Source organism: Bacillus sp. GC_Bacil_1 (genome assembly GCF_026540675.1).
In the GTDB taxonomy this organism is placed as follows: Bacteria; Bacillota; Bacilli; order Bacillales; family Bacillaceae_G; genus Bacillus_A; species Bacillus_A cereus.
The window spans coordinates 1-57,671 of sequence record NZ_JALNUG010000027.1; the positions used below are offsets into that span (position 1 = coordinate 1).

Here is a 57,671-nt window from a genome sequence, read left to right on the forward strand (position 1 = left end):
CGCTTCAAGGTCGAGAGTTCCAATGTCCTGCGATTCTGAGCGAGCCGCTTCCACCTTTTACTTAATAACCAAGTTCGGTTTTTTATTTAAGCTATGACGACCATCTACAAAGCGAACTGTACCTGATTTTGCACGCATAACAAGAGATTGTGTTGTTCCTACGCTACCTTTAAATTGAACACCACGTAATAGTTCACCATCTGTTACACCTGTTGCTGCAAAGATTGCATCGTCACCTTTTACTAAGTCCTCCATACGAAGGATACGATTAATGTCTTCTATGCCCATTTTTTTACAACGTGCTAATTCAGCTTCGTTTTGTGGCAATAGTTTTCCGTGAATTTCTCCACCTAAACATTTTAAAGCAACTGCTGCTAATACACCTTCAGGTGCTCCACCAGATCCAAATAAAATATCTACACCTGTACGGTCAAACGCTGTATTAATTGCTCCAGCTACATCTCCATCGTTAATTAATTTAATACGAGCACCAGCTTTACGAATTTCTTCGATAATTGCTTGGTGACGTGGACGGTTTAAAACTGTTGCTACAACATCTTCAATGTCTTTATTTTTCGCTTTCGCAACTGCACGTAAGTTATCAATAATAGGCGCATCAATGTCGACTGCCCCAACTGCTTCTGGGCCAACCGCGATTTTATCCATGTACATGTCAGGAGCATGTAACAAATTACCGTGGTCTGCAATTGCAATAACAGCAAGAGCATTCCAGCCACCAGCTGCTACGATGTTTGTCCCTTCTAAAGGATCAACCGCAACGTCTACACGTGGTCCATATCCTGTACCTAATTTCTCTCCGATATATAGCATTGGTGCTTCATCCATCTCACCTTCACCAATTACGACTGTACCTTTCATCGGAATTGTATCAAATACATCACGCATAGCTGATGTTGCTGCACCGTCTGCCTCATCCTTTTTCCCGCGCCCCATCCAACGCGCTGATGATAATGCTGCAGCCTCTGTTACACGTACTAACTCCATAGATAAACTTCTTTCCACAATAATCCCTCTCCTTTAAGTCTTTATATTTCTGCCGTATTTTGTGAACCGTGTTTTTCTATAAAGTGTACTTCCGCAAGTAGTGATGCTTCGCTTCCCCCTTACGGAAGTATCACTTATGCGTTCTTCATCTCTTCAATTTCTTGTTTTGTCATTTGTTCTCGCCAAATGTTTGCTCCAAGCCCTTTAAGCTTGTCCACTATATTCTCATAACCTCGATCAATATGCTCAAGTCCTGTTACTTCTGTAATTCCATCTGCCATTAACCCTGCAATAACAAGTGCTGCTCCCGCTCGTAAATCACTCGCCTTCACTTTTGCACCTTGCAGTAACACAGGACCAGTTACAATTGCCGAACGACCTTCTACTTTAATTTGAGCATTCATACGACGTAATTCATCAATGTGTTTGAAACGGGCACCGTAAATTGTATCTGTTACAACTCCCGTCCCGTGCGCCTTTGTTAAAAGCGTCGTAAACGGCTGTTGTAAATCTGTTGGAAAACCTGGATATACAAGCGTTTTGATATCAACTACTTTTAACTTTCTATTACCGTTCACTGTAATTTGATCATCATTCGTTTCAACTTGAACACCAGCTTCTCTTAGCTTAGCAGTAACTGATTCTAAATGCTGAGGAATAACGTTATCAACCGTTACTTCTCCTCCTGATGCAGCTCCTAGAATCATATACGTACCAGCTTCAATACGATCTGGGATGATAGTATGGTGACAACCATGTAAAGAGTCCACACCATCTATTCGGATTACATCTGTACCAGCACCTTTAATACGCGCTCCCATGCTTGTTAACAATGTAGCTACATCAATAATCTCGGGCTCTTTCGCTGCATTTTCAATAACAGTTCTACCTTTTGCTCGTACAGCTGCTAGCATAATATTAATCGTAGCCCCCACACTAACAACATCTAAATAAATACGTGCTCCATGTAGTTCATCTGCTCTTAAATAGATGGCACCTTGTTCATTTGTAACATGTGCACCTAGCGCTTCAAACCCTTTAATATGCTGATCAATCGGCCTCGGTCCTAAGTGACATCCACCCGGAAGCCCAATAACAGCTTTTTTAAAACGGCCAAGCATCGCACCCATTAAATAATAAGAAGCGCGCAATTTTTTCACTTTTCCATTTGGCAAAGGCATTGCAACCATGTTAGAAGGATCGACTACCATCTCTTCCTCCTGTCCATAAGTTACTTTCCCTCCAATTTCCTCTAGTAAGTCGCCTAACATTTTCACGTCCGAAATATTAGGGACACCACCAATAGTTACTGGAGTATCTGCTAAAATTGTCGCTGGAATTAATGCAACGGCACTGTTCTTTGCACCGCTTACTCGAATTGTTCCATTTAAAGCTCTTCCGCCTTCAATTAGCAATTTTTCCATATTGAGCTCCCTTCTTGTGAATGTATTTACTTTCTATCTTTTCATAGAAAGCTCCCCTTAAGAATCTCAATTACTCTTTCCATCCCAAAACTCAATAAATAGGAAACCATTATCTCCATTTCTCCTGTAGCACGAATAGATAAAGATCAACTATTCATCGAATTCACTTTATCAATTTAGATACGTTATCACATTTATTAATAGGACTATGCACATTATTTTCTATTTAAAAACCAAAAATGATAAAATCTTTCGACTTGTTCACGCTTTCATTATACAACGAAAGGAAACCGTCTAAAAGACTAGACGGTTTCCAAAACGGAATTTTATTCTTACGCTTTACCGTTAGAACCGAACTCACGCATTTTACCAGCAACAGTTGCTTTAATAGCGTCGCGGCCAGGTCCAATAAATTTACGAGGATCGTAAACTTCTTGGTCTTTGTTTAATACTTCACGAACAGCTTTTGTAAACTCGATTTGGTTCTCAGTGTTTACGTTGATTTTTGAAGTACCTAAAGAGATAGCTTTTACGATATCAGCAGTTGGGATACCAGTACCACCGTGTAATACTAAAGGTACGCCAGTGAAGTCACGAACTTGTTCCATTTCAGCGAATCCTAAGTTAGGCTCACCTTTGTAAGGACCGTGTACAGAACCTAAAGCTGGAGCTAGGCAATCGATACCTGTTGCTTCAACAAGGTGCTTACACTCTGCTGGGTCAGCGTAAATTACGCCTTCAGCGATTACGTCGTCTTCTTGTCCGCCAACTGTTCCAAGCTCAGCTTCAACAGATACGTTACGAGCGTGTGCGTATTCTACTACTTGTTTAGTAGTTTCAACGTTTTCTTCGAATGGGTGGTGAGAAGCGTCGATCATTACAGATGTGAAACCTGCATCGATTGCTTCTTTACATTTTTCGAAGCTTGAACCATGGTCAAGGTGAATCGCTACAGGAACAGTGATGTTCATTTCTTCGATTAAAGCTTTAACCATAGCTACAACTGTTTTGAAACCAGTCATATGACGAGCTGCACCCTCAGATACACCTAGGATTACAGGAGATTTTTCTTCTTCCGCAGCAGCTAAGATAGCTTGAGTCCACTCTAAGTTGTTCATGTTGAATTGACCAACTGCGTATTTTCCTTCTAGTGCTTTGTTTAGCATTTCTTTCATAGAAACTAAAGGCATGGTGAATCCTCCTAAAAAACGTTTTTTGTATCCGATAAGTTCTTATCGCTGGTAGTATGACCAGAATAAGGTAAAATATGTATATCTACATACCGGACTTTTTTCTACACTCAATAGGATAACAACTTGTACTCAAAAACTCAACCGTATTCACCTGCACAATAGTCCATGTAAACGCTTTTTTCCATATTTTTTATAAAAAATTCATTTTTACGCCTCTACAGCGAGCTCATTTCTCACAGCTTGACGAATTTCATCAATATCAAATGGTTTAGCAAAATGCATTAAAGCTCCTAAATCTTTTGCTTCTTGGATCATATCAAGCTCTCCATAAGCAGTCATTAAAATGACTTTAATACTCTCATCAATCTCTTTTACATGCTTTAAAATCTCTATACCATCCATGCCTGGAATTTTCATATCTAACACTACTAAATCTGGATTATCTTTTTTCACGATATCTAAAGCTTGAAATCCATTCGCTGCTTGGAATGTCTGATAACCTTCTTTTTGGAACACTTCATGTAATAACACACGAATCCCATATTGATCATCAACAATTAAAATTTTACCTTCCATAATTCCCAACCTTTCTGTGTAAGTACAAGATTTAAAGCTTCTTATATCTTAACGATTTATTTTCGCTATTCTTTGGCAAATTCCTTCCTATTCTTTCTTATTTTACCGTTTCCTATTTTGTTATGCTACCCTACGATTTCACCTTTCTAAAAAAATAAACTATAATGAAAGCCGGCAAACACGTACGAAGGGAGTAACATTATGTTAAAAATTTTTTCAACTCAATTAAGTGGTTATTTCTCCAGAGTTTCTCAAAAAGAGGAAATGAATATAGAAGATAGCGCTCGTTTACTTGCTCAAGCACTAGTTGGCGATGGTTTCATTTATTTATATGGTACAAATGAAATGGAGGGCGTTGTTGCCGAAGCACTATTCGGTGCTGAACCAATGAAGCAAGCAAAACGCTTATTTGAAAATGGTAAAGAAGCAGAAGTAACCTCTGCAGATCGTGTACTTCTTATTAGCCGTTTTTCAACAGATGAAGCGGTTGTAGAAATTGCAAAAAAACTACAAGAAGAGGGACACTCTATTGTCGGCATTTCTGCTCTTCAAGAAGGTACGGAATCACTGGAACAATATACAGACGTACATATTGATACAAAACTGTTAAAAGGTCTTATTCCAGACGATGAAGGTAATCGCTACGGGTTCCCAAGCTTAATAGTAGCTTTATTTGCTTATCACGGAATCAAATTTACAATTGATGAAATGTTAAATGAATATTAAAAAAAGCGCCTTATTTCAGGCGCTTTTTTTATTACTTGCTCTCTTTATTCGTAATAGAAGCTCTTACGAAGTCATGGAACAATGGTTGTGGACGGTTTGGACGAGAAACAAGTTCTGGGTGGAACTGTGCCGCCACGAACCAAGGGTGGTCTTTTAATTCAATGATTTCAACTAGACGGCCGTCTGGGCTTGTACCAGAGAATACGAATCCTTCTTTTTCCATATCCGGACGGAACTGGTTGTTGAACTCATAACGATGACGATGACGCTCATATACAACCGGCTCATTATAAGCATTGTAAGCATTTGTTTCTTCAGCAAGCTTACATGGGTATAGACCAAGACGAAGTGTACCACCTAAGTCCTCTACATCTTTTTGTTCTGGTAATAAGTCAATGATTGCATATGGCGTATCAGGATTGATTTCAGAAGAGTTAGCACCTTCTAAACCTAATACGTTACGTGCAAATTCGATTGATGCAAGTTGCATACCTAAGCAAATTCCTAAGAATGGAACTCTGTTTTCACGAGCATATTGAATCGCAACGATTTTACCTTCTACACCACGATCGCCGAAGCCACCTGGTACAAGGATACCATCTGTATCGCCAACTAATTCTTTTACGTTTTCTGCTGTTACGTGCTCAGCATTTACCCATTTTACTTCTACATCTGTGTCGAATGAGTAACCAGCATGACGAAGTGCTTCTACAACAGAAATATATGCATCTTGAAGTTCTACATATTTACCAACAAGAGCGATTTTTGTTTTCTTAGAAAGATTACGTACTTTGTTAACTAGCGCAGTCCACTCTGTCATATCTGCAGCTGGATTGTCTAATTTTAAGTGGTCACAAACGATTTGGTCCATGTTTTGTTCTTGAAGAGATAATGGAACCGCATATAAAGTATCTGCATCGCGAGCTTCGATAACTGCTTTTGTATCGATGTCACAGAATAATGCAAGCTTGTCTTTCATATCTTGAGAAACAGGAAGTTCTGTACGAACAACGATAATGTTTGGTTGAATACCTAAGCTACGAAGTTCTTTAACGCTATGTTGCGTTGGTTTTGTTTTCATTTCACCCGCTGCTTTTAAGTACGGGATTAACGTACAGTGAATGTACATTACATTGTCACGACCGATGTCGCTCTTAATTTGACGGATTGCTTCTAAGAATGGTAGAGACTCGATATCACCAACAGTTCCACCGATTTCTGTAATAACAACATCCGCATTTGTTTCACGGCCAGAACGATATACGCGCTCTTTAATTTCGTTAGTAATGTGAGGAATAACTTGAACTGTTCCTCCTAAATATTCACCGCGACGCTCTTTTTGAAGAACTGAAGAGTAAATTTTACCTGTTGTTACGTTGCTGTATTTGTTTAAGTTAATGTCGATAAAACGCTCATAGTGACCAAGGTCTAAGTCAGTTTCTGCGCCATCATCTGTTACGAATACCTCACCGTGTTGGTATGGGCTCATAGTCCCTGGGTCTACGTTAATGTATGGATCAAACTTTTGAATCGTTACATTTAAACCACGATTTTTTAAAAGTCTTCCAAGAGATGCTGCTGTAATACCTTTCCCTAAAGACGATACTACACCGCCTGTTACAAAAATATACTTAGTCATGAAAAAGCTCCCTTCTATTTTGCTGTTATATAATCACCGTTGCAAAGCGCAACGTATGTAGATAACACTGTATCCATCTTATTGTTAGACTCTTTTTATTTTCTAAACAAAAAACAAAAAAGAAAATTGCTCCCCTCATCACATAAAGTAATAAGTAGGGAGCAATTTTCTTTTATATTTACACTTTAAAAGTATTATCGTCCTTTTTTAAAGAGCCCAAAAATGATTCTACATGGACGATAATGAAAAGTCAAGAACTACAGTTCTTCCTCTTCTTCTTCTTCAGTTTCATCATACTCAAGTTCTTCTTCAGCGAAGTCGTCGTCTTCATCCTCTTCTAAATCATCAAGATCGTCGTCATCTCCGTCTTCATCTTCAAGAACCTTGTCCAAATCTTCTACATCATCTTCTTCGTCTGCATTTCCGTCTGCATCGTCAAAGTCATCTTCATCTTCTTCAATGTAGTCGTCAAAACCGTCTTCTTCAACTTTACGTTTCTTCTTCGGTTTTGGCTGCGGTAAGATTTCTTCATCAATTTGCTCATATGGGTACCAGCTGCGTAGTCCCCAACGATTTTCTCCTAAATTAATGAAACGTCCATCGATGTTTAAGTCTGTATAAAATTGTGCGAGTTTCGCATTAACTTGCTCTTGAGATAGTCCCAGCACTTGAGCGATTTCTTGAACCAACTCGTTGAATGTCGTTGCTTGTCTTTTATCCCCTAAAACGCTATGTACAACTTCAATCATTGAACATTCTTTTAGCTCTTCTGGTGAATATTGCTTAAAATTCACTTATGCGGCACTTCCTTTCATCAAATATAACCTTATATATAACGGTCTGCCTAAAAAAATCCATACTATTCATTATAAACAAAAGTCGCACAAATATGCTACAAAAAAAACGTGAAACTTTTATATGGTAATAAAATTAATAATTTGTCTGTTCCTTATTTCGGAAGCATATGGGCACCTTGCAACACATACCTAATTTGCATTTCTGTATATTCTTCGAGCGTATACAGTTTTTGCAGTGCCCAACGTCTAAACCCCCACATTTGTCCTTGTATAAAAATATTATGTGCAAGAAGCTGTATTTCTTTTTTATTTAATATAAATGTTCCATTTTCCGTACACTGTTCTAAAATATCCTCAAACATCCCTACCATTTGAAACTCTTTTTCTAATACATATGGGAGAGATTCTTTCGGTAAAAAACGTACTTCTTGATACATAATTAATACTTCTTCTTGTAATTCGTCCATCACTTTAAAGTAATTCTTTATCGCTACCTTTAAACTTTCTATACTCCCTTTTTCTGTACACACTACTTCCTCTAATCGTTCTTTTACATGTTCATATATACTATCACAAACTAAATACAAAACATCATCTTTTGTACGAATGTACTCATAAAGTGTCCCTATACTAAATCCAGCCGCTTTTGCAATCTCTCTCGTTGTTGTACGCGGAAATCCTTTTTGTTTAAACAGTTGCACCGCACCTTTAATCATTTGTTCACGTCTTAACGCAACTAATTTTTCATCTTTCACCGATGCATGTACATTATGTTTAACCATTCCCTTCACCTCTCTCTATTATTTTTTGGAAGGAAAAAGCGTAGGAGAATACCTACGCTTTCGTTCCTAATTCGTTAACATACGAGAAATTACAAGCCTCTGAATCTCTTGTGTTCCTTCATATATTTGTGTAATCTTTGCATCTCGCATATAACGCTCTACTGGATAATCTTTCGTATAACCGTAACCACCAAATACTTGCACCGCTTCAGTCGTCACCTTCATCGCTGTATCCCCTGCAAATACTTTTGACATCGCTGATTCTTTTCCATACGGAAGCCCTTCTGATTCAAGCCAAGCCGCTTGATATGTCAAAAGGCGTGCCGCTTCTACATCTGTTGCCATATCCGCAAGTTTAAAGCCAATCCCTTGCTGCGCCGCAATTGGTTTTCCAAATTGATGGCGCTCCCTTGCATATTCTACAGAAGCATCTAAAGCCCCTTGTGCAATACCAACAGCTTGCGCCGCAATACCGTTACGACCTCCATCTAATGTTTGCATCGCAACTTTAAATCCTTGCCCCTCTTCTCCAAGTAGATTCTCTACTGGAATACGGCAATCTTCAAACATAATTTCAGTCGTTGGTGAAGAGCGAATCCCTAGCTTGCTCTCCTTCTTCCCAACTGAAAATCCCGGTGTATCACTTTCTACAATAAATGCACTCGTACCACGCTGCTTCGATTCAGGATCAGTTAGCGCAAAAACAACATAAATATCAGCAATACCGCCATTTGTAATGAAAATTTTTGATCCATTTAAAATATAATGGTCGCCATCTCTCTTTGCGATTGTCTTCATTCCACCAGCATCCGATCCAGATGCTGGCTCCGTTAAGCCGTATGCACCAATTTTCTTCCCTTCAGCCATCGGTCGTAAAAACTTTTGCTTTTGTTCTTCTGTCCCAAATTTAAAAATTGGCCATCCTGCAAGTGAAGTATGCGCAGATAGTGTTACACCTGTTGAAGCACAAACTCGAGATAATTCTTCAATCGCAATTACGTACGCTAAGTAATCGCTTCCAATTCCACCATACTCTTCAGGCCATGGAATACCGGTTAAACCGAGCTCTGCCATTTGATCAAATAACTCTCGATCAAATCGCTCTTCCTCATCACGCTCAGCCGCTGTTGGTGCTACTTCATTTTTAGCAAAATCTCGAACCATTTTCCTTATCATTTCATGTTCTTCTGATAGTTTAAAATGCATCTCCGTCTCCCCCTCGCCCTTTTATAAAGCACGGCTAATAACAAGTTTCTGTATTTCACTTGTTCCTTCATATATTTGCGTGATTTTCGCATCACGGAAAAATCGTTCTACTGGATATTCTTTCGTATAACCGTAACCACCAAATACTTGCACCGCCTCAATCGCGACTTCAACCGCTGTCTTAGAAGCAAATAATTTCGCAATAGATGCTTCTTTACCGCATGGTAATCCTTGTGCCCTAAGAGACGCCGCTCTATATACGAGTAACCTTGCCGCTTCGACACTTGTTGCCATATCTGCAAGCTTGAAGCCAATCCCTTGCTGCGCCGCAATTGGTTTCCCAAATTGTTCTCGTTCTTTTGCATAATCAATCGCACATGCAAGCGCCGCTTCAGCAATTCCTAACGCCTGTGCACCGATTCCAATTCGCCCAACATCTAAATTCGCCATCGCCACCTTGAATCCTTGTCCTTCTTCCCCAAGTAAATTCTCCGCTGGTACTTTCATATCTTCAAAAGTAAGTTGTACTGTACGAGAACCAAGGAGCCCCATCTTATGTTCATCTTTTCCGATGATTAAACCAGGTGTATCTTTCTCTACTATAAATGCAGAAATACCACTTTTTCCTGCCTCTGGATTTGTAGAAGCGAATACAATGTATGTACTTGCTTCACCACCATTTGTAATAAACACTTTCGATCCATTAATAATATAATGATCGCCTTTTTTGACAGCTCTTGATTTCAAACTCCCTGCATCTGATCCTGCATTTGGCTCTGTTAAAGCAAATGCGCCTAAATATTCCCCGGTTGCAAGTTTAGAAACATATTTTTTCTTCTGTTCTTCTGTTCCGAAATATAAAATCGGATTCATTCCAACTGACGTATGTACAGCTAAAATTACACCAACTGTTGCACTTACCTTTGAGATTTCCTCAATGGCTAGAATATAAGAAATAAAATCCATTTCTGCCCCGCCGTATTTTGCAGGCGCTGGAATACCCATTAATCCAAGCTCACCCATCTTTTGCAAAATCTCTTTCGGGAACACCCCTTGTTCCATACTAGGAACAAAGGGAGCAATTTCCTTCTGTGCAAAATCCCGAACCATTTTCCTCATCATTTGCTGCTCTTCATTAAAACGAAAGTTCATATATTCCGCCTCCATTTGCTATATATCCTTTAAATAATTTGGTAAGACCACTATTTTGTAACAAAAGGGGCATTTATTCGTAAACGTAGAATCCACGACCTGTTTTACGCCCTAACCATCCTGCATTTACATACTTACGTAATAACGGACATGGGCGATATTTACTATCTCCTAATCCTTCATGCAACACTTCCATAATGTATAAACACGTATCTAAACCGATAAAATCAGCGAGTGTCAAAGGCCCCATCGGATGGTTCATACCAAGCTTCATGACCTCATCAATTGCTTCTTTCGTCGCTACACCTTCGTATAACGTATAAATTGCTTCGTTAATCATCGGTAGCAAAATGCGGTTTGATACAAAACCTGGGAAATCATTTACTTCAACTGGTACTTTCCCAATTTTTTTCGTAATATCTTCAATTGCTTCATATACTGCATCATCTGTAGCCAAACCACGAATAATCTCAACAAGCTTCATAACTGGAACTGGATTCATAAAGTGCATGCCGATTACTTTTTCCGGACGCTTCGTTACCGCTGCAATTTCTGTAATTGGCAGAGATGACGTATTCGTCGCTAAAATTGCGTGTTCTGGAGCAATTTCATCTAGATTCGCAAAGATTTTCTTTTTAATATCCATTTTCTCAACAGCTGCTTCAATAATAAGATCCGCTTCTTTCACACATTCTAAATCAAGCGTTACTGTAAGACGATTTAATGTCGCTTCCTTCTCTTCTTCCTTCATGCGTCCTTTTTCTACTTGGCGCGCTAAGTTTTTCGTAATGATAGCCAATCCTCTATCTAATTGCTCTTGTTTTAAATCTTGTACCTTCACGTCATATCCTGCCATTGCACATACTTGTGCAATTCCTGATCCCATTTGCCCTGCACCAATTACAACAATGTTTTGTACACCCATTTTTTCTTCCCCCTTAATTGTTAATAAATTTTATACCCTCGAACTTTAATTAGTGAACTTCAATCATCACTGCGTCCCCTTGACCGCCACCGCTACAAATCGATGCAATTCCAATTCCGCCGCCGCGCTGCTTAAGTGCATGGATTAGCGTAACGATAATGCGCGCTCCGCTTGCTCCAATTGGATGGCCCATCGCTACCGCGCCGCCATTTACATTCAATTTTTCTGGATCAATTCCTGCGATTTCTGTACTTGCAATTGCTACCGCTGCAAATGCTTCATTAATCTCGAATAAATCGATGTCTTCAATTGTCTTGCCTGTTTTTTCAAGCAATGCGTTAATTGCATAACCTGGCGTTCTTGGGAAATCTTTAGATTCCACTGCAATTGCTGTATGCGCCAAAATTGTCGCTAATGGCTTTCTTCCTTCTTGCTTCGCTCTGTCTTCGCTCATTAACACAAGTGCGGCACCACCATCGTTTAGTCCTGGCGCATTACCAGCTGTCACTGCCGCTGTCTTATCAAATACAGGTTTTAACTTTGCTAACTTTTCAATCGTTGTATCTTCACGTGGCGCCTCATCCTTTGCAACAACAATAGGATCGCCTTTTCTTTGCGGGATCGTTACTGGCACGATCTCCTCTTCAAAACGTCCTTCTTTATGCGCTGAAACCGCACGCTGATGGCTACGATATGCCCATTCATCTTGCGCTTCGCGAGAAATTCCATCTTCCTTCGCAACTTCTCCGCCATAAACACCCATGTGTGTACCTGAAAATGCGCATGTTAAACCGTCAGCAACGTTTAAATCAATAACTTCGTTGTTGCCCATTCTGTATCCCCATCTTGCTCCGCGTAAAATGTAAGGACTGTTACTCATCGACTCCATACCGCCAGCTACAATCAGTGATTGATCGCCAGTACGAATAATTTGATCCGCTAACGTAACCGCACGAAGTCCTGATGCACAAACTTTATTCACTGTTTCCGTCTGCACTTCCCAAGGGATTCCAGCAGCCCTTGCAGCTTGACGCGATGGAATTTGCCCCTGTCCCCCCTGAATAACCGTTCCAAATATAACTTCTTCAACATCACTAGCCGCAACATTTGCTCTTTCAAGCGCTGCTTTAATTGCAATTCCTCCAAGTTCCGTCGCTTTTACATCTTTTAAAGATCCTCCAAATTTTCCAACTGGTGTTCTTGCAGCACTTAAAATAACTGTTTTACTCATGTTTCTTTCCCCCATTTCTTTTTTTAACACTGAGCGCTCGCTCGGTATCCCTACGTTGAGAAGAGGTGCAATCATTGCACCTCTTTCTAAAGTTGTATACATTCTTATAAACTACATCGCTTCTTTTTTCTGTCCGATAACAGATCGTTCTAAAATCTCTGTCACATCAAGAGTTTGAACTTTCTCTTCTACCTCTTTCGCTTTCGTTCCATCACTGATCATCGTTAAGCAATATGGACAACCTGTACCGATAATGGATGGCTGTACAGCTAATGCTTGTTCTGTACGAGCAACGTTAATACGAGAACCTGTTGTTTCTTCCATCCACATTAAGCCACCACCTGCGCCACAGCACATTCCAGTTTCACGGTTACGTGCCATTTCTACAAGATTCACTCCAGGAATCGCTTTCAAAATATCACGTGGCGCTTCGTACACTTCGTTGTATCTTCCTAAATAACAGGAATCATGGTACGTAACTGTTTCTTCAATAGCGTGAACAGGCTTTAAGCGTCCTTCTTTCACCCACTGAGCTAACAATTCTGTATGATGATAGACTTCTGCTTGCAAGCCAAAGTCCGGATACTCATTTTTAAATGTGTTATAAGCATGAGGATCAATCGTAACGATTTTCTTCACTCCTGCCTTTTCAAATTCTTCGATATTCTTTGTCGCCATCTCTTGGAATACAAATTCATTTCCAAGGCGGCGTGGTGTATCTCCAGAATTCTTTTCTTTATTACCGAGAATTGCGAATGAAATGCCTGCTTCGTTCATTAACTTCGCAAACGATATCGCAATCTTCTGACTACGATTGTCGTATGATCCCATTGAACCAACCCAGAATAAATACTCGAATTCCTCCCCAGCTTTTGATTTTTCTTTTACAGTTGGAACTGTTACTTCGTCATCACCTTGGCGCCATGTTTCACGCTCTTTACGGTTCAGACCCCACGGATTCCCTTGACGCTCGATATTTGTCATCGCGCGTTGTGCTTCCGCGTCCATTTTTCCTTCTGTTAAAACGAGATATCGACGTAAATCAATAATTTTGTCAACATGCTCATTCATAACTGGACATTGATCTTCACAGTTACGACACGTTGTACATGCCCAAATCTCTTCTTCTGTAATAACATCTCCGATTAAACTCGGATCGTAAGCGAGAGTTGTAGCCGCTGATTCTTGTTGTCCTTTTCCAGCCGCCATCATCGCTAACTGATTTCCTTGTGTATTATTGAAGGCAACTACTGGAACCCACGGTGCTTTTGATGTTACCGCAGCTCCTTTATCAGTTAAATGATCACGAAGTTTTAAAATTAAGTCCATCGGCGATAACATTTTTCCTGTTCCTGTTGCCGGACACATATTTGTACAACGACCACACTCTACACAAGCGTATAAATCAATAAGTTGATTTTGTCTAAAGTCTTCAATTTTACCAACACCAAATGTTTCTTGCGTTTCATCTTCAAAATCAATCTTTTCAAGCTTCCCTGGGTTTGAAAGACGACCGAAGAATACATTAGCTGGTCCCGCAATTAAATGCGCATGTTTTGATTGTGGAACATAGACTAAAAACGTTAACAAAATTAGTAAATGCACCCACCAAGAAAAATAGAACACTGAAATGGCTACGGTTTCATTTATCCCGCTAAAAACATAAGCGATTGCAGAAGCGATTGGTTCACTCCATGAAAGCTCCTCGCCATGCCATATAAGTCCCATACCGTTACCAAGTAGCACAGAAATCATTAAGCCACCGATAAAGATAAGAACAAGACCTGATTTGAAGTTACGTTTTAAACGAACAAGCTTTTCTACATAACGTCTATGAAAAGCCCAAAATACTGCAATTAAAATAACAAGTGTGACAATTTCCTGGAAGAATGTAAATGCAGGGTATAGTGGTCCAAGTGGAAGATGTGATCCTGGTGCGAGTCCTTTCCAAACGAAGTCAATTGCTCCAAATTGGACAAGAATAAATCCGTAAAAGAACATAACGTGAATGATGCCGCTTTTCTTATCTTTCAGCAGCTTTTTCTGACCGAAAACATTGACCTTAAGGAGATCCCAACGCTCTTTAAAACGACGGTCAAATTCAATTTTTTTTCCTAATTGTATGTAGGCCATTCTCGTCCGTATAAGATATACAAACAAATATCCTGCATAAGCAATAACAGCAATGGCAGCCAGCCAATTAATGATCAGTAAGCTATTCATTTTTATGCTACCCCTCTCTTTGTAAGTCCTATTTCTTTTTTTGAATCTTCAAAAATATATAATTTTCTGAATTATATCCCCTATCCCCATTATATAATGAGTGAGCATTCAGTCAACAGTTTTTTGTTATAGAACAACACATTTTTTCATAAAGCTGTTTATTTCGGTGAAACTATAAAGTGAAACTTTAATCAGTAGGGCTTTTACGGGCAGTTGATTTCCAAACTAACTTCTACTTATCCACCAGTTTTTGAGGTGGGAAGCTTACTGCCCGTTAAAGCGGGATAAAGTGAAACTTTAATCAGTGCAACATACTATCCTCTAATGAAATTTATAATAACAGCCGTACTACCCATATCATTTGTAACACACTGAAGGTGAAAAGAATGCAAAGGAGGGAATTCACTGATGCTCTACTTATCTCTTTTGTTAATATCCGTTGCTCTTTGGATTACAATTGACCTTTCATACGGGCGACTTCTTCATTTAAAACGAGTAAGCTCTCGCACTTTCCCTTTACGTCAAAGTGATTTTCACCTTTATACATACGGGAAAGATTTATATGACGCTTTATTTACTGATATAAAACAAGCACAGCATCACATTCATATTTTATTCTTCATTGTAAAAAATGATAAAATCAGTCGTGAATTTTTAAAATTGCTGATTGATAAGGCTCAGGAAGGAATTGAAGTACGACTTTTACTTGATCGATTTGGCAGCCATTCTTTATCAAACGAAGCTATTCGCTCCCTGCAAAAACATGGTATATCTTTTTCATTTTGTCATAAGGTAAAATTTCCTCTGCCTTTCTTTTCTGCTAATCAAAGAAATCATAGAAAAATTACAGTGATTGATGGGAAAACCGGCTATATCGGGGGATTTAATATTGGCGAAGAGTATCTAGGGCATAATGAACACTTAGGATTATGGCGAGACTATCATTTACGTCTTACAGGAGAAGGGGTTCAAGATTTACAAAAGCAATTTTTGCATGATTGGTTTGATGATACGAAACAGAATTTATTGGATGCTTCTCTTTATTTTCCAAAACAACAACCAGGTACCATCCTGCATCAATTTATTCCGACTGATGGTGCTTATTTACAGCATACTTTTTTACATTTAATTAACGCGGCAAAAAAAGAAATCTGTATCGGTACACCATATTTCATTCCTGGAAAAAAAATTATGAATGCCTTATTAAAAGCAAGAGAAAGAGGGGTTCAAATCACAATTCTTGTTCCAGAAAAAGCTGATCACCCTCTCGTTCGGGAAGCAAAATTCCCGTACTGCCGAAAATTAATACAGGCTGGTTGCAATATTTATGCATTTCAACAAGGGTTTTTTCACGCAAAAATTATTATAGTGGACGATAATATTTGTGATATCGGAACGGCAAACTTTGATATGAGAAGTTTATATATTAATCATGAAATAAACTGCCTGTTATATAATAAACATTTCATTCAAACAGTAAAAAATAAATTCCATGAAGATCTAGAGAATGCATCCGTACTTTCCTATAGCGATGTAAACCCGCCTTCTCTTATCGATAGAGGAAAGGAATGGATTGGAACAATGTTTGCTTTCTTTTTATAGGAAAGACAATGAATAAAAGAGGTGTATCTCATATGATTATACGGTTTGGATATGTCTCACATGCAATGGCACTCTGGGACTGTTCTCCTGCCAAAACAATGACGTTTACAAGCTTTAAGAAACTTAGCAAGCAAGAACGAGAAGACAAACTGTACCATGTTATAAGGCAAAATTTAGAGCACACAATACGTATCCTTCATTACAATATAGCACATGAAATCCCACTATATCGCCTATCGTCTTCCATCGTCCCACTTGCAACACATCCCGAAGTCGAGTTTGACTATATTGGGGTATTCACACCACTTTGGCATAAAATAGGGGCTTTAATTAAAGAACACAATTTACGAATAAGTTTTCATCCGAATCAATTTACGCTGTTTACAAGCGACAAACCACATATTACTACTAACGCTATTACGGATATGACTTATCATTATAAAATATTGGATGCTATAGGCATTGCAGATTCTTCTTACATTAATATTCATGTAGGTGGAGCCTATGGAAATAAAGAAAAGGCAATTGAGCGCTTCCATGAAAACATAAAAAAACTTCCTACACATATAAAAAAACAAATGACTCTTGAAAATGATGATAAAACCTATACAACCGCTGAAACTTTATCCATTTGCCAAAAAGAAAATATTCCATTTGTATTTGATTATCATCATCATATGGCCAATCTTTGCGAGGAACCACTAGAAGAGTTGCTTCCTGCAATTTTTGAAACTTGGTCACATACAAATATCTCTCCTAAAGTTCACATTTCCTCCCCGAGATCGGAAAAAGAATTTAGGGCTCATGCTGAATATATCGATTTAGAGTTTATTAAGCCTTTCTTACACATTGCAAAAAAACACAATCATAATTTCGATATTATGATTGAAAGTAAACAAAAAGACTTAGCACTATTCCAATTAATAGATGAACTTTCTGCTATAAGAGGAATTAAAAGAATAAGTGGTGCAATGTTACAGTGGTAAATTGTAACTTTGCACCATTTTTTCAAAAAAGTAATTTTTATAGTAAAAAACATTCTGTTTTATATGCTATTATTTAAATTAGCATTTTCTCCCCGAGATTCAACTTTATTGAAACGGAGTCATAATATGATTAATCAAAAAAAGTATATACAATCTGTCATAATATACATATTTATATTTGCTCTTTGGATATTCCTTATACCAAATGAGTCGAATATAAAAGAAATCGGGATTCTTTTCTTATTCTGTTTCGCTGCACTTTTTTCTTGCTATTGCTTATGTAAAGCGATTAGAAAAATGACGCATGGTGATAAATTATTTTGGATTTTATTATTATGTACTTGTCTATGCGGGTTAGCTATGGAAATAACTTTATTTCTTCCTTCACTTTCTATTCATAAGCAAGTTATATTCTCATATAAAGCATTACCTTTTTTTATCATACAATATGTTTTACTCTTTGTTGGATTTGCTATAAAGTTTATAAAAATTTACTCTATTAAGGGTCTTGCTCAATTTTCATTCGATAGCATCTTTATTGTTATTATGAACATTTATTTCACTTTAACTTTTATCTTGGACCTTTCAAGCTTCCGTATGTTAACAAAGGAAACTTGGATTTTAATTGGCTATTTTATTGCACAATCATTAGTAATTTACGCCGTTATTAGTCTTTATAGAAGAGAACAATATTCTTCTAGTAGAATCGCATTAATTATCGGTTTCACTATTATACTCGTATACGGTTACATTCATCTGTTTCAATTAAATTTTGGGATGAAAACTTCTCCTGAATTTAATTATTTAATACACACTGCTTCTATTTTATTAATTGGACTTTCTTCCATACTATATATCTTGGATAAACCAATGCAACATGAAACGAAAGCAAAATATTATCGATTCGATTATGTACGTTTTATACTACCTTATTTTAGTATAATTATTACTTTTTCCTTTATTATCATTCAACCTTGGGATGATAAATTTATGTTAATTGGTCTCGTATTATCACTTATTTTGTTATTCTTGCGGCAACTTTACATGTGGAAAGATAATCAAGCACTAATCCTTACATATGAACAGTTGACTACACAACTAGAGGACGAAGTTGAAGAAGGTGCATTTGCATTATCAAAAAGTGAACAACGCTATAAGTCTTTATTCGAAGATCATCCCGATGCCGTTTTCTCTTTAAATATGAATGGCATTTTTCAACAATCTAATAAGGCATGCGAAAGCTTATTTACTGCCTATTATTGTGAAGTAGCAAGCTATTCTCTGGTACACTTCATTGATTCAAAAGACCACGAACTACTAAAGAAGGCTTTACAAATTACAAAGGAAGGTAGGCCACAAACGTTAGAAGTTCGTACAAAAGAACAAGAAGGCTATTATTATTATCTTCATATTACACTTATCCCTACTTTTATAAACAAAGAAGTGGTCGGAATGTTTGGGATAGCGCGTGATATTACAACTTTATATGAAAAACAAAAACAAGTAGAGCATTTAGCCTTTCACGATGCACTTACTGGATTACCAAATCGCCGAAAGTTCGAAAAAGATTTAAAAGCCATTTTAAATACAGCCCAAACTAACGCAAATGATGTTGCCGTCATATTCCTTGATTTAGATCGATTTAAAAAAATTAACGATAGACTTGGTCATGACGTCGGAGATTTATTATTAATTGAAGTAGCAAAAAGATTACGCGGTTGCTTGCGTTCAAAAGATATCGTCGCTCGCCAAGGTGGAGATGAGTTTACAATTCTATTACCAGAAATGTACTCAGAAAAAAGTGCAATTTTTATAGCTGAACAGATTTTAACTATTTTAAACAAACCATTCTTCATTCAAGGCGAAGAACTCTCTATTACACCAAGTATCGGAATTGCGATGTACCCTGATTATGGAACTAATGTAAATGAGTTAATGAAAAATGCTGATATGGCTATGTACCGTGCGAAAGCAAATGGAAAAAACAGATTTGTTTTCTTCTCAAAAGAAATGAGTATCGCTCAAAATGAAATTCAATTCTTAGAAGGTGAACTTTCAAAAGCATTACAACAAAATGAATTTTTCCTTGAATACCAGCCACAAGTAAGCACAAAAACAAAACAAATTATTGGTTTTGAAGCATTAATACGTTGGAAGCATCCAAAACTCGGTATCGTATCTCCTGCCCAATTTATCCCTCTAGCAGAGGAAACTGGTTTTATTATTGAACTTGGCAATTGGATTTTACGTACTGCCTGCTTAGAGGCAAAAAGATGGCATAATCAAGGTTTTTCTCACTTAAAAGTTGGTGTAAATTTATCTGTTGTTCAATTTAACCATGCAGATTTAATCCCAACTATTTCAAAGGTGTTGGAAGAAACAGAACTGAAACCAGAAGCACTAGATATTGAAATTACGGAAAGCATCGCAATTAATCAAAATCAATCTGTAGTTGCAAAACTAGAACAACTTCAAAATCTCGGTATTCAAATTTCAATCGACGACTTTGGAACTGGTTATAGTTCTTTAGCTTATTTAACAAAATACCCAATCAACACATTAAAAATCGCTCGAGAGTTTATTTGTGGAATTACAACTAGTCCTTTAGAAGAAGCAATTGTCTCTTCCATTATTACACTATCAAAAGAACTAAATTTAAAAGTGATTGCAGAAGGTGTAGAAACAGCAGAAGAATGGGGATTTTTACATAAACAAAATTGTGATCACATTCAAGGATTCTTTATTAGCAAACCTGTTTCTAGTAAAGACGTTTGGATGTTACTCCATAAAAAAACAACCGTCTAAATAAGGCGGTTGTTTTTTAAAACTCAAAAGGTAAATCTGCAGCTACTTGTACCTCTTGATCATTATGAGAAATTATTTGACTTTTCTCTAATGCTGTATCACCTAATGAAATACCCCATGCCATTGCTAACGTTAATAAACTACCAATAAGTAATTTCTTCATATTCCATCACCCACATTTTTTACTTTTAATATATCATGAAAATTTATTCACATTGTATGCAATTATGCATATCCACTTTTTAGGTTGTTTATCTGCTGATTTTATTTACAAGCGCTTCTTTATATGCATGCATTTCTAATATATCAAAAAAGAAACTTGCCTTCTTATATGCATCTTCAATCTCTGCCTCTTCATACTCCAACTTCCTTAGGCATTCACCTCTTTGATAATATAGCTGTCCAATTAATGCCATACTATTAATTCGGCATGATATTTCAATCGCTTTATTTACTTGATAAAGTGATTCTTCATATCGACTATCTAAGTATAATGCTTTTGCATGATTATACCTTACCTTCACGTCAAATTCTTCATTATCATGCAATGCCTCTAATTGTTTTAATATTTGTTCAAATAAATCAATACCCTTCTTCAAATAGCCATTTTCAGCATAAATGTTTGCAATTGCGTTTTCAATATAAAGATTCTGATATACATCTATTCCTGTCAATTGTTGATTGAGCAATTTCTTTAATTCTAAAATACAATATTCGTAATCGACTTTTTTCAATACGTAAGCAGCTACATAATATTGCCATTGAAGAAATTGCTGGAATTCAGGATGATATTCTTCCTTTTTCAGCTCATTCCATACTTTATTATAAATTTCTTTATATCTTTTTTGCTTACAAAGCATAATGACTTGATCTTTAAACTGTTTTTTTCTTTCAATATCCGAATAAATGAGTACCTCATAAAAATGAATAATGGGAATTTGTAATTTTGCTGCAATACCTTGCAATATATCCATACTTGGGTATACTGCACCCGATTCAATTCTGCTTACTTCCGATTGATGACATATGTTCTCGGATAACTGTTTTTGTGTTAATCCTCTCAACACTCTAATTTTCTTAATTTCACTTCCTAATTTCTCTGCGTGCATACTTACTCACCATCCCATTATAACAATCTAATTTGTTAAGTTGTCATACCACTACAATAATGTGAATTCGACAATTTTTGATATGAAATAATGCATAATATATATAAAATTCGGCAAATTTTTCATACAATTCATCTCACATACAATAATAGATTAGGAGTGTTATAGATGAATTATAGAAAACTTGCTAGTGCTTTCGTTACATTCGGTCTTCTTTGTCCTTTATCAACAGAAGCTATTCATGCTCAAGAATTAGACAAAAGTGCAGTCAAAGTTGAAATTGCTCAGCCTGGTTTAACAATCGGGAAATTAACACAACCTCAAAATGATACGAAAGAAAATATTGCTAAAAAGTATTTAAAGGGTGAGGTAAATGGGGCGAAAGCTCAACAAGAACAAGTCACTACTGAAAAAAATGTAGATTTCCAACCTACAAATAAAGAAACCAAAGAAAATCAAACCGAAGTTCGCCTTGCACAAACATATAAAAACTATAAAGTATATGGCCAAGATCTCATTGTAAAAGTAGATAAAAATGGAGTGATCACAACTGTTAGTGGTAAAGTTATTCAAAATTTAAATCAACAACCTAATCTTACTATAACAAATTTTTTGTCGAAAAATGAAGTAAAATCTAAATTACGCGATATAGTTCAAATTCCAAGTGATGCAGTTGAGACAGAATTCTCTAGCGAAACCGTTGTTTATAAGAAAAAAGATGGCTATTATACATTCGCAACTGTTATTACATTTACTTATGAAAACAATGAACAAATTATAAACGGCAATGCTATCGTTGATCTAAAAACTGGCGAAGTACTTTTCCAAGAAAAGTTCATTAAAAACAAAGAGAATAAGACTATAAATCAAGTAACATCACCTAGATTATCCCCTGCAAGTGAGCAAGGAACTGGGAAAAATGCACTTCAAGAAAACATCTCTTTCAATATTGCCAAAGGAACCGATGGAAAATTTTATTTAGCGGATTTATCACGCGGAAATGGTATTTATATTTATAATGCAAACTACGCCGATTCCCTCGGGGGATATAGTCAAGCTGGTTATCCAGGGACACTAATTTCAAGTAGCACTCCTAACTTTGTAGATAAAGAAGCCGCGGGCGCTATGAAGAACATGAGTGATATTTATGATTACTTTAAGAAAGAACATAATCTGAAAAGTTACGACAATAAAGATTCAAAAGTTGTTGCTAGTGTACACGGTTTTGATTCTACTGAAGTTAGTGATGGTGTAAAAGAAGACTATGTAAATGCATTTTGGCATCCCGCTTGGAACCAAATGGTATTTGGTGATGGTTTAGACGGAAAACTAACATCCGCTCTTGACGTAACAGCTCATGAATTTGGACATGCTGTATTCAGTGGCACGACGAAAAATAAAGTCGTGAGATATCCAAGCGCTGAAACATCTGCACTAAACGAGGGATTAGCGGATTTCTGGGGTACACAAATTGAATATTACGTAAAGAAAGATAAAGGAAACTGGATTATGGGCGATACATTAGGTGGCCTAACAATTCGTGATATCCCAAGGGAAATTGGTGACGGCGGTCATAAACTATATACAAATTTACAAGATTTCTATAACGATGGTAATAATCAAGAATCACACGTGAATTCTGGTATTATCAGTCACGTATTATATCAATTAGCTGAAGGTAAAACATATAACGATGTTGCTGTTCAAAAGCAAGGCAATGAAAAAGTAAGTAAAGTTGTTATGCGTGCATTGCAAAATTATGCAACTTCCGCTGAAGACTTTGAATCACTTCAATCTCATATCGTACAAGCTGCAAAAGATTTATATGGCACTGCCGTATCAAATGAATTTGCAAAGGCATTTGAAGCACATGGTTACAAGTCGTTACAAAAAGTAAATCAAGTAATAGAAATACAATAATTATAAAAAGAAGGTTACCTCTCATAGGTAACCTTCTTTTTATATCCAACCCTTTTCTTCCGCAATTGTAATTGCCTCAATTCTATTTTTCGCATCGAGCTTCGCTAATACTTCAGAAATATAATTACGTACTGTACCCGGCGAAAGATAAAGTGCCTTCGCAATTTCGTTTGCCGTCTTTCCTTCTTTCGCAAGCAACAATACTTCCTTTTCGCGATCTGACAACGGATTTTGCTCCTGCCATAAGCCAAACATTAAATCTTGGGAGACCTCTCGTTTCCCCTTCATTACATTACGAATTGCTGCCGCTAAATCTTCACTTGGGCTATCCTTTAATAAATAGCCGTGCACACCAGCTTTCATTGCTCTTTCAAAATATCCCGGCCGTGCAAATGTTGTTAAAATCATTACTTTACATAATGATTTTTCTTTCTTTAAAGTCTCAGCGACATCCAATCCACTTTGAATCGGCATTTCAATATCCATAATACTTACATCTGGCTTTAACGATTCAATTAATTTTAACGCCTCTTCCCCGTTCGCAGCTTGCCCAATTACTTCGATATCATCTTCTAGATCAAGCAGGGCCCCTAATGCACCACGAAGCATCCGCTGGTCTTCTGCAATAATAATTCGAATCATGCCCTCACCTCATCTTTTCCTGTTCTAATAACAACTGGAACTTTTACCGTTAATAACGTCCCTGGATTGATTGTACCTAGTTCAACAAATCCATCAATAAGAGCAATTCGTTCTTTCATGCCACGGATACCATTTCCATCATGATTTTGATCTGTTAAACCGATTCCGTTATCTTCTACTTTCAAAATCAGCTCACCTTGCGATTCTAATACAGAAACTGCGCATCGCGTTGCCTTACTATGTTTTACAACATTTGTAACGGCCTCACGTAAACACATCCCGACAATATTTTGTTCAATTGGTGATAACGAGCTCGATCTTGCTTCTTGCCTCACTTCTAATTCAATATTAGCTGCTTGTAAGATCGCTTTTATTTGCTCTAGCTCTTCTTCTACCGTAATCATACGCATATCAGAAATTAATTCTCTCAGCTGTTTTAAGGCTGTACGAGACGTTTGTGTAATTTCCTTCGCTTCCACACTTGCACGCTCCGGATTTTTCACAATTAACTTCTCTACAAGCTGGCTTTTCAAAGTAATAAGAGATAACGTATGTCCTAATGTGTCATGAAGATCTCTTGCAATCCGCTGCCGTTCTTCACGTTTTACTAAGTCTTTAATTTGCTCGTTTGCTTCATTCAGTTGGTTCTTTAACATCTTTTTCTGATTAAAATTGCGCATACCAAATGGCGTAAGAAGCATTAAAATAATCATCGGAACGATATTTACTAAACTTGTAGTTGTTAGTTGATTCATATTTACAAATAAAAATGCTCCAAGCATGATAACTAACGAACATAACAGCACTCGAAATACTTTCTTATTTGGCGCAAATCCCATCGCACTTGCTGTGAAAAATCCAAAAAATATCATAAAAGGATTATAAAATAAAGCAAATAAAAAGATGAGTACCATTTGAATACACGCCCAAAAAACAAACGTCCTCTGAACAAAATAAAGCTGACGGTATGTGACGATAAAAATTATCAACATACCGCTTCCTATTACAAGCTTCCATCCTGATGCCTGCGCTAAGTGATAAATTGGAAATAATAGATAAACAAACCACATATACGGGAAGAATCCCATATGTTTCGGAAAAATCTCAATCCTCTTCTTCTCTATCATTTATACCGCTTCCTGTCTTTTTCTTATATATATTGATACTACAACAAATATAAGGAAATAACCTCCTAATACCGCGATATTTTCCCATCCAATTGATTTTCCAGCTACAATATCCCACGCACCACTTCCGAAATGGTATGTCGGTGTCCACTCACCAATCGTTCTTAATATTTTGGGGAATACTTCAATCGGCATCCATAACCCGCCAACTATAGCTAAACTCATATTTAAAATATTTGCTAAGCCAGCAGCTGCGTCCGCCTTCTTAATGGAACCTATTACTGTTCCTAATGCTAAAAATGGTGTTACCCCTAACAATAACCATAGCCCCGCACCAATCCATTGCCCTACAGTTAACTCAACATGATTAATTAGTATCCCTGCAATAAAGATAACTAATATTGAAAAAGCATTTACTACTGTTTGAGCGATAATTTTTGCTGTTAAATATGCTCCCTCTGGAAGCGGTGTAATTTTTAGAAGATGTGTCCACCCTTGCCCTCTTTCCTGAGAAAGTCTCACACCGAAACTAAAGAGTGCAGTCCCTACAATGCTGAAAGTTGCCATCGAAATTAAATAGTGTGCCTTCCACGCATCTCCGTTTTGTGGTACTTGAACAACATTTGTAAAAATGTAGTAAAACATAACAGGCATTAATAATGAGAAAAAAACAAATAATTTATTGCGGAATGTACGTAAAATTTCTATTTTGCATTGCATCCATAACGCTCTCATGCGATTTCCCCCTTCTGATTTGCGACAAACTGTTCAAATGCCTCATCAAGGCTTCCACGTTCAACTGAAACATCTGTTACAGGTAAACTCCTTTGATAAATGGCTTTTAAAGTTGCATCCGTATCCTCCGTTGTTAAAATGAAGCGTCCTTCGTTTGACTTTACTTCTGTTACATTTGGTAATTCCTTTAGTAATTTTGTAGGAATGCTTTCCTTCGAATAAAATGTGATTGTTTTTCTCGAAATCGTTGCTTTCATTTCGTCTGGTGTACCATCTGCGATAATCTTTCCGTTCGCAAATAATAAGATACGATTTGCTAAAGCATCTGCTTCTTCTAAATAATGCGTCGTTAAAATAATCGTTTTCCCTTCACTTGCTAACTTTCGAATCGTTTCCCAAAACGTTCTTCGAGACGTAATATCCATTCCGACTGTCGGCTCATCTAAAAATAACAAATCTGGATTTCCCGCAAGTGCAAGCGCAAAGTTTAACCTTCTTTTTTGCCCACCTGATAACTTCTCACATCTTTGCTTTCGCTCTGATTCTAAATTTGATAACTGCAGTAACGTTTCTTTCGCTATAGGATTCGTATAATAACTACGGAATAACTCAATTGCCTCTTCCACCGTAATACTATCAATGACACTTACTTCTTGCAGCATCGCACCGAGGCTATTACGAACATCTCTATGCTTTGGACTCTTTCCAAATATAAAGACCTTACCTTCTGTTGGGTCCTTTAATCCAAGCATCATCGACATCGTCGTTGTTTTCCCCGCACCATTCGGACCAAGTAACGCTACTATTTCCCCTTTATTTACATGAAATGAAACATTATTTACTGCGTTTTTATGTTTAAATGTTTTAGAAACACCATTTACTTCAATAATCTTTTCCATCTCTCCACCCCCGCTGTTTCTTATATTTACATTGTATTACTTGGAAAACTTAGGAAACAGTATGATGCGTCATGACATCGATATGACAATTGTCATGTATTCTTTATGAGAGGAATCAACCCGCATACCGCAAGCGAGTAGCAGGACGAAAATAAACATGATACAATCGGATAAGATATATATTCGAGGAAGGACAGTGGTTTTCATGATTATTCGTAATGAACAAGATTTAGAAGGCTTACGAAAAATCGGCCGCATCGTTGCGCTTGCACGTGAAGAAATGAAAAAACAAGCGAAGCCAGGTATGACAACGAAAGAGCTTGATTTGATCGGTAAAAAAGTATTAGATGAGCATGGTGCTATTTCTGCACCTGAAAAAGAATATGATTTTCCAGGTGTAACTTGCATTAGTGTAAATGAAGAAGTTGCTCATGGTATTCCAGGAGATCGTGTATTAAAAGAAGGCGATTTAGTAAACGTCGATGTATCTGCTGCACTTGATGGCTATTATGCTGATACAGGTATTTCATTTGTACTTGGAGAAGACGAGGCAAAAGAAAAGCTTTGCCAAGCAGCGGTTGATGCATTTTGGGCAGCAATGAAAAAGGTTAAAGCTGGCTCAAAACAAAATCAAATTGGTCGTGCTGTTTCAAACTTCGCACATAAAAGTGGATACAATGTTATTCAAAACTTAACTGGTCACGGCATTGGTCTTAGCTTACATGAAGCACCAAATCACATTTTAAGCTACTATGATCCAATGGATAATACGCTTCTAAAAGACGGTCTTGTTATCGCTGTAGAACCGTTCATATCTATGAAAGCTGATCATATTATTGAGCGTGGTGACGACGGTTGGACATTCATTACACCTGATAAAAGTCTTGTTGCACAATGTGAACATACCGTTGTCGTAACACGCGGCGAACCAATAATCTTAACAGAAATCTAATATAAAAAAACGGCTGTTTTGTAGATTTATTCCACATAAAACAGCCGTTTTTTAATTTTGGGAAAATATGTGAACTATTGTTGAACTCTTTATCATTTAAGTATATAATCTTTAGCGGAGGTTACTTAAGCTTATCTTTACTAAAAAGATATTGTAGCTAAGGAGGAAAACACCTTCTTTTTTATTGTTTAAACAGTCTCAAAAATGACCGTAGTAACGGGTTAGTCGAATATTCTGTAATCCTTATATTCCTCTAACAATGTAAGAAACTATCGTCTTTCAACTTCGGTCCACTAACCATACAACTCTCTTTAGACAAAATAGATGACTATTTTCAAAGTACATATTGTCTTCATTCTGACCAAAAACAACCCTATCTAGCTTTTTATCTCCACATAACTTTAAGGCAAAAATAAGCCTTCACAAAGGGATACACTACCTTGGTTAGTATGTATCGTAAAACTTACCTTTATAACCATTCTTTTTTACTAGATATACATGAAAACTATCTCACATATAAAGGTCTGATATCATTCTTTATATCAGTATTTTTTTCGACATTTTTTGTCGAATTGTGTATATTTCCAAATAACTGTGTAAATATACATTTTGTTTTACGTTAAATAATATTACTTTGAACATAACCCAGTTTGTCTGAGAACGCGTATAGAAACGGAGGGATAGCAAAAACAAATAGCTTATAACAAATACTTTTAATATTCCATTTGTTCATGTGGAATAAGTCCCCAATGGACAAATGAATGTTCAGAGGAGGAAAAATGAAAAAACTTTTCAATGTATGTTTAATTGTATTCGTACTATTTTCGCAGCTTGCTAGTTTTCCATACAATCAAGTAAAAGCGGAAACCTTAACAGGAGATTCCTTATTTGACACTGTTGAAATGAAAGATGCAACGAATTATATTATTGACGAAGCATTAAATCCTAAAAACTTAATAAATGCAGGATCAATCATTCACCTAGAATATGCTTGGTCAATAAAAGATCATCAAATTGCACAAGAAAAAGATGCAACAGTTCTTCAAATACCTAACGCATTAAAAGTAAAAAATGACCAACAAGGAAACTTGATGGCAGATCAACAAATTATTGGTCAATATTTTGTTACGGCAAACGATAACAAAATGAAAATAGTCTTTAACGATTCAGTAAAAGATTCAAAAGGTGTTAAGGGAAAAATTAAATTTGACACTGTATTCAATCCAGATTTAAAACCTGGCATAAAAGCCGTCCCACTCACTTTCCCTCTAGGTACAGTAGCTAAGACTATCTCAGTTCCTGTTCAAGTAGATAACCCTACTTCACCTACTATTAATAGTGATGATGCTAAGCAGACTACCGAAGAGCAAAAGAACGGTGACGCACAGCAACCTACTGAACAGCCAAAAGATGGTGAAACACAGCAGAAACCTGCGGAACAACCAAAAGACGGGAATCCTCAGCAGCCTGCGAAAAAGTCAAAAGATGGTGAGACACAGCAGAAACCTGCGGAACAACCAAAAGACGGGAACACTCAGCAACCTGCGGAACAGCCGAAAGATGGGAATCCTCAGCAGCCTATGGAACAGCCAAAAGATGGCGGGACACAGCAACCTACTGAGAACCCTGGTGATAACACAACAGGGCAACCTGTTGAAAATCCAGACCCATCACCTAAGCAAATTAAAGAAAATATTTTAACAAGCGTAAAATTAACAGATAAAGACGGAAAACCATTTAATGATACAGATAATCGTCCAAATCCTGATTCTGCTGCCAATATCGATTTTACATGGGAAGTTTTAGAATCATTAAAAGTAAAAAAGGGAGATTACTATATTTTCCAACTTCCGGAATATTTTATCGTCCACAACACCATTACACAGCCTTTAGTTGATGGAACAGGACATGAAATTGGGACGTTCGTTGTTGACTTAAACGGAAAAGTAACTATGACTTTTAACGAGTACGTTGAAGACAACCCTAATATAGATGGTCATTTAAAAGTTGGTACCGAATTTAATAAAACAAAAATTAAAGGGACTACGGAACAAAAAATTCCTTTCCCAATTAAAGAACAAGACGTTATTATCGAGCTTGATTTCAAACCTAATGTAAAGAAATCTATGAATAAAAAAGGTATACCTGATAGACCGATTAATACGAATCAAATTAATTGGACAGTCGAAATGAACAAAACAAAAGACATTCTTACAAACGCTGTCTTCCAAGACAATATTCCAAATGGAGCCAGTCTCAATGAAGATTCTATTAAGGTTTATGAGTTAGAAGTAGATATTAACGGGAAGACAACTCGTGGAGCCGAAGTTAGTAAAGAAGAATATACACTCACTTCATCTTCCGATAAATTAAATATCGCTTTTAAAAATGAAACGAAAAAAGCATATCAAATTGAATATGCGACAAAAATTACTGACGAAAGTGTTACTAGTTTCAAAAATGAAGCAAAAGTATCCAGCAAGAATCAAGGAGATGTATCCGCAAATGCAACTGTAACTGTTTCACGCGGTACACATCTAGAGAAAACTAGTAAATATAATCCAAAAACACAGACAATTGAATGGACAATTACTTTCAACGGTGACCAGAGAGATATTAAACAATCTGATGCGCTTTTAAAAGACATCTTGGACAAATCTCATAAAGTTGATGCAAGTTCTATCGTGGTTAAAAATGCTTCTTATGATAATAACGGAAAACTTGTTACAGGTGACAACGCCACAAACTTTACTGTAAAAGAAACCGATGAGGGATTTGATTTACAATTTAATGAAGATATTAATAGTGCCTATGTGATTACTTATACATCGAAAGCCAAGAATGATGTTATACAAGATGGCGAAATCGAAAATACAATTATTGCAGATGGAAAATGGAGTAAAACAAACAAAGTTACATTACAACAACAAAGCATCATAAAGAAACATAATAAAAATGCAAACGATACAGATTACAATAAGAAAACAACGAAATGGACAATTATTGTAAATGATAACAATTACGTGTTAAATGATGCTGTTATCACTGATACGTTTGACTATAGTGGACTTACATTACAAAAAGATAGTTTCAAAATTACTGATGGATCAACTGAACTGAAATTAGACTCTGATTACACACTTGATGTAACAGCTGACGGATTCAAAGTAACACTAGCTGGTATTTATAAGTCTAATATGGATAAAACTTTAACCATCACGTACACAACAGACTTTAATTACGAGACTCTATCTAAAAAGGATGATAATAGATCATTCAAAAATACAGCTGAGTTATCATGGAAAGATATAAATGGGAACGATAAAAATAGTAAATCTCATGATAGATTCAATCCTGACGGCTATACAAAAGGAAACGGATTTAAATACGGTTCTTACAATGCCCAAACGAAAGAAATCAAATGGGACATAGGGTTTAACTATAATAACAGGACTATTAAAGACCCTTCTATCGTTGACGTACTAGAAAACAATCAAAAACTTATACCAGACTCCATTGAGATTCATCATATGGAATTAACTGGTGGTGCAGACGGTTATAAATTAGGGGCACTTGTTTCCCCTGACGAATATACGGTAGAAAATGCAACGAAAGATAATAAAAATACATTAACGATTTATTTTAAAAATGAAATTAAAACAGCGTACCATATCAGCTTTAAAACTTCACTTGCAGGTGAAGAAATTAATAAGCGCTATGATAATTACGCCAAATTAAAAGATGGATCGGAAACTATCGCCAATATTCATGGTGCATTCGAGATCAAAAATGGTGGTAGCGGCGTTACGAAAAAAGCAAAACAAAATGACAAGTACATTGATTGGAGCGTTTCTATTAATGCAAGTCAATCAACGATTGAAAATGCTGTCGTAACAGACGATCCGACAGACAATCAAATTCTCGATGAAAAGTCATTCCACCTATATGGGACAACAGTAGCCGTGGATGGCACTTTAACGAAAGATACAACAAACGAATTAAAAGAAGGAAAAGACTATAAACTCAAAATAACAACAGACAACAATACGGGGAAACAACAATTTACAATTGAATTTCTTCATACTATTGATCGAGCTTATATTTTAGAATACCGTTCACTCATTAATGCAGACAATAATGAAAAGGTAAGCAATAAAGCGAAGATTATTGGTAATAGTTTGAAATTAACAGAAACTGAAAAAATTGAAGAAATAGTAGTTAAAGTATCTTCTGGATCTGGAGGCGGTTCTGCTACTAAGGGACGCGGAAACCTTCAAATTAAAAAAGTAGATAATGCAGATCCAAATAAAATTTTATCTGGCGTAGTATTTACTTTATTCGATCGCACAGGTACAACTGCTATTCGAACAATTACAACAGACGACAATGGTATCGCTCAGTTTAACAACTTAAAACGCGATGAATATCTGCTTAGAGAAATGAAAACTCTTGATGGCTATGTCATTAGTAAAGAATTAAAAGCAGGTAAACTTGTTAAGCTTGGTGCAGAAGAAACTACAACATATACTCTTAAAAACGAGAAATTTGTTGGAAAAGTAGTACTTACAAAGACCGATGCTCATAACAAAGAAAAGCTTAAAAATGCAGTTTTCTCTCTGCTTGATCAAAACCATAATGTCATTCCTGAACATAAAGAATTAATAACAAATGATAAAGGACAAATTACTGTAGATAATTTAAAACCAGGAACTTACTACTTAAAAGAAATAAAGGCTCCTGAGCATTATCAATTAGATGATCGACTTATTGAATTTAAAATCGAGGAAGATCAAACAACAGTAATTAATAAAGAGGCCCAAAACAGCTTAATTAGAGGCTCAGCTATCCTAAAAAAAGTTGATAAAGAGGGTAATACTTTAGAAGGTGCAGTATTTAGTGTACGGGACCGAAATAACAAAAAAATCCCTGGTTATACCAAATTAACGACAAATGGTAACGGACAAATCGAAGCGAAAAATTTACTTCCTGGAGAGTACCAATTTGTTGAAGAAAAAGCACCTGAACATTATGAAATAGATAAAAAACCGCTTAAATTTACAGTTGAAAAGAGCCAACAGAAAGCACTTACTGTTACAGCGACAAATCACCTCATTAAAGGTGGTGTCACTTTAACGAAAGTCGATGATGTCGATGGCACTGCCCTTGAAGGTGCTGTATTTAAAATTGTCGATGCGAATGACGAGAAACAAGTAATTCGTGAAAATATAAAAACAGGTTCAGATGGAAAAGTTACCGTTAAAGATCTAGAGCCTGGTGCTTATAAATTTATCGAAACAGAAGCTCCTAAGGATTATACGTTAAGTACAAACCCTATCGAGTTTACAATTGATAAAAGCCAACAAACTCTTGCTACTGTTACGGCAAATAACAGCTTAAAAACGGGCGAGGTTGAATTATTAAAAGTTGATGAGTTTGGTGAGAAAAAACCACTAGAAGGTGCTGTATTCAAACTTGTCGATACAAATAATAATGACGTTTCCCCTCACACTAACTTAACTACTGATAAACACGGTAAAGTTAAAGTTAGTAACCTACGTCCTGGTACGTATAAATTTATTGAAATAGCTGCTCCTGAACATTACGTTTTACGAGCAGAACCTATTGAATTTACAATCGATAGAAGTCAGAAAGAAACTCTACTTGTGAAAGCTGAAAATGCTTTAAAACCAGGAGATGTTGAATTAACAAAAGTTGATGATATCGATGGTACAGCTCTTGAAGGTGCTGTATTTAAAATTGTTGATGCAAATGATGAAAAGAAAGTTATTCGCGAAAATGTAAAAACTGGTGCGGATGGTAAAGCTATCGCTACTGGCTTACGCCCTGGCGATTATAAATTTATCGAAGTAACAGCACCGAAGTATTACGACAAAAATACAAAACCAATTAAATTTACGATTACAGAAAGTCAAACAACTCAGGCTACTGTTACCGCTAAAAACAGCTTAACAAAAGGCGGTATTGAGTTAACAAAAGTGAATGCTGCAGATGAAAAGGAAACACTTGAAGGTGCAGTATTTAAAATCGTTAATAGAGATACTAATGAAGATGTTCGTACGGACCTTGTTACGAATAGTAAAGGAATGCTAGTTGTAGATGACTTACGTCCTGGTAACTATAAGCTTATCGAAACAAAGGCTCCAACTTATTACGATGTAAATGTAGAACCAATTGAATTTACAATCGAAAAAGAACAACAAAAACTCCTTCCACTTACATTTAAAAATAGTTTAACGAAAGGAAAAGTTAAACTTATTAAAGAAGATGATGTGGAAAGTAGTAAAGCTCTTGCCGGCGCTGTATTCACATTGCAAGATGCAACTGGCAAAGAAATTATGAAAGATTTAACAACAGATGATTACGGAGTATTAGTTATTCCTGATTTAGCACCAGGGGATTATCAATTTATCGAAACAAAAGCCCCTGAACATTATAAATTAGACAAAACACCTATTAAGTTCACAATTAAAAAAGGTAGTAAGGAAGATCTTCCTATCCCTGTTACTGTAAAAAATAGTTTACTTACAGGTGGCGTCACTTTAACAAAAGTTGATGATGTTGATGGCACTACTCTTGAAGGTGCAGAATTTATAATCGTTGACGCTCATGATACTAAAAAGGTAATTCGCAAAGGTTTAACAACTGATAAAAACGGTAAAATTTCTGCTTCTGATTTACGTCCTGGAGACTATCAATTTATTGAAGTAAAAGCTCCAAAAGACTATACCTTAAGCAAAGACCCTATTCCATTCACTATCGAAAAAAGTCAAAAAGAGAATATTAATGTTACTGCTACTAACAGTTTAAAGAAAGGTGCAGTAACATTAACAAAAATTGATGACATCGATCGTACGATGCTCGAAGGTGCAATCTTTAAGATTGTGGATATGAATGGTAAGGAAGTTCATACGAATCTTGTTACAGATAAAAACGGTAAAATTTCTGTTTCTGATTTACGCCCTGGAGACTATCAGTTCATTGAAACAAAAGCTCCTGAGCACTATGTATTAGATGAAACAACGATTCCATTTACAATTGAAAGAAGTCAAACGAAAGCGATCAATGTTACAGGCAAAAATGCTTTGAAAAACGGTAGCGTTGAACTAACAAAGATTGACGATATTGATATAACTACAAAACTTGCTAACGCCGTATTTAATTTATTAGATGCAGACGGAGAGCTAGTTAAAGAAGGCTTAAAAACAAATGATGAAGGTAAAATTGTTGTTGAAAACCTACGTCCTGGTACGTATCAATTCGTTGAAACAATTGCTCCTGAACATTACGATTTAGATAAAAAACCTATCGTATTTACAATTAAAAAGAGCCAAACTGAAACTCTTCATATCACTGCTACAAATGCTTTAACAAAGGGTGCAGTTAAACTTTCTAAAGTAGACGATGTTGATGGCACTGTTCTTAAAGATGCAGTATTTAAAATTGTTAATATGAACGGTGATGTAGTTCATAAAGACCTTGTTACAAATGAACAAGGAATAATCGAAATTAACGACCTACGTCCTGGTGATTACCAATTTATCGAAACGAAAGCTCCTAAGCATTACGTTTTAGATGAAACACCAATCAAATTCACTATTGAAAAAGGACAGAAGAAAGCTATTTCTTTAACTGCTACAAATAGCTTAAAACAAGGTAGTATCGAATTACTTAAAGTTGATGATTTAAACACTCAAACAAAACTTGCTGATGCGGTATTTAATTTACTGGATCAAGATGGCAAAGTACTTAAAACAGATTTAAAAACAAACAGTGAAGGTAAAATCGTTATTGAAAACTTACGTCCTGGTACGTATCAATTCGTTGAAATAACGGCTCCTGAACACTATGATTTAGACAAAAAACCAATTATATTTACAATTGAAAAAAGCCAAAAAGATATTGCTACCGTTACTATGAAAAATAGTTTAACAAAAGGCGGCGTGGAACTTTCTAAAGTGGATGACGTCGATGGCACTACTCTTGAAGGCGCAGTATTTAAAATTGTGGATATGAATGGTACTGTAATTCGCAAAAATCTTGTTACGAATCAACAAGGTAAAATTAGCGTTTCTGACCTACGTCCTGGTGATTATCAATTCATCGAGACAACGGCTCCGAAACACTACGATTTAAACAAAGAGCCAATTCCATTCACAATTACAAAGAGCCAAGCTGATCCTATCTCCGTTACAGCTACAAATAGCTTAACGAAAGGCGCTGTGGAACTTTCTAAAGTGGATGATGTAGATGGTACTGCTCTTAAAGATGCGGTATTTAAAATTACTGATCTGAATGGTAACGAGATTCGTACTGAGCTTACAACAGATGTACATGGAAAAATTTCTGTTTCTGATTTACGTCCTGGGGACTATCAGTTTGTTGAAACGAAAGCTCCTGAACACTATAAATTAGATAGTACACCTATTAAGTTTACAATTAAGAAAAGCCAAAAAGAAAAGCTCCAAGTTACTACTACAAATAGCTTAACTGAGGGTGCTGTAGAATTAATAAAAGTGGATGATATAAATCCAGATACAAAACTTTCTGATGCAGTGTTTAACATCATCGATGCGAAAGGTAAAATTGTTCGCACTGATTTAACTACTGATAAAGATGGTAAGATTACTGCTACGAACTTACGCCCAGGAGACTATCAATTCATTGAAACGAAAGCTCCTAAGCATTACGATTTAAATAAAACACCTATTAGCTTCACTATCGAAAGAAGTCAACTAACTCACGCTTCTGTTACTGCTAAGAATGGCCTAACAAAAGGTGGCGTGGAATTAACGAAAGTTGACTCTATAGATAAGAAAGAAATGCTAGAAGGTGCGGTATTTAAAATTACTGATCTGAACGGTAACGACATTCGTACGAATTTAGTTACCAATAAAGACGGAAAAATCATCGCTAAAGACTTACAACCAGGAGACTATCAATTTATTGAAACAAAAGCTCCTAAACATTACGACTTAAATGAAGAACCAATTAAGTTCACAATCGAAAGAAGTCAAACAAAGCATGTCTTCGTTACAGCTATTAATAGCTTAACGAAAGGTAGTGTTGAGTTAATTAAAGTTGATGATGTCAAGCAAAACACAACACTTGAAGGTGCAGTATTTAAAATTGTTAATAAGGATGGACACGATGTTCGTACCGATTTAACTACTGATAAAAACGGCCGTTTAGTTGTGGATGAATTACCGCCAGGAGACTATGAGTTTATCGAAACAAAAGCTCCTGAACACTATGACTTAAACAAAACACCTATTAAGTTCACAGTTAAAAAAGGCCAAGAAAAAATCGCCTCTGTTACTGCTACGAATAGCTTAACTAAAGGCGCAGTTAAATTAACTAAAGTTGATGACATCGATGGTACTACTCTTGAAGGAGCAATCTTTAAAATTGTAGATATGGACGGCAAGGATGTTCGTTCTGATTTAACTACTGATAAAGATGGGAAGATTTCTGTTTCTGATTTACGTCCGGGAGATTATCAGTTTATTGAAACGAAAGCTCCTAAGCATTATGACTTAAACCAAAATCCTATCAAGTTTACTGTTGAAAAGAGTCAAACTGCTAAAGCTTCTGTTACTGCTACTAACAGCTTAACTAAAGGCGCAGTTGAATTAACTAAAGTTGATAACATCGACGGTACTACTCTTAAAGGGGCTATCTTTAAAATTGTAGATATGGACGGCAAGGATATTCGTTCTGATTTAACTACTGATAAAGATGGGAAGATTTCTGTTTCTGATTTACGTCCAGGAGATTATCTGTTTATTGAAACGAAAGCTCCAACTGGCTATGATTTAAACATTAAACCAATTCCTTTCACAATTACGAAAGGACAATCTCAGGTTACCTCTGTTACAGCTTTAAATAGTTTAACAACAGGTTCAATTGAGTTAACTAAAGTTGATATTGATCACCATGGAACACTTGAAGGTGCCATTTTCAATATTTTAGACCAAGATGGAAAAATCATCCGAGAAGGTTTAAAAACAGACCAACACGGAAAAGTAATCGTAAATGATTTGAAACCTGGTAATTATCAATTAGTAGAAACACAGGCTCCTAAAGGCTATCAATTAGATGCATCACCAATAAACTTTACAATTGATAAAGCCCAAGCTACACCACTACAAATTACAGTTTCAAATAAAAAGATTGAATCTTCGTCAGGTGGAGATGACAAGCCAGTTACTCCTCCAAATAAAGAAGAAAACAAAGGCAATGAAACATCTGAGAAACACAAAAACGGAACTTCCGAAGAAACATCAAATGAAACAGATAACAAACAGCAAGATGATCGAAATACGGATAAACACCTTCCAAATACAGGTCATAAAGAAGACCCTACACAAACAGTAGGTATCGTCCTTCTACTAGCTGGATTATTAAGTATTTTAGCTACAAAACGCAAAAAACATTATTAATAATGTTTTTACATCCAATCAATCTCTCAATTGATTGGATGTTTTTTTATACAAAAAGGACGATACATAAAGTATCGTCCTTTTAACGGGGTGAGGCTGCCCAAAAGTACGGAAAACCTTTGAACAGCCTCTTATTTTCATATGGATGCCTTACATATATCACTGATAATAATTATGAAATGCGGAAACATAATTACCATCAACTGATTCAAACATGAGAAATGAAACCCTACAGTGGTTCCATTTCTCTACATAATCTAAAGTTTGGGTACACTAGATTCATGCAATGTAGGAGCTTTCAGAGTAGAAAGCGAACCTTCGTTTAAAATGATAGCATACATATCTTCCTCAAAAATATGCAAATATGCATATATTGTTTTTATTTCTCAATGTCAGAATATTGAAAAATAAAAGACACGAAGGTAAAATAAAGTCATTATCCGTCTTCTTTTGTCAGTCACAGAGAATAGAAGAATAGGAGAGGAAAAAATGAGAAAATCATTGAAACAAAAAATAGTAAGCTCTTTGCTTGCTGTATCACTCGCTGTTAGCTTAGCTCCAATTGGGCAAGCAAAAGCGGATTCCACGTCAGAGGTTACACAAACTCCATCTATTACAAAACAGATTGATCCAAACCGCGCAATTGAGCATGTTCGTTTCTTATCTGAAACAATTGGTCCTCGACCCGGTGGAACAAAATCCGAAGAATGGGCTTCTCGTTACATTGGTATGCAGCTTAAATCGATGGGCTATGAAGTAGAATATCAGCCATTTCAGGTGCCCGATCAGTACGTTGGATTCATTGAATCACCACTATCAATAAAACGTAATTGGCAAGCTGGTGCTGCTCCTAATTCACTAATTTCTACAGAAGCTGTTACAGCTCCCCTTATCTTTGTTCAAGGTGGGACAAAATTAGAAGATATTCCAAATGAAGTAAACGGTAAAATTGTTTTATTTGAAAGAGGAACGACAATTACAGACTATAATAAACAAGTTGAAAATGCTGTTAGCAAAGGTGCAAAAGGTGTTCTTTTATACAGTTTAATTGGCGGACGCGGAAATTATGGACAAACCTTCAATCCCCGCCTAACGAAAAAGCAATCTATCCCTGTCTTTGGTCTTGCTTATGCGCAAGGAAATGCATTTAAAGAAGAAATCGCTAAAAAAGGGACAACAATTCTTTCCCTAAAAGCGAGACATGAATCTAAATTAACATCTCTAAATGTTATCGCCAAAAAGAAACCAAAAAAGAGTACCGGTAATGAAAAAGCAGTCGTTGTAAGTTCGCACTATGATAGTGTTGTCGGAGCACCTGGCGCAAATGATAATGCTTCTGGAACTGGATTAGTATTAGAACTAGCTCGTGCTTTTCAAAATGTAGAAACTGATAAGGAAATTCGTTTTATTACCTTTGGTTCTGAAGAGACTGGCTTACTTGGCTCCGATTATTACGTTAATAGTCTATCCCAAAAAGAACGCAATCGAATTTTAGGTGTCTTTAACGCAGACATGGTTGCAACAAATTATGATAAAGCAAAGAATTTATACGCTATGACACCTGATGGCTCTACAAACTTTGTAACAGATGCTGCCTTGCAAGCAGGTAAACAACTAAATAATGACCTCGTCCTACAAGGTAAATTCGGTTCTAGTGATCATGTTCCATTTGCTGAAGCTGGTATTCCTGCTGCTCTATTTATTTGGATGGGTGTCGATAGTTGGAATCCATTAATCTATCATATTGAAAAGGTATACCATACACCTCAAGATAACGTATTAGAAAATATTTCACCTGAACGAATGAAAATAGCATTAGACGTTATCGGAACAGGGGTTTATAACTCGCTTCAAAAACCTGTTACTCAAACTGAACAGAAAGCTGCTTAATCAATAAAAGACCACTGATTTTTATCAGTGGTCTTTTATTGAGAAAAAATATATATGCATAAAAGCATATTTTATCCTCCTCATTATCGTATACAATATTAACTGTAACAATATCGATTACAACTTATAAGGAGGCTTTTTCTATTATGAAAAAAATGATTTTAGCAGGTGCGTTAACTTTAGCAGGAATTACCGGCGCTACCGCGTTTATTCCTGAAACAAAAGTCGCTGCTGCCGCTCAAGAACAAAGCTTTACAAAATTTTATTCTTTGCAAACTGGAGGTAGTTCTGAACAAGAACCTGTTTTCCTTCAAAAGGGACAAGAGTTAACAATTCAACCTAACAGCAAAACTCCTAGTTACAGTGTTTATGACTCAAATCATAACCTTATTGGACGTTATTCTGATGGTTACGGCCGAATTTTCACTGCAAAAACAGATGGAAATATGTACGTTCAATTTCATGCACCTTACGTTTACTATAGTCCTGTTAGTTTTTCTGTTACTTATACAATCCAATAAGATAAAGGGCCTTTCTCAAGGGCCCTTTATTTTGCTTCCCAATTCACTTTTACAAAACCATCTTTCACCATTACCGTACCAATCGGTATATTTAATATTTCACTCATTTCCTTGTAAGAATATTGTTCATAGTAATAGAGTACGAGTACCGTTTTATATTTTTCATTTAATAACTGTATTACTTCCCGTATCATTTCCGCTTCCACTTTTTGAATAAATTCTTCTGATATATTCACTTCATCTGCGAAATCTATTTCTCCACCATCTTCTTTATGAAACAAATCCAATATTCGATCTTTCCACCTTTTTTTCTTACGATAAAAATCATAAAACGTACGAACACAAATTGTAGTAATCCACTTTTTATAATTATCCACATAAGAAAGTTGGTGCCTTGATGAAAAAACCTTTATCCACGTCTCTTGAAAAATATCTTCCGCATCTTCTTTCGTTTTCGCTAACTTATAGCATAAGGAATATATTTGCTGCTTATATATATCAATTAATTCTTCTACCTTTTCTTCCATCATAAGCCTCCTGTCATTTATATAAGACGACGCAAATTATCCTTTTGTTTGATAAAATTTTATTTTTTTATTATCTCCATACAAAAAGGCAATCACAACATCGTGTGATTGCCTTTTACTGAAAGCGAAAAATCGGCTCCGCTTTGCTAGAATACTCGGTGGCTTCGTGCCTTCCTCCGAGGCAAAGTACGCCTCTCTGTCAGGAGCTCCATCCCCCTCCTATTCTAAACGAGCCGCTTTCGCTTTTCTTAATTACATTTTTTCTGGTGCAGATACTCCTACGATTGCTAATGCATTTTGAAGTGTAGTGCGTACTGCTTTCATTAACTCGTAACGAGCTTTACTTAATTCTAAGTTATCTTGGTTCAATACTTTTTCTGCATTGTAGAAGCTGTGTAATGCTGCTGCTAATTCAAATGCATAGCTTGTAATGCGGTGTGGCAGACGTTTTTGTGCTGCATCCGCAACTACAGCTGGGAATTCACCAAGTTTTTTCAGTAACTCTACTTCTTTCTCAGAAGTAACAAGTTTGTAATTCACGTCTCCATCTGCAGCTAATCCTAACTCTTCACCTTGACGAAGGATACTGCATACACGAGCATGAGCATATTGTGCATAGTATACTGGGTTTTCATTAGATTTTGATACAGCTAAGTCCATATCGAAGTCTAAATGAGAATCACCGCTACGCATCGCGAAGAAGTATCTCATTGCGTCCACGCCTACTTCTTCCATAAGCTCACGAAGTGTAACTGCTTTACCTGTACGCTTACTCATTTTCATTTTTTCACCATTTTGGTACAGTTGTACCATTTGGATGATTTCTACTTCAAGTGTTTCTTTATCGTAACCTAGCGCTTGAATAGCAGCTTTCATACGAGGAATGTAACCGTGGTGGTCAGCACCCCAAATGTTGATTAACTTATCGAAACCACGCTCTAATTTATCACGGTGATAAGCGATATCTGGCGTTAAGTATGTGTAAGAACCGTCATTTTTAATTAATACACGGTTTTTGTCGTCACCGTAAGTCATTGAACGGAACCAAGTTGCTCCGCCTTCTTCAAAGATTTCATCACGCTCTTTTAATACAGCAAGTGCAGCATCAATTTTTCCGTTTTTGTATAATGATGTTTCTGAGAACCATACATCAAATTTAACACGGAAGCTCTCTAAGTCTTTTTGAAGTTTTGCTAACTCATATTTCAAACCATATTCACGGTAGAATTCATAGCTTTCTTTTTCATCAGCTTTTGCGTAACGATCACCAAACTCTTCAGCTAAACGTTTACCGATTCCAATGATATCCGCACCATGGTAACCGTCTTCTGGCATTTCTTTCTCTAAACCTAAAGCTTGCATGTAACGAGCTTCAACAGAAAGAGCTAAGTTATGAATTTGGTTACCAGCATCATTAATATAGTACTCACGAGATACATCGTATCCTGCTTTTGCTAATACGTTACATAAAGTGTCACCTACTGCCGCACCACGTGCATGTCCTAAGTGAAGGTCACCTGTTGGATTCGCAGATACGAACTCAACTTGTACTTTTTCACCTTTACCAGTGTTCGTTTCACCGTAAGCTTCACTAGCGTTTACGATTGTTGGAATTAAATCTGTTAAGTAGCTATTATCCATATAGAAGTTAATAAAACCAGGACCAGCGATTTCGATTTTTTCAATAGAAGCTTTTGCTTTATCGAAGTTTGCAACTAGTTCTTCTGCAATCATACGAGGTGCTTTTTTCGCAACGCGTGCAAGTTGCATTGCCATATTTGTAGAGAAGTCACCATTTGTTTTATCTTTTGGAGATTCTAATACAACGTTTGGAATCTGTTCTTCTGTCGCTAATTCTGCCTTTAATACAGCAGCTTGAATTTCTTCTTTAATCAATCCTTTTACCTGTTCTAAGGAATTCATTATTTTGCCTCCTTCAAATTAATTGTAATTGTATATCTGCCAGCTTCTTGTTCACTTAGAAGCAATGCGTACGTTAAGAAGAGTTGTCCTTTTTTCTTTTCATCCGACCATTTAAAAAGAACGTTATCAGTTTTCGTTTGCAGTGCAAACGTACCAAGTTCACTCGTATACGTACCCGTTGTCCATTCACCTTTCACATGCGTCTGACGCATAGAAATAGCACCTGAACGCATAATGAGAACTTGTTCATCTTGAATTTTAATAATTGTTTTCACTTCGCCTTGTTCGTTCGGCTCCTGGAATGTTACATATGTACCTTGACCTTTTACATAGTATTGACCATTTGCTTCAAAAGCAACGGTTTCCTTCCTCGCCCCTTCACGGATTTCTGTTACGAAATGAACGTGTACCGGCAAGCCTGCAAGTTGTTTCTTCACGTCTTGCACACCTTTCAAATGTTATAGATATTAAATACTACTTATAATAAATCACTTTTCCTATCATATCAAAAAAAGACGCTGTCTGTCTGCTGAAAAATCAGGAAAACTCCATTTCAAAAAATAATTCACTTCTACTTTATTTCATGTGATAAAATATTTTTTAAATCTAAATATTCTTTTAATTATAGAGGTGAATTCAGTGATACCAACAAAGTTAAAAAAGGGTGATGAAATACGCGTGATTTCACCATCCTGTAGTTTAAGTATTGTTTCAAATGAAAATAGAAAACTTGCTACAAAAAGATTAACTGACATGGGCTTTCAAGTTACATTCTCAAAATATGCCGATGAGATAGATCAATTTGCTTCCTCTTCTATTTCTTCCCGCATTCAAGACCTCCATGAAGCATTTGGAGACCCTAATGTAAAAGCTATTTTGACGACACTTGGCGGATACAACTCCAATGGTTTATTGAAACATCTCGATTATGATCTAATTCGTAAAAACCTGAAATTTTTCTGTGGTTATTCTGATATTACTGCCTTAAATAATGCAATTTACACAAAAACAGGGCTTGTTACATATTCGGGTCCCCACTTCTCTTCATTTGGAATGGAGAAAGGGCTCGAGTATACAAACGATTACTTTTTACAATGCTTAACCACTAATGAGCCTATTGAAATCATTCCGGCGGAAACGTGGAGCGATGATTCTTGGTATATGGATCAGGAAAATCGAGAATTTATAAAAAATGAAGGGTATGTTCCAATTCAAGAGGGGGAAGCGACAGGAAAAATTATCGGTGGCAATATGAGCACACTTAATTTACTACAAGGCACACCATATATGCCAAACTTAAAGGGCAAAATTTTATTCCTTGAAGAAGACAGTTTAACAGGAAAATCAACGCTTAAAACTTTTGATCGCTATCTACATTCCCTTATGCAGCAACCTGATTTTGAACATATAACAGGTATTGTAATAGGAAGAATGCAAAAAGAAGCAGAATGTACGATAGCGGACATTCAAGAAATGATTTCTTCAAAACCTGAACTTGCACATATTCCTATCATTGCAAATGCAAATTTTGGACATACAACTCCAATTTTTACTTTTCCAATTGGTGGACATGCCAAAATCATTTCTAACAAAGAAAATACATCTATCACTATTTTAACGCACTAAAAAAGGAGCGAACGATTCGCTCCTTTTATGATTTTTCTATTTTTTGCAATGCTTTTTGCGGGATTGACTCTTTCGTTATTTCAGCCCATCCTTTTCCTTGCATACCTTTTGCATAAATTTTTATAAAAGCACCTGCATGCAATTCACGATTTACCATTCTTTTAATAATTTGTTGCTTTCCGTCCTCTGTATACCCTTTAAATGTATACAAATATTCACCGTCTTTTTTCTCACCTTTATCTACAACCGCATAATAATCTTGTATTTCTTTATTTGAAAAGAAGTTGTCTACAAAAGCATGTACACCTTCTGTTTTTGTGTTTAAATAATATGCTGTTCCCCCTAAAATGATGGCGAATACAGCTAAAACTTTAATTACCAATTTCATACATGCGCCTCCTGTTTGCACTTCTTTCTCACTAGTATTATATCTATACTTGTATTATACGGAAAAGAGCATACTATACTCTATCTAAAAGTCTTACACTTTCCTTACATTATTGTAAGGGATTTTTTCTTAAAGCAAGTTCCCAAGAAAAAATTTTTCCGTTTCATACACTTTTATATTATTATTGAATGATACGAATTTTTATTACAAAAATCAAAGGAGACAGTTTTCAAATGGCTATCTTGCAAGGTTTAGCACTATTACTTGTTGTACTTTGTCTATTTACACTTTTCAGTTACCGTGCGCCTTACGGAATGAAGGCGATGGGCGCTTTAGCTAATGCAGCAATCGCAAGTTTTCTTATTGAAGCATTTCACCGTTATATAGGTGGAGAAATGTTTCATAATGACTTTTTACAATCAGTAGGAGAAGCTTCTGGTAGTATGAGCGGTGTCGCAGCAGCGATTTTAGTCGCATTAGCAATCGGTGTTTCCCCCGTATACGCTGTTTTAATTGGTATCGCTACTAGTGGATTCGGTATTTTACCAGGATTTTTCGCCGGATACGTTTGTGCCTTCGTCGTGAAATTTCTCGAAAAGAAATTACCGGCTGGTGTGGAATTTTTAGCAATCCTATTTATCGCTGCACCAATCTCACGTGGAATGGCAATGCTTATGGATCCGCTCGTTAACGCAACACTTGGTAAAATCGGTTCTATGATATCAGTTGCAACTACAGAAAGTCCTATCATTATGGGTATTATGCTTGGTGGATTAATAACAGTTATTTCTACCTCTCCACTGAGTTCTATGGCACTAACTGCAATGCTTGGATTAACAGGTTTACCAATGGCAATTGGTAGTCTTGCCGTAGCAGCCTCAGCCCCGATGAACTTTATTTTCTTTAAGCGACTAAAAATTTGCTCAAAGAAAGACACAATCGCTGTAGCAATCGAGCCTTTAACACAAGCAGATGTTGTTTCAGCAAATCCAATTCCAATTTATGCAACAAACTTCGTTGGCGGTGCACTTGCCGGTATTATTACATCGCTATTCCAGCTTGTTAATAATGCACCAGGAACAGCATCACCAATTCCAGGTCTTCTTGTCCTATTCGGATTTAATGACGTTATAAAAGTAACGATTGCTGCTGTACTATGTGGAATCGTTACCACTATTGTCGGATACATCGGGTCTATTGTGTTCCGTAAATATCCGATCCGCTCTGCTGATGAAATTCGTGGAGTTACTTCGGAAGAGAAGGTTGCATAAGAAAAAGAGCTATTCCCATCGTTTGAGAATAGCTTTTTTTGTGTTGCGTAACGGTAAATGAAATTATATCGGCGATTTTTTAAATATATCGACTTACCGACACATAACGACAAAGCAAGAGCCCTCTAATCATATAGAGGGCTCTTACTTTATCTAGCTGCAGCGGCTAGAATGATCGGTGGCTTCGCTTCTTCCTTCGAGGCAAAAAGAGCCTCTACGTCTGAAGCTCCATCCCCCTCACATTCTGAGCGAGCCGCTTCCGCTTTTATTTCTATCCAGTTACGCCTCCTAGACCCTTGCGTCTAAGAACCTTCCCTGCCAAAAGGTAAAAAGCACCTTTTGCAGGAAAGAACCTTAGTCACCGGGTCTAAACAGTCGGCTTCACTTTTATTTTACCCAACCGAGCAGCATTTCCCGCACGAATTTGCTTGCTGCGACTGGTGTTTGATCACTATGGTCGTAGACTGGGGCTACTTCTACTAAGTCTGCTCCAACTACATTTATATTTGAATTTGCAATTGCTACGATGGAATCTAATAATTCTTTAGATGTGATACCGCCAGCTTCTAACGTTCCTGTTCCTGGAGCGTGAGCTGGGTCTAATACATCAATGTCGATTGTGACATAGACTGGGCGTCCAGCAAGTTTCGGTAATACTTCTTTTAACGGTTCTAATACGTCAAATTTATATAAGTTCATACCTACTTCTTTCGCCCATTCAAATTCTTCCTTCATTCCAGAACGAATTCCGAAAGAATATACGTTTTCCGGACCAATTAAATCACACACTTTACGAATTGGTGTAGAGTGGGATAAAGGCTCCCCTTCATACGATTCACGTAAATCAGTATGAGCATCCATGTGGATGATTGCTAAATCCGGATATTTTTTTGCCATTGCCTTAAAAATTGGCCAAGACACTAGGTGCTCACCGCCGAGACCTAGTGGAAACTTATCGGCATCTAAAAGTTTTGATACATACTCTTCAATCATGTCTAAGCTGCGTTGTGCGTTTCCGAATGGTAATGGGATATCACCCGCATCAAAATATTTTACCTCTTCTAATTCACGATCTAAATACGGACTATATTCTTCAAGACCGATTGATACTTCACGAATACGTGCAGGGCCAAAACGAGATCCTGGACGGTAACTTACTGTCCAATCCATAGGCATCCCATAAATAACTACCTTTGACTCTTCAAAACTTGGATGACTTTTAATAAATACTTTACCTGAATAAGCTTCATCAAAACGCATATTCTTTTCCTCCTTATGTGGAACTTAAGGTATCCCAACCTTTCACTATTTCTCAAATTTGGAGCGAATTGCTCCTCTTTCTCGATTTACCGGGTCTTCTTTTTAACAACAAGAAGACGATTTTCTCTACAGAAGTGTAAGTAGCTAGCATGTTCAAGTCTTCTGGACAAACACCTTAAATGAGCTACTCACACTTTATTTGTTCAAGCTCGATTTTCTTACTTAATTAAATCGCCAACAAATTTCGGTAATGCGAATGCTGCGTTGTGTAATTCTTTTGTGTAGTATTTCGTTTCGATTTCGTGGAAACGCTCTTCACTTACTTCTAATGGATCATGTTTTTTAGATCCAATTGTGAACGTCCAAAGACCACTTGGGTATGTTGGAATATTAGCTGTGTATAAACGAGTAATTGGGAAAATTTCTTTTACATCTTTAAACACAGTCGTAATTAACTCTGGTGTGAACCAAGGGTTGTCCGTTTGTGCAACGAAAATACCATCTTCTTTTAACGCTTTTGAAATTCCAGCGTAGAAGCCTTTTGTAAATAGGTTTACTGCTGGTCCTACTGGCTCAGTAGAATCTACCATAATTACATCGTATTCATTTTCGCTTTCTGCGATATGTAGGAAACCGTCTCCTACTTTTACTTCTACACGCTCATTATCTAATGCGCCTGCAATTGATGGTAAGTATTGTTTAGAGTACTCAATTACTTTTCCATCGATTTCAACAAGAGTTGCTTTCTTTACACTTGGGTGTTTTAACACTTCACGAATAACACCACCATCACCGCCACCAACAACTAATACGTTTTCAGGGTTAGGATGTGTAAATAAAGGTACGTGCGCTACCATTTCATGATAAACGAACTCATCTTTTTCTGTTGTCATAACCATGCCATCTAAAATAAGCATGTTTCCGAACTCTTCCGTTTCAACCATATCAAGTTTTTGGAATTCTGTTTGCTCCGTATGTAATGTGCGGTTAATACGCGCCGTAATCCCAAAATGTTTTGTTTGTTTTTCAGTGAACCATAGTTCCATCGTACAATCACGCCTTTCAATGCAAATTTATAATAGGGACATCATTAATGTCCCCTAACAAAAATAAAACAAAACATCCAAAATGTATAGTTAAAAGTACAAAAATACCGAAAATATATTTTAGTCAGAGGGTTCTAACATATATGTATAAAGAAAACCCTTTCTTAAGAAAGGGCTTTTGTCTCTATTTCTACTGGTTTACGAATTGGAATTAGGATCATAATACAACCAACTAACACCACAATTCCTCCTACTAAAAACGGACTTTGTGGTGAAACAGTATGACCGATAATTCCTGATAAAATCGGAGCAATTGCGCCCCCTAACCAACGAACAAAGTTATAAACACCTGACGTAACAGATCTTTCATAAGGTGAAATATCCATTACATAACTTGTATATAATGCATTGTTTAAGCCAGATGCTAATCCTGATAAAACGATAAGAGTAATTTGTAACCACATAATTTTCACAAAGAATAGTGCAATTAAGAAAATCGCAAATACAAGTAAACTACCCTTCAATAATGTTTTTGGTTCATATTTCCCTTCTAGCTTATGTGCTAAAATTGCAGAACCGTAAGCTAACGCTAATCCCCATCCGCAAAATACAAAGCCTAATTGAATAGCTGATAAATGCATAATAAGTGGTGAATATGCTAACACAACGAAAAATCCGTAGTAGTATAACATTCCTGAAATCGCACCTTGCATAAACGGTTTATACTTCACCAGGTTAAGTAATTCTCCTACGCCAGCAGCCTTACGCTTCACTTTTCGCTCCGGTTCTTTTACAAAAAAGAATACTAAAATAAATGCTAAGAAAATTAAAATACTCGTCGCGAAAAATGGATAACGCCAAGAATGTCCACCTAATATTCCACCCAATAACGGCCCCCCAGCCATACCTAAGCCAATCGCTGCTTCGTATAATCCTACTGCTTCATGAACTTCTTTACTTAATGCTATTAACAGCGTCATTGCTGTAGCAAAAAACATCGCATTTCCTAATCCCCATCCAGCACGGAAAAGAGATAATTGAGCAATCGTTTGCGATATACCACATATAAACGCAAATACAGTCACAATCGCAAGACCGATTGTCATCATCCGTTTATCACCAAATCTTGATGCAAATATACCAGCTGGTAACATCATGATTGCCATCGTTAAAATATAAGCAGTAAATAACATTTCAACTTGCCAATGCGTTGCACCAATTTTCTCTGCAATAATCGGCAAAATTGGGTCGACTACTCCTATACCCGAAAAGGCAAGGAAGGTAGCCACCACTGTAATCAATCTCCCTAGTTTTTGTTTGCTCTCCATTTTGATTACTCTCCTTTTGTGCTCTCTAAAAATGTTACTGCACGATGTAAACTATCTTCAAGTTCTGCCTTTACACGTTGCATTTGCTCCATTTTTTCGTCTAACGTTTGCACTTGTTTTTCAAGCATATCTTTAATTTCTTGAATCACTTCACGATCACGAGGGTTCTCGCTATTTCTTCTTTGCTCCATTCTTTCTTTTAGTGATAAGAAATGCTGCATTTCTTGAAGTGTGATTCCTAGCACTTCTTTCGCTTCTACAATTCTTTTAATTCTGGCAATATCCTCATCCGTATACAGACGAATATTCCCCTCACTACGTTCTGGGGGATGAATTAAACCAATTTCCTCATAATAACGAAGTGTACGTTTTGTTAAACCGACTTGCTTTGTTACTTCATCAATTTTATACATGTTTATTCCTCCCTTCACTTGATTATTACATTTTACGTTAACGTTAACTTTTCTGCAACTGTTAGACTTTTGTAAATGTTTATCATATTCAATTGTATTTTCCCTAAAGCAGTTTCATAATGAAAGAAAAGAGATAATAAGGAGAATTTCACATGAGTAAACCACTTATTTTCGCTCACCGCGGAGTAAAAGGTACACATCCCGAAAATACGATGATTGCCTTCCAAGAAGCAGAACGCATTGGCGCTCACGGAATTGAACTCGATGTCCACTTATCAAAAGATGGTGAACTTGTCGTAATTCACGATGAAACCGTCGATCGTACAACAAATGGCGTTGGACTTGTTTCGGAAAAAACGGTAGAGGAACTACAATCATTGGACGCTGGTAGCTATAAAGACCCTTCTTTCCATGAAGCAAAAATCCCAACGTTGCGTGAGATTTTCATTTGGCTTTCCACAACGAACTTACAACTAAATATTGAATTAAAGACAGATGTTATTCATTACCCAAATATTGAGGAAAAAGCTGTTGCACTTGTGCGCGAATATCATCTTTCTAATCAAATTGTATTTTCATCATTTAACCATGACTCTGTTTCATTATTAGCAGAAATTGCTCCTGAAATCCCAAGAGCAATTTTATATGATACACCGATTGCTGATCCAATTGCCGAAGCAAAACAGAGAAAAGCAAGTGGATTACATCCAAACTTCCAGCTATTAACGAAAGAATTTGTGCAATTAGCACAAGAGCAAGGATATGTTTTCCGTCCATATACAATTAACGAATACAAAGATTTACAAACTATGATTGATTATGGTGTAGATGTCATCATTACCGATTGGCCAGCACGTGCCTTTGAGCTCCTTTCTTAATGGAAGGAGCTTTTTATTTTCGAAATTTCATTGTTTAAAATAAATGAAAACCCTCAATACTAATACAATAACGCTTGTATTAATGAGGGGCTGAAAAAAGATGGATCAGACTATGAATCCAAAACTTAAAAAATATAAACGTCTTTTCTTCACCGCAATGTTTTCTTGCGTCCTTTTCTTCGTTTTTTCTTTTTTTGTTATTATTATAGTCGCAAAAATTATGGGACCTCCTCCTGTTGCGGTCCCGCAAACAAGCGTCTTTTACGCAAACGATGATACTGTTATTGGACAAAGTAATGAAATTCAAAAACGTTACAATGTATCTCTCAATGAAATTTCTCCTTATGTAAAAGAGGCGACACTATCTATCGAAGACCAACGATTCTACAAACATCACGGCTTCGATGTGAAACGGATTGCGGGTGCAATTGTTGCTGATTTAAAAGCGATGGCAAAGGTACAAGGAGCTAGTACAATTACACAACAATACGCGCGTAATCTGTATTTAGATCATGATAAAACGTGGAAACGGAAATTATTAGAGGCAATGTACACTGTCCGCCTTGAAGTAAACTATAATAAAAATCATATTTTAGAAGGATATTTAAATACAATTTATTACGGACATGGCGCTTATGGAATCGAAGCTGCGTCCCGTCTATATTTCGATAAAACAGCAAAAGATTTAACATTAGCAGAAGCTAGTATGCTCGCAGGTATCCCGAAAGGGCCAAGTGTCTATTCTCCCTTTTTGAAAGAGGATCGTGCTAAAGGACGACAAGCTCTCATATTAGATGAAATGGTCGAACAAGGATATATTACGAACCAACAAGCAGCCTTAGCGAAGAAAGAGCCACTAACTTTTGCCTCATTAGATACGAAAAAAGTAGCAGAGGTCGCACCATATTTCCAAGATGCTGTACAAGCTTCGCTTCTTCGTGATGTTGGATTAGACGAACAAGCTTTACAACGGGGTGGCTTGCGAATTTATACAACGCTAGACCCTAAACTACAAGCTGTAGCAGAGCAAGCTGTAAAAGATCATATACCTGACACAACAAACATACAAACTGCTCTCGTCTCTATGAATCCAACGACAGGTGAAGTGGCTGCTCTTGTTGGCGGAACTGATTATACTACGAGTCAATTTAACAGGGCTACACAAGCCGTTCGTCAGCCTGGTTCTACATTTAAGCCATTTCTATATTATGCAGCATTAGAACGAGGATTCACGCCTGCTACGCGCTTAAAAAGCGAATATACTGTATTTACTTTAGGTGACGGCGTTTCAAAGTATAAACCAAAAAACTATAAAGATTATTATGCAGATGATTTTGTAACGATGGCACAAGCTCTCGCAGTCTCTGATAACATATATGCTGTAAAAACGAATTTATTTTTAGGAGATGACGCACTCGCAAAAACAGCAAAACAATTTGGAATTACAAGTGCATTAAAAGATGTGCCTTCTCTAGCTCTCGGCACATCACCCGTAAAACCAATTGAAATGGTTAACGCTTATAGCATGTTCGCAAACGGTGGAAAAGAAGTAAAACCTACTTTCATTCGCCGCATTATGGATCATGAAGGAAATATATTATACGATGCTCATTTAGAGAGTAAACAAGTTCTCGACAAGAGCAAAGCGTTTGTAATGGAAGAAATGATGACCGGTATGTTTAATAAGAAACTAAGCAGTTATGCTGCTGTAACTGGCCAATCGATGTTATCAAAATTATCAAGAACATATGCCGGAAAATCTGGTTCTACTGAAACGGATAGTTGGATGATCGGATTTACTCCGCAAATCGTAACAGGTGTATGGGTCGGATATGATCAACCTAAATCTATTTCAAACGTAGCAGAACAAGGATATGCGAAGAAAATATGGACTGATACGATGGAGAAAGGCTTAGATGGACAGCCCAAAAAAGAATTTAAACAACCAGGTGACGTCGTAGCGGTTAATATCAACCCAGAGAACGGTAAAATTGCTACAAAAAATTGTCCTATTTCTGTGAAAATGTATTTCGCTAAAGGTACCGAACCGACTGAATATTGTATGGATCACGTCGATGATAAAGAAGAATTTGAAAAAACGACTGAAGAAAAGAAAAAAACAAGTTGGTGGAAAAAATATCTTCCTTGGTAAAAAAAATAGCTGACGGGCATCCGTCAGCTATTTTTTATTCACTTAATAATGCAAGGCGCAATTCTTCACTAGATTCGTTCCAAATCGCTTCATTATGTTCTTTCAAGAACGTACCAAGTACTTTTTTAGATGATTCATCCATATGGTCAACCATAATGTGACGCTTCATTGATTTATCCATTTTGTTTACGTGTTCTGGAAGTGATTTATATCCGCGACGAATTTCACGGTCTACTGTCATTTCACAAGCTGTTACACCTGCGTAATAAGCACCAGTTGCAGTTCTTTCAATCGTTACCCAAACAAGCCAAAATGGTTTTCCGTTTGGAACTTCATCTTTATTTGTTAAAAACTTAATACCTTTTTCTACTGTACTACGCGCATGCATCGCACCGATATCAACGAATGCGGTTTTCTCTAGTACATCAACAAATACAGGTGAAATGTTTTCTAGGCTTAATGCCCCAACACCAAATCCACCATGTCCATCTGTTGAATCATTTTTCACAATATTAAAACCGATTTTTTTCTTTTTCTCTGTCATATGTAAAATCCTCCTCACTTAAAAATTATAAAAGGCCAAAAATAGGCGCAATGATACTTTGTAAAAACATTAATACATGCGGAATAACTACCTGGAAAATAGGTTGAATTGTGTAATTACTAAGCGGTGTAATAACGAGAATTAATAACGCAATCGCTCCATATTTTTCATACTGTGTCATTTTCGCGCGAATATTTGCTGGTGCTAAATCTTCCACTACACGATACCCATCAAGTGGCGGGATCGGTAATAAATTAAATACAAGTAAAACAATATTTAACATAATAAAGAGCTCAAAAAACTTTCCTAATGTTTCAGCTACTGCAACTGGAACTGCATCTAACACTCCAAATACTGCTAAGCTATACAAAATAATTAAACCAATTGCACTTAAAATTAAGTTACTAATCGGCCCTGCAATTGAAACTAATATGCCTGCAAGACGCGGTCTTTTAAAGTTATATGGGTTAACAGGAACCGGTCTGGCCCAACCGAATCCAAGAATTAATACTGCAATCAAACCGATAGGGTCTAAATGAGCCATCGGTGATAACGTTAAACGCCCTTGTCTCTTTGCTGTATCGTCCCCAAATTTATATGCAACATATGCATGTGCAAATTCATGAACGGATAATGCAATAATAATCGCCATTGCTACCAACGGAATTTCGTGCAATGGATATCTAAATAACTGATCCATACTTCATCTCCTCTTCCATATGTCAAAAAAAGAAATTATTTGTTTTTTCGATTGTTCTTCCCCATAATCCGCTATAATAAGAGTGTAACTTACATAAAAGGAGCGATTGTACATGCCATACGTAACAGTGAAAATGCTAGAAGGACGCACAGAAGAACAAAAGAAAGCTCTTGCTGAGAAAGTAACAGCAGCAGTAAGCGAAACAACTGGTGCTCCTGAAGAAAACATCGTTGTTTTCATCGAAGAAATGTCTAAGAATCATTATGCAGTTGGCGGAAAACGCTTAAGCGACAAATAATTTCAAGTTTTTCATAAGAAGCAGCCACTAGCTGCTTCTTATTTCTTTCCTTCTAACAACTCAATAATTCTCTCTTTATATTTTCCTTTTCTTCCATCTTCATAGATTAAATCATGTGGATAGAATAGCTTTTGGTCCGTTCTTTTCTTACCTGTAATCGCCTCAACAATATCCGATTCACGTGAAAGCTCTCTAAGCTCTCCGTTTGGCATAAGAAGTAGGATTGGCAAACGCTCTTCTTCTTCTCCTGCACGATAAAAGTCATACGGTAAGTCTGATGTTGAATCAACTACTAAATAATACTCCGGATCAAGTCCAATCTTTTTAAATAAACTACTTAATTCCATCCAATTATCTAAACCGTGTTTATCTGTAAACTCTACATATTTAAATAGATTTCGATTCATAAAACGGCGGCATAGATCGCTTAAAATTGGATCTTCTTCTTCCTGCCATACTTGGAAGTAGTAATACATAACGTTCTCGTCTAACTTTAAATAATCCTCTACTGTTACTTCTTCTTCAAATAAAGAATAGAAATGAACAGGATGATTTTTAAATGTATAATACTTCTCGTGCAATGATTTAGCACGGTGTAAAATCTTCGTTAAAATAACTTCTGCACTTCGCGTTACCGGATGGAAATATACTTGCCAATACATTTGATAACGACTCATAATGTAATGCTCAACAGCATGCATACCACTATTTTTAATGACTACTTGATCCCCATACGGGCGCATTACACGCAGTATACGTTCCATATCGAAGTTTCCATACTTTACGCCTGTAAAATAAGCATCTCTTAATAAATAATCCATACGATCCGCATCAATTTGGCTCGAAATCATACTAATTGCTAATTTATTAGTAGACGTTTTTGCAATTACATCTGCTACCTTTTGTGGAAACTCCTTATCAACACGACTTAATACATCATTAATCTCCGTATTGCCAACAATAATCTTTTGCGTAAATTTCTCATGATCTAATGAAAATACTTTTTCAAACGAGTGAGAAAATGGGCCGTGACCGACATCATGAAGTAATGCCGCACATAAACATAACAATCTATCTTCAGCATTCCAATTTGGTCTGCCATCAAACACATCATCAATCATACGACGAATAATTTCGTATACACCTAACGAATGAGTAAAGCGACTATGCTCTGCACCGTGAAATGTAAAAAATGTCGTTCCAAGCTGCTTAATACGGCGCAAGCGTTGAAATTCTTTCGTTCCGATTAAATCCCAAATAACACGATCACGCACGTGCACATATTTATGTACTGGGTCTTTAAACACTTTTGTTTCGCTGAGTTTGTCGTTTAAATATACCACTTTCCGACATCCCCCTTTCTTTACTACATTCTTACTTTATATTATAAACGAAATGAGAAACAGAAAGAAATGAAAGACTGTATTAATTACCTTTATAAAAAGAAAAAATCACCTTTACCGAAGTAAAAGTGATTTCCTTTATACATTATTTACCTAAAACGAATTCAGCAACTTCGTCTAAGATCATATCTTTCCCTAATGGGAAGTAACCTTTGTTTAAGTCTTCATTTTTAATTGTGAATACGTGGTTGTTTTTAACAGCGTTCATGTTTTTCCAAATTGATTCTTCTTGGAATTCTTTTAAGCGCTGAGAACCGTCACCAGTTGTAAATACGAATAAGTAATCTGGGTTGTAATCGATTAAAGCTTCTTTTTGTACTTGTACTAGTGGTTTATCAGTTGGTGTACCTTTAACTGCTGGTAGTTTTAAATCATTAAAGATTACGCTACCGTAACCGTAGTCACCGTATACGCGGAAAGCATTTGGATACGCAGCCATTTTCATAAATGTTGCTTCACCAGTTTTAGCGACGATTTTGTCATGTAATTTGCTTGCTTTTTCATCATACTTTTTGAACCATTCTTTTGTTTCTTTTTCTTTACCGAAGATTTGACCTACTTCTTCGAATTTTGGACGCCATTGATCTAATGGAGTGTTTAACATAACTGTTGGTGCAATTTTAGATAATTGATCATAAATCTTTTCTTGACGATTATTTACAAGAATTAAATCTGGTTTTGCAGCAGCTACTGCTTCGATGTTAATTTTATCGCCCCAAGCAGAACCAACTGGTTTAACGTCTTTTAGTTTCTTTTCAATATGTGCATCAATTTTTTCTTGAGATGTATTAGCAGTAATAACCGGTTTCATACCGAAAATTAATAATTCTTCTGTTGAACCACTAAGGTCAGCAATTTTCTTTGGGTTTGCAGGAATTTTAATTTCCCCTTTTGCATGTTTTACAGTGCGCTCTTCAGTCTTTGCATCTGCTTTCTTTTCTTCTTCTTTGTTAGAACAAGCAGCAAATAGTACAGAAGTCACAACTAATACCATTGCTAATAGTGCCATTTTAAAATTCTTCATGTTCCCACTCCTTCTAGCTGTATTTATCTTATAAGTTGCAATGAACTATAAGAAACGAAGATAACAATTAATCAATATATTTTTATTAATTGTTGTTAATACCCCATTCTAACGGGCGTTCAACTTCCCATTCTTATATAAGAAGCTCAACGTCCATTAGAAGTCCCCCCTCTTCACGAGGGGGGTTCTACTTAAGCTTTTTTACGCAATTGATTACTAATCATCGCTAAATCATATGTTAAGCAAATTGGCTTACAGTTTACTGGACATGGAACGATTTGAGCTTCAATCTCAAATACGTTACGAAGTGTTTCACTTGTCATAACTTCATCTGGTGTTCCTTGTTTCATTAACTTACCTGCT

General features: G+C 36.5%; 45 protein-coding genes (1 of these 45 running past the window's edge). 14 read left to right on the plus strand and 31 right to left on the minus strand.

Features of this window, described 5'->3' with window-relative positions:
* Positions 1-57: 57 nt before the first annotated feature.
* The 4 genes from glpX to spo0F all read right to left on the minus strand — a co-directional run bounded on the left by glpX (position 58) and on the right by spo0F (position 4,198).
* Entirely contained in the window at positions 58-1,023 is a 966-nt protein-coding gene (glpX, locus tag OXT04_RS27185) for a class II fructose-bisphosphatase (RefSeq protein ID WP_000442336.1), read from the minus strand.
* A 116-nt stretch (positions 1,024-1,139) separates the two neighbouring features.
* A complete protein-coding gene (gene murA, locus OXT04_RS27190; protein WP_000413248.1) occupies positions 1,140-2,429 on the minus strand; it encodes a UDP-N-acetylglucosamine 1-carboxyvinyltransferase in 1,290 nt (429 codons plus the stop codon).
* 332 nt (positions 2,430-2,761) lie between these two features.
* Positions 2,762-3,619 (minus strand): class II fructose-bisphosphate aldolase, encoded by an 858-nt coding sequence (locus OXT04_RS27195; protein WP_001131856.1) that lies wholly within the window; start codon positions 3,617-3,619, stop codon positions 2,762-2,764.
* Positions 3,620-3,829: 210 nt separating this feature from the next.
* Entirely contained in the window at positions 3,830-4,198 is a 369-nt protein-coding gene (gene spo0F, locus OXT04_RS27200; protein WP_000398594.1) for a sporulation initiation phosphotransferase Spo0F, read from the minus strand.
* Positions 4,199-4,399: 201 nt separating this feature from the next.
* Here spo0F and OXT04_RS27205 point away from each other — a divergent pair, with 201 nt between their 5' ends.
* Positions 4,400-4,924: a DUF2529 domain-containing protein gene (locus OXT04_RS27205; RefSeq protein WP_000912413.1), complete on the plus strand. Its 525-nt coding sequence runs from the start codon at positions 4,400-4,402 to the stop codon at positions 4,922-4,924.
* 31 nt (positions 4,925-4,955) lie between these two features.
* On the opposite strand, the gene pyrG is transcribed toward OXT04_RS27205, so the two are convergent.
* From pyrG to OXT04_RS27245, 8 genes are all read right to left on the minus strand, one after another.
* Positions 4,956-6,563 carry a CTP synthase gene (gene pyrG, locus OXT04_RS27210; RefSeq protein ID WP_267418686.1) on the minus strand — a complete coding sequence of 536 codons (1,608 nt, stop codon included), beginning with the start codon at positions 6,561-6,563 and terminating at the stop codon, positions 4,956-4,958.
* A gap of 257 nt (positions 6,564-6,820) precedes the next feature.
* Positions 6,821-7,357: a DNA-directed RNA polymerase subunit delta gene (rpoE, locus tag OXT04_RS27215; RefSeq protein ID WP_001009771.1), complete on the minus strand. Its 537-nt coding sequence runs from the start codon at positions 7,355-7,357 to the stop codon at positions 6,821-6,823.
* 155 nt (positions 7,358-7,512) lie between these two features.
* The gene (locus OXT04_RS27220; protein WP_000238600.1) at positions 7,513-8,142 is read right to left on the minus strand and encodes a TetR/AcrR family transcriptional regulator; all 630 of its coding nucleotides are present in this window, start codon (positions 8,140-8,142) and stop codon (positions 7,513-7,515) included.
* Between the two features lie 66 nt (positions 8,143-8,208).
* Positions 8,209-9,348 (minus strand): acyl-CoA dehydrogenase AcdA, encoded by a 1,140-nt coding sequence (acdA, locus tag OXT04_RS27225; RefSeq protein ID WP_097913099.1) that lies wholly within the window; start codon positions 9,346-9,348, stop codon positions 8,209-8,211.
* Between the two features lie 21 nt (positions 9,349-9,369).
* Positions 9,370-10,500 carry an acyl-CoA dehydrogenase gene (locus tag OXT04_RS27230; RefSeq protein WP_001011175.1) on the minus strand — a complete coding sequence of 377 codons (1,131 nt, stop codon included), beginning with the start codon at positions 10,498-10,500 and terminating at the stop codon, positions 9,370-9,372.
* Positions 10,501-10,573: 73 nt separating this feature from the next.
* Complete coding sequence (locus tag OXT04_RS27235) at positions 10,574-11,425, minus strand: 3-hydroxybutyryl-CoA dehydrogenase (RefSeq protein WP_267418691.1); 852 nt, start codon at positions 11,423-11,425, stop codon at positions 10,574-10,576.
* Between the two features lie 49 nt (positions 11,426-11,474).
* A complete protein-coding gene (locus tag OXT04_RS27240) occupies positions 11,475-12,758 on the minus strand; it encodes an acetyl-CoA C-acetyltransferase (RefSeq protein ID WP_141505369.1) in 1,284 nt (427 codons plus the stop codon).
* A gap of 9 nt (positions 12,759-12,767) precedes the next feature.
* Positions 12,768-14,879: a (Fe-S)-binding protein gene (locus OXT04_RS27245; RefSeq protein WP_001086772.1), complete on the minus strand. Its 2,112-nt coding sequence runs from the start codon at positions 14,877-14,879 to the stop codon at positions 12,768-12,770.
* A gap of 408 nt (positions 14,880-15,287) precedes the next feature.
* Here OXT04_RS27245 and cls point away from each other — a divergent pair, with 408 nt between their 5' ends.
* The 3 genes from cls to OXT04_RS27260 all read left to right on the plus strand — a co-directional run bounded on the left by cls (position 15,288) and on the right by OXT04_RS27260 (position 20,272).
* Complete coding sequence (gene cls, locus OXT04_RS27250; RefSeq protein ID WP_000966415.1) at positions 15,288-16,481, plus strand: cardiolipin synthase; 1,194 nt, start codon at positions 15,288-15,290, stop codon at positions 16,479-16,481.
* A 32-nt stretch (positions 16,482-16,513) separates the two neighbouring features.
* Positions 16,514-17,467: a UV DNA damage repair endonuclease UvsE gene (gene uvsE / locus OXT04_RS27255; protein ID WP_002094209.1), complete on the plus strand. Its 954-nt coding sequence runs from the start codon at positions 16,514-16,516 to the stop codon at positions 17,465-17,467.
* 126 nt (positions 17,468-17,593) lie between these two features.
* Positions 17,594-20,272 (plus strand): DUF4084 domain-containing protein, encoded by a 2,679-nt coding sequence (locus OXT04_RS27260; RefSeq protein WP_097821919.1) that lies wholly within the window; start codon positions 17,594-17,596, stop codon positions 20,270-20,272.
* 16 nt (positions 20,273-20,288) lie between these two features.
* Here the strand turns inward: OXT04_RS27260 and OXT04_RS27265 are convergent, their stop codons facing one another.
* A complete protein-coding gene (locus OXT04_RS27265; protein WP_016079631.1) occupies positions 20,289-20,435 on the minus strand; it encodes a quorum-sensing peptide PapR in 147 nt (48 codons plus the stop codon).
* An 88-nt stretch (positions 20,436-20,523) separates the two neighbouring features.
* The gene (locus OXT04_RS27270) at positions 20,524-21,381 is read right to left on the minus strand and encodes a helix-turn-helix domain-containing protein (RefSeq protein ID WP_016079630.1); all 858 of its coding nucleotides are present in this window, start codon (positions 21,379-21,381) and stop codon (positions 20,524-20,526) included.
* Between the two features lie 168 nt (positions 21,382-21,549).
* On the opposite strand from OXT04_RS27270, the gene OXT04_RS27275 reads away from it, so the two are divergent.
* Positions 21,550-23,301, plus strand: coding sequence for a M4 family metallopeptidase (locus OXT04_RS27275; RefSeq protein ID WP_098570033.1), 1,752 nt, complete (start codon positions 21,550-21,552; stop codon positions 23,299-23,301).
* A 39-nt stretch (positions 23,302-23,340) separates the two neighbouring features.
* On the opposite strand, the gene OXT04_RS27280 is transcribed toward OXT04_RS27275, so the two are convergent.
* From OXT04_RS27280 to OXT04_RS27295, 4 genes are read right to left on the minus strand one after another with little or no spacing between them, the layout of a single operon-like run.
* The gene (locus OXT04_RS27280) at positions 23,341-23,943 is read right to left on the minus strand and encodes a response regulator transcription factor (protein WP_097821917.1); all 603 of its coding nucleotides are present in this window, start codon (positions 23,941-23,943) and stop codon (positions 23,341-23,343) included.
* The gene (locus OXT04_RS27285) at positions 23,940-25,070 is read right to left on the minus strand and encodes a sensor histidine kinase (protein WP_267418696.1); all 1,131 of its coding nucleotides are present in this window, start codon (positions 25,068-25,070) and stop codon (positions 23,940-23,942) included. Before OXT04_RS27285 ends, OXT04_RS27280 begins: the two co-directional genes overlap by 4 nt.
* Entirely contained in the window at positions 25,071-25,805 is a 735-nt protein-coding gene (locus tag OXT04_RS27290) for an ABC transporter permease (RefSeq protein WP_001202435.1), read from the minus strand.
* Positions 25,802-26,704 (minus strand): ABC transporter ATP-binding protein, encoded by a 903-nt coding sequence (locus tag OXT04_RS27295; protein ID WP_071713929.1) that lies wholly within the window; start codon positions 26,702-26,704, stop codon positions 25,802-25,804. The genes OXT04_RS27290 and OXT04_RS27295 overlap by 4 nt, the downstream gene beginning before the upstream one ends.
* Positions 26,705-26,861: 157 nt before the next feature.
* Here OXT04_RS27295 and map point away from each other — a divergent pair, with 157 nt between their 5' ends.
* From map to OXT04_RS27315, 4 genes are all read left to right on the plus strand, one after another.
* Entirely contained in the window at positions 26,862-27,656 is a 795-nt protein-coding gene (gene map, locus OXT04_RS27300; RefSeq protein ID WP_002083543.1) for a type I methionyl aminopeptidase, read from the plus strand.
* 779 nt (positions 27,657-28,435) lie between these two features.
* A complete protein-coding gene (locus OXT04_RS27305; protein WP_267418697.1) occupies positions 28,436-38,116 on the plus strand; it encodes a SpaA isopeptide-forming pilin-related protein in 9,681 nt (3,226 codons plus the stop codon).
* A gap of 489 nt (positions 38,117-38,605) precedes the next feature.
* Positions 38,606-40,006, plus strand: a complete 1,401-nt coding sequence (locus tag OXT04_RS27310; protein WP_098235725.1) for a M28 family metallopeptidase — start codon at positions 38,606-38,608, stop codon at positions 40,004-40,006.
* Positions 40,007-40,152: 146 nt separating this feature from the next.
* Positions 40,153-40,527 carry a hypothetical protein gene (locus OXT04_RS27315; RefSeq protein ID WP_000738223.1) on the plus strand — a complete coding sequence of 125 codons (375 nt, stop codon included), beginning with the start codon at positions 40,153-40,155 and terminating at the stop codon, positions 40,525-40,527.
* A gap of 26 nt (positions 40,528-40,553) precedes the next feature.
* Here the strand turns inward: OXT04_RS27315 and OXT04_RS27320 are convergent, their stop codons facing one another.
* From OXT04_RS27320 to OXT04_RS27330, 3 genes are all read right to left on the minus strand, one after another.
* The gene (locus OXT04_RS27320) at positions 40,554-41,054 is read right to left on the minus strand and encodes an RNA polymerase sigma factor (protein ID WP_139213327.1); all 501 of its coding nucleotides are present in this window, start codon (positions 41,052-41,054) and stop codon (positions 40,554-40,556) included.
* Between the two features lie 252 nt (positions 41,055-41,306).
* Positions 41,307-42,977, minus strand: coding sequence for an arginine--tRNA ligase (gene argS, locus OXT04_RS27325; protein ID WP_001086467.1), 1,671 nt, complete (start codon positions 42,975-42,977; stop codon positions 41,307-41,309).
* Positions 42,977-43,414, minus strand: coding sequence for a YwiB family protein (locus tag OXT04_RS27330; protein WP_000744343.1), 438 nt, complete (start codon positions 43,412-43,414; stop codon positions 42,977-42,979). Before OXT04_RS27330 ends, argS begins: the two co-directional genes overlap by 1 nt.
* A 202-nt stretch (positions 43,415-43,616) precedes the next feature.
* On the opposite strand from OXT04_RS27330, the gene OXT04_RS27335 reads away from it, so the two are divergent.
* Positions 43,617-44,603: a S66 family peptidase gene (locus OXT04_RS27335; protein ID WP_097821984.1), complete on the plus strand. Its 987-nt coding sequence runs from the start codon at positions 43,617-43,619 to the stop codon at positions 44,601-44,603.
* 25 nt (positions 44,604-44,628) lie between these two features.
* On the opposite strand, the gene OXT04_RS27340 is transcribed toward OXT04_RS27335, so the two are convergent.
* A complete protein-coding gene (locus tag OXT04_RS27340; RefSeq protein ID WP_000779932.1) occupies positions 44,629-44,991 on the minus strand; it encodes a YxeA family protein in 363 nt (120 codons plus the stop codon).
* Positions 44,992-45,224: 233 nt separating this feature from the next.
* On the opposite strand from OXT04_RS27340, the gene OXT04_RS27345 reads away from it, so the two are divergent.
* Positions 45,225-46,262 carry a PTS sugar transporter subunit IIC gene (locus OXT04_RS27345; RefSeq protein ID WP_000996313.1) on the plus strand — a complete coding sequence of 346 codons (1,038 nt, stop codon included), beginning with the start codon at positions 45,225-45,227 and terminating at the stop codon, positions 46,260-46,262.
* A 387-nt stretch (positions 46,263-46,649) separates the two neighbouring features.
* On the opposite strand, the gene speB is transcribed toward OXT04_RS27345, so the two are convergent.
* The 4 genes from speB to OXT04_RS27365 all read right to left on the minus strand — a co-directional run bounded on the left by speB (position 46,650) and on the right by OXT04_RS27365 (position 50,309).
* Positions 46,650-47,522 (minus strand): agmatinase, encoded by an 873-nt coding sequence (speB, locus tag OXT04_RS27350; RefSeq protein WP_001209831.1) that lies wholly within the window; start codon positions 47,520-47,522, stop codon positions 46,650-46,652.
* Positions 47,523-47,740: 218 nt separating this feature from the next.
* Positions 47,741-48,568, minus strand: coding sequence for a polyamine aminopropyltransferase (gene speE / locus OXT04_RS27355; protein ID WP_000424696.1), 828 nt, complete (start codon positions 48,566-48,568; stop codon positions 47,741-47,743).
* Positions 48,569-48,732: 164 nt separating this feature from the next.
* Positions 48,733-49,896, minus strand: a complete 1,164-nt coding sequence (locus OXT04_RS27360) for an MFS transporter (RefSeq protein ID WP_000444233.1) — start codon at positions 49,894-49,896, stop codon at positions 48,733-48,735.
* 5 nt (positions 49,897-49,901) lie between these two features.
* Positions 49,902-50,309, minus strand: coding sequence for a MerR family transcriptional regulator (locus OXT04_RS27365; protein WP_000276560.1), 408 nt, complete (start codon positions 50,307-50,309; stop codon positions 49,902-49,904).
* A gap of 152 nt (positions 50,310-50,461) precedes the next feature.
* Here OXT04_RS27365 and OXT04_RS27370 point away from each other — a divergent pair, with 152 nt between their 5' ends.
* Both OXT04_RS27370 and OXT04_RS27375 read left to right on the plus strand, forming a co-directional pair.
* Positions 50,462-51,187 (plus strand): glycerophosphodiester phosphodiesterase, encoded by a 726-nt coding sequence (locus tag OXT04_RS27370; protein WP_000042783.1) that lies wholly within the window; start codon positions 50,462-50,464, stop codon positions 51,185-51,187.
* Positions 51,188-51,287: 100 nt separating this feature from the next.
* Positions 51,288-53,339 (plus strand): transglycosylase domain-containing protein, encoded by a 2,052-nt coding sequence (locus tag OXT04_RS27375; protein WP_267418698.1) that lies wholly within the window; start codon positions 51,288-51,290, stop codon positions 53,337-53,339.
* A 34-nt stretch (positions 53,340-53,373) separates the two neighbouring features.
* Here the strand turns inward: OXT04_RS27375 and OXT04_RS27380 are convergent, their stop codons facing one another.
* Complete coding sequence (locus OXT04_RS27380; RefSeq protein ID WP_000136682.1) at positions 53,374-53,883, minus strand: YwhD family protein; 510 nt, start codon at positions 53,881-53,883, stop codon at positions 53,374-53,376.
* A gap of 25 nt (positions 53,884-53,908) precedes the next feature.
* Positions 53,909-54,583 (minus strand): site-2 protease family protein, encoded by a 675-nt coding sequence (locus tag OXT04_RS27385; protein WP_000372443.1) that lies wholly within the window; start codon positions 54,581-54,583, stop codon positions 53,909-53,911.
* Positions 54,584-54,695: 112 nt separating this feature from the next.
* Between OXT04_RS27385 and OXT04_RS27390 the strand changes: the two genes are divergently transcribed.
* Positions 54,696-54,881, plus strand: a complete 186-nt coding sequence (locus OXT04_RS27390) for a 2-hydroxymuconate tautomerase (RefSeq protein WP_001147171.1) — start codon at positions 54,696-54,698, stop codon at positions 54,879-54,881.
* 38 nt (positions 54,882-54,919) lie between these two features.
* Here OXT04_RS27390 and OXT04_RS27395 read toward each other — a convergent pair whose 3' ends face one another.
* The 3 genes from OXT04_RS27395 to OXT04_RS27405 form a co-directional block, all read right to left on the minus strand.
* Entirely contained in the window at positions 54,920-56,224 is a 1,305-nt protein-coding gene (locus OXT04_RS27395; RefSeq protein ID WP_000262741.1) for an HD domain-containing protein, read from the minus strand.
* Between the two features lie 145 nt (positions 56,225-56,369).
* On the minus strand, positions 56,370-57,308 hold the full coding sequence (locus OXT04_RS27400) for an ABC transporter substrate-binding protein (protein WP_000787724.1): 939 nt from the start codon (positions 57,306-57,308) through the stop codon (positions 56,370-56,372).
* A gap of 191 nt (positions 57,309-57,499) precedes the next feature.
* Positions 57,500-57,671, minus strand: the final stretch of a protein-coding gene (locus OXT04_RS27405) for an ABC transporter ATP-binding protein (RefSeq protein WP_000212068.1). The gene runs 641 nt beyond the window's last position; 172 of the gene's 813 nt are visible here — the last part of the coding sequence; its start codon lies beyond the right edge, outside the window; its stop codon occupies positions 57,500-57,502.

Bases quoted from the DNA above. Each gene is read 5' to 3' on its own strand.
- murA (WP_000413248.1), bottom strand. From the start codon at position 2,429: ATGGAAAAATTGCTAATTGAAGGCGGAAGAGCTTTAAATGGAACAATT.
- OXT04_RS27195 (WP_001131856.1), bottom strand. From the start codon at position 3,619: ATGCCTTTAGTTTCTATGAAAGAAATGCTAAACAAAGCACTAGAAGGA.
- spo0F (WP_000398594.1), bottom strand. From the start codon at position 4,198: ATGGAAGGTAAAATTTTAATTGTTGATGATCAATATGGGATTCGTGTG.
- OXT04_RS27205 (WP_000912413.1), top strand. From the start codon at position 4,400: ATGTTAAAAATTTTTTCAACTCAATTAAGTGGTTATTTCTCCAGAGTT.
- pyrG (WP_267418686.1), bottom strand. From the start codon at position 6,563: ATGACTAAGTATATTTTTGTAACAGGCGGTGTAGTATCGTCTTTAGGG.
- OXT04_RS27220 (WP_000238600.1), bottom strand. From the start codon at position 8,142: ATGGTTAAACATAATGTACATGCATCGGTGAAAGATGAAAAATTAGTT.
- acdA (WP_097913099.1), bottom strand. From the start codon at position 9,348: ATGCATTTTAAACTATCAGAAGAACATGAAATGATAAGGAAAATGGTT.
- OXT04_RS27230 (WP_001011175.1), bottom strand. From the start codon at position 10,500: ATGAACTTTCGTTTTAATGAAGAGCAGCAAATGATGAGGAAAATGGTT.
- OXT04_RS27235 (WP_267418691.1), bottom strand. From the start codon at position 11,425: ATGGGTGTACAAAACATTGTTGTAATTGGTGCAGGGCAAATGGGATCA.
- OXT04_RS27240 (WP_141505369.1), bottom strand. From the start codon at position 12,758: ATGTATACAACTTTAGAAAGAGGTGCAATGATTGCACCTCTTCTCAAC.
- OXT04_RS27245 (WP_001086772.1), bottom strand. From the start codon at position 14,879: ATGAATAGCTTACTGATCATTAATTGGCTGGCTGCCATTGCTGTTATT.
- cls (WP_000966415.1), top strand. From the start codon at position 15,288: ATGCTCTACTTATCTCTTTTGTTAATATCCGTTGCTCTTTGGATTACA.
- uvsE (WP_002094209.1), top strand. From the start codon at position 16,514: ATGATTATACGGTTTGGATATGTCTCACATGCAATGGCACTCTGGGAC.
- OXT04_RS27260 (WP_097821919.1), top strand. From the start codon at position 17,594: ATGATTAATCAAAAAAAGTATATACAATCTGTCATAATATACATATTT.
- OXT04_RS27265 (WP_016079631.1), bottom strand. From the start codon at position 20,435: ATGAAGAAATTACTTATTGGTAGTTTATTAACGTTAGCAATGGCATGG.
- OXT04_RS27270 (WP_016079630.1), bottom strand. From the start codon at position 21,381: ATGCACGCAGAGAAATTAGGAAGTGAAATTAAGAAAATTAGAGTGTTG.
- OXT04_RS27275 (WP_098570033.1), top strand. From the start codon at position 21,550: ATGAATTATAGAAAACTTGCTAGTGCTTTCGTTACATTCGGTCTTCTT.
- OXT04_RS27280 (WP_097821917.1), bottom strand. From the start codon at position 23,943: ATGATTCGAATTATTATTGCAGAAGACCAGCGGATGCTTCGTGGTGCA.
- OXT04_RS27285 (WP_267418696.1), bottom strand. From the start codon at position 25,070: ATGATAGAGAAGAAGAGGATTGAGATTTTTCCGAAACATATGGGATTC.
- OXT04_RS27290 (WP_001202435.1), bottom strand. From the start codon at position 25,805: ATGAGAGCGTTATGGATGCAATGCAAAATAGAAATTTTACGTACATTC.
- OXT04_RS27295 (WP_071713929.1), bottom strand. From the start codon at position 26,704: ATGGAAAAGATTATTGAAGTAAATGGTGTTTCTAAAACATTTAAACAT.
- map (WP_002083543.1), top strand. From the start codon at position 26,862: ATGATACAATCGGATAAGATATATATTCGAGGAAGGACAGTGGTTTTC.
- OXT04_RS27305 (WP_267418697.1), top strand. From the start codon at position 28,436: ATGAAAAAACTTTTCAATGTATGTTTAATTGTATTCGTACTATTTTCG.
- OXT04_RS27310 (WP_098235725.1), top strand. From the start codon at position 38,606: ATGAGAAAATCATTGAAACAAAAAATAGTAAGCTCTTTGCTTGCTGTA.
- OXT04_RS27315 (WP_000738223.1), top strand. From the start codon at position 40,153: ATGAAAAAAATGATTTTAGCAGGTGCGTTAACTTTAGCAGGAATTACC.
- OXT04_RS27320 (WP_139213327.1), bottom strand. From the start codon at position 41,054: ATGGAAGAAAAGGTAGAAGAATTAATTGATATATATAAGCAGCAAATA.
- argS (WP_001086467.1), bottom strand. From the start codon at position 42,977: ATGAATTCCTTAGAACAGGTAAAAGGATTGATTAAAGAAGAAATTCAA.
- OXT04_RS27340 (WP_000779932.1), bottom strand. From the start codon at position 44,991: ATGAAATTGGTAATTAAAGTTTTAGCTGTATTCGCCATCATTTTAGGG.
- OXT04_RS27345 (WP_000996313.1), top strand. From the start codon at position 45,225: ATGGCTATCTTGCAAGGTTTAGCACTATTACTTGTTGTACTTTGTCTA.
- speB (WP_001209831.1), bottom strand. From the start codon at position 47,522: ATGCGTTTTGATGAAGCTTATTCAGGTAAAGTATTTATTAAAAGTCAT.
- speE (WP_000424696.1), bottom strand. From the start codon at position 48,568: ATGGAACTATGGTTCACTGAAAAACAAACAAAACATTTTGGGATTACG.
- OXT04_RS27360 (WP_000444233.1), bottom strand. From the start codon at position 49,896: ATGGAGAGCAAACAAAAACTAGGGAGATTGATTACAGTGGTGGCTACC.
- OXT04_RS27365 (WP_000276560.1), bottom strand. From the start codon at position 50,309: ATGTATAAAATTGATGAAGTAACAAAGCAAGTCGGTTTAACAAAACGT.
- OXT04_RS27370 (WP_000042783.1), top strand. From the start codon at position 50,462: ATGAGTAAACCACTTATTTTCGCTCACCGCGGAGTAAAAGGTACACAT.
- OXT04_RS27375 (WP_267418698.1), top strand. From the start codon at position 51,288: ATGGATCAGACTATGAATCCAAAACTTAAAAAATATAAACGTCTTTTC.
- OXT04_RS27380 (WP_000136682.1), bottom strand. From the start codon at position 53,883: ATGACAGAGAAAAAGAAAAAAATCGGTTTTAATATTGTGAAAAATGAT.
- OXT04_RS27385 (WP_000372443.1), bottom strand. From the start codon at position 54,583: ATGGATCAGTTATTTAGATATCCATTGCACGAAATTCCGTTGGTAGCA.
- OXT04_RS27390 (WP_001147171.1), top strand. From the start codon at position 54,696: ATGCCATACGTAACAGTGAAAATGCTAGAAGGACGCACAGAAGAACAA.
- OXT04_RS27400 (WP_000787724.1), bottom strand. From the start codon at position 57,308: ATGAAGAATTTTAAAATGGCACTATTAGCAATGGTATTAGTTGTGACT.